Source organism: Nostoc spongiaeforme FACHB-130 (assembly GCF_014698475.1).
Taxonomy (GTDB): Bacteria; Cyanobacteriota; Cyanobacteriia; order Cyanobacteriales; family Nostocaceae; genus Nostoc_B; species Nostoc_B spongiaeforme.
In genome coordinates this window covers 1-57,671 of the sequence record NZ_JACJTB010000028.1, presented here as the reverse complement: position 1 = coordinate 57,671, position 57,671 = coordinate 1, and the positions used below count along the sequence as shown (strand labels likewise).

The following is a 57,671-nucleotide window of genomic DNA, read 5'->3' as shown; positions in this document are numbered from 1 at the left end:
CGTAAATAAACAATAATGAGCGAACTAGCCGTTTCCAACTGAGTTCGCCAATCAGCAGGTTTCTAAGTTGCGATCGCGGCATAAATTTATGAGAACTTTATAGAGTAATAATCAATTTTTCCCAAAACCCCTAGTCTAATTAACTATAAAGAGTGTTATTTAATTTACGTTCGTTTCTTGCCGAAAGTGGGTAACTTGAGTAAGTAACATACGGAAATTAATTCATGCTCATGTTACTGTTTAAGGTTGGTAATGAACGATATGCGATCGCTTCTTCAGAGGTTGTGGAAGTTATACCGCTGATTGCCCTCAATAATTTGCCACATACACCAGAATATCTAGCTGGTGTCTTTAACTATCGTGGTTTTATTGTACCAGTCGTTGATTTATGTCAATTGATGCTGGGTAAAAGCTGTGGCGATAATTTGAGTACGCGAATTATATTAGTTAACTATTGTCGAAATAATCATACTCAACATATTTTGGGTTTGATGGCAGAACAAGTGGTCGAAACATTGCACAAATCTCAAACTGAATTTATTGATGCTCATATTCAGATAGATGCAGTGCCATATTTGGGCAAAATGATTGTAGATGAACGCGGGATGATTTATTGTCTTGATATTAAATACTTGTTATCGGAAACAGAGCAAATAAATTTCTTATCGGAAAATTTTTTAAATAGAGTTTAGGGATTCGATGCTAGGGATTAAAATGTGTATGAAGATTTTGTTTAATTAGTTAGTATTAACTGATTTTTGAATAAAAAATACTAATCTCTAGCCTATAGTCTGAGTTGATGTAGTTTAAAAAAATTAATAATGGTGCAATCTGTCATTGAAGCTTTATTAAGAAGCAAAATTGGTTTAGATGTTAACTCAATTGGTTCTGGTGCGATCGCAAGTGCGATTTATCAAAGAATGGTAGATTGTGGCATATCAGAAATGTCTAACTATTTAGGATATTTACAAGATTCTCCCCAAGAATGGGAAGCACTAATTGAGAATGTGATTATTCCAGAAACTTGGTTTTTTCGTGAGCCGGAATCATTTGCGCTGCTCAAAAGCTATGTATTATCAGAATGGTTGCCCAAAAAACCGCAAGGTGTGTTGCGGGTTTTGAGTGTACCTTGCGCCACGGGTGAAGAACCATATTCGATTGCGATCGCATTATTAGAAGCTGGGTTAACATCAACTCAATTTCAAATTGATGCTGTTGATATTAGCAAACAATGTTTGTTAAAAGCCCAGACAGCAATTTATGATAAACACTCATTTCGTGGGCATAATTTTACTGCTCAAGAAACCTATTTTCAATTAATCAATTCTAAATATTATTTGCAACCATCAATCAAAAAATTAGTCAAGTTTATCAATAGCAATTTGGCTGATGCCAATTTTAGTGTTAATAAACAAAATTATGATATAGTTTTTTGTCGCAACTTATTAATTTATTTTGACAGTAAAACTAGAGAACAAACTATTCATCTTATCGGAAATTTACTTGCTAAAGAAGGTTTATTATTTGTTGCATCTGCCGAAGCTGCATTACTCATGAAGACTCAATTAGTCGCTGTCCGCCAATCTTCAGCTATTGCTTATCAGAAGTTGAGTAACAGCCAAAATTTTATAATCGATACATCAACTAATTTTCCTCAACTAACAACACAAAAATCATCTGAACTGACTATCAACAAAAAGGGAGAAATTTCGCTATCCCAAAAGATAGCTGTAAACAATTCCAACAGTAATTTATTAGATTTAGCTAAAACTGCGGCTAATCAAGGTCACTTAGAAGATGCAATTCAACTATGCAACGACTACCTTAATCAAAATCAAATTAATGCAGAAGCTTATGTTCTGCTGGGTGAGGTACAGCAAGCAATGGGACAAAATGAACAAGCTGGAGAATCTTTTCGTAAAGCCATTTATCTGCAACCTAATCACGAAGCAGCATTGACTCATTTAGCCTTACTCAAAGAACAGCAGGGAGATAAAACCAGTGCTGATTTACTTTGGCAACGCATCTACAGATTACAGCTTTGATATGTGAATAATCGAGACAAGGGTGACGAGGTGGACAAGGTAGACAAGGTAGACAAGGTAGAGATGTTTGTAATTAATTTAGGATTTTTTCACTTATTTACAACCCATAGCACAGTATGGCGTAAATAAATAGACCATAAGAAATTGCTAAAAGGCTTGTGATGTAGTTATTATTTCTTTTTACTTTTGCCTTCTTACAAAGTTAGGCGGGACGGAAACCGACACCGCCTACTTTGCACTTTTTACCTTTGCCTTGTTGTACTAGCCCCTAAACTCTAGCCTCTCTTATCCAGCGTCAATTATAAAATCTTCACACTTGTTTAAGTAAATTAATAACATTAGAGAAAATTTAAATAGCTGAATTGTTAGTTTGCTTTTTTGTTGGGGAATTTTAGTATTTGTGAGCTTTGATCAGATAAATCAAAAATAACAATGCTAGATAATTGGAAGCTTAAAGATAGAACTTTGTTGGGATTTGCTATCCCGACAATTTTAATATTTGTTTTTAGTGTGATAGTTTACGCAACTAGTAATCAGACCAGGATTATTTATAAACAAGTGGGAATGTCAAACGAAGCCATTATAGGGACAAATAATATGGCTTTGAGTATGGCAAACATGAATTTAGCAATTCGGCGATATTTATTTAATCCCAAAAAGTATCAAGATGCGCTAGAAAGATATGCTTTTTTTAATCAACGGTTTCAAGACGGATTGAATATTACTTCTAAGGTTACTGAAGATAAAATTCAGGAAGAAAGATTAAAAACAATGCAGAATATGTTCAATGAATTTGATATGTTGGTTAAAAATACGATCGCAACACCAAATTTTGAGAGCAATAAATTTCTAATTGAACAATATCTAGAGAAATCCGGTGATCTGAGCTATGAATTTCGTCAAATTCATGAACAGTTTGCTAGTCACCAAAAAGAAATTATGAACAAACGGATTGAAGGAACAAAAGTGATGCTCAATTTGATGAGTTTATTAGCGGTGTTAGTAACGCTGTTAACTATAGCGATCGCATTTTTTGTCACTTCCGTCATTTCTAGGTCTTTGGGTAGCCGAGTCTCTACGGTTGTAGATGTCGCCGATCAGATTTCTGCTGGTAATTTAACTTTATCTTTGCCTGAGAGCGAATTGAAGAGTAAAGACGAAATTGGTCAAATCATGGCATCTTTTCAGATGATGTTGCAAAAGTTGAGTACCTTGATTCATCAAGTCCAAAGTTCAGGTATTCAAGTCACAACTTCTGCTACCCTGGTAGGCGCTGCGGGTACACAATTAGAAACAACACTCACAGAACAAGTAGCATCAACAAACCAAGTCACAGCCACAGCCAAAGAAATCGCCGCTACCTCCAAAGAACTAGCACACACAATGGAACAAGTGGTCACAATGTCGCAAGCAACAACTACAGCAGCTAACATCAGTCAAACAGACTTGCAGCGCATGGAAACAAGTATGCGTCAGTTAGCGACAGCCACAAATACCATTGCCACAAGACTAGGAATTATTAGCGAAAAAGCTAACAACATTAATAATATTGTCTTAACAATTACCAAAGTAGCAGACCAAACCAACTTGCTCTCGTTAAACGCTGCCATTGAAGCGGAAAAAGCCGGAGAATATGGCTTAGGTTTTGCGGTAGTCGCCAGAGAAATTCGCCGATTAGCAGACCAAACAGCAGTTGCCACATTAGACATTGAACAGATGGTCAAACAAATGCAATCTTCGGTGTCAACAGGGGTGATGGAAATGGATAAATTTGCGGCGGAAGTCGGGCGGAGTGTGGCAGATGTTAGTCATATTAGTAGCCAGATTGGGCAAATTATTCAGCAGGTGCAAGACTTAAACCCACGTTTTGCGGCGGTGAATCAAGGAATGGAAACCCAATCATTAGGAGCGCAACAAATTAGTGATGCAATGGTGCAGTTAAGCAGTACCTCAATTCAAACTGCTGATTCGTTGCGGGAAATTAATCAGGCGCTTGCCCAACTTAATCAAGTCGCCCGTGGTTTACGTCAAGAAGTTTCTGTGTTTAAAGTTAACAACAATGCTGTAGCACCAACTTTATCGTAATTTCAAAATAATTATCCTCGAATTACGGATGCCAATTTCTCATAACAAAGGCTATTAATGGCTAATTAACCGAGGTTTAGCCGTTGTAGTGGAATTAAGTCCTTAAATTATGAATTTTTTGATTGATTAGTTATTAGTTTCTATTTCTAGAATAGCAAATAATCACAAAGGAAAATAATATGCCGCGAGGTATAAAAATAAATCATTTTATCATGGGTGGATGTACGATTATTGTTGTTTTAACAGGAATTGCCAGCTATATTTCTAACTCAAATACTAGTTCGCTGATAGAATCAAATAATTGGGTGAATCAGACTTATGCCATCAAAGCTCAGTTAAAAGAACTGGAAAAATTCTTACTTGATGCCGAAACAGGTCAAAGGGGATTTATTATTACTAGAGAAGAAAGATATCTAGAACCCTATAAATTAGCTCAAATCAAATTAAAAGATACTTTTAGTCAAATCAAAAGTAAGATTCTAGATAATTCCAGACAAATTAAAACACTTGGTGAAATTGAACAATTAAGCCAAGTCAAAATGGCTGAATTAGAAACAACTATTAATCTGAAACGAGTTGGACAGGAAAAAGAATTATTGGCTCTGATTTTATCCAATAAAGGTAAAAGTTTGATGGATGAAATCAGATTCAAAATGAATGAGATGTTAGCAGTGGAAGACCAAAGTTTAGTAGAAAGACAAAAGCAAGCTAATCAAATTCAAAGTGTTGCTGTCTTGGTGAATTGGGGAACTTTTTGCGGGATTGTGATTGTGACTATTGCTGTTTGTTTGGCAATTATTTTAATTCCTAGTCGAGAGTTGGCGCGGGCTTTGCAAACGGCTTTTCATTTAGCCGACAGAGTAGCGGCGGGAGATTTTACCAGTAATGTAGAAATCACTGCCAATGATGAGATTAATAAGTTAATGGCAGCACTCCAAAAAATGAAACAGAAATTGAGTACCTTGATTCGTCAAGTCCAAGGTTCAGGTATTCAAGTCACAACTTCCGCCACACAGATAGCCGCAGCCGGCAAACAATTGGAAACAACACTCACAGAACAAGTAGCATCAACAAACCAAGTCACAGCCACAGCCAAAGAAATCGCCGCCACCTCCAAAGAACTAGCACACACAATGGAACAAGTGGTCACAATGTCGCAAGCAACAACTACAGCAGCTAACATCAGTCAAACAGACTTGCAGCGCATGGAAACAAGTATGCGTCAGTTAGCGACAGCCACAAATACCATTGCCACAAGACTAGGAATTATTAGCGAAAAAGCTAACAACATTAATAATATTGTCTTAACAATTACCAAAGTAGCAGACCAAACCAACTTGCTCTCGTTAAACGCTGCCATTGAAGCGGAAAAAGCCGGAGAATATGGCTTAGGTTTTGCGGTAGTCGCCAGAGAAATTCGCCGATTAGCAGACCAAACAGCAGTTGCCACATTAGACATTGAACAGATGGTCAAACAAATGCAATCTTCGGTGTCAACAGGGGTGATGGAAATGGATAAATTTGCGGCGGAAGTTGGGCGGAGTGTGGCAGATGTTAGTCATATCAGTAGCCAGATTGGGCAAATTATTCAGCAGGTGCAAGACTTAAATCCCCATTTTGCGGCGGTGAATCAAGGAATGGAAACCCAATCATTAGGAGCGCAACAAATTAGTGATGCAATGGTGCAGTTAAGCAGTACCTCAATTCAAACTGCTGATTCGCTGCGGGAAATTAATCAGGCGATCGCCCAACTTAATCAAGTCGCCCGTGGTTTACGTCAAGAAGTTTCTGTGTTTAAAGTCAAAAGTGATGATTTTTCATCCTTCACTCCAGTTGATGTAGCAGCTTAATCAAGAGATATGACCATTGACTTATGACCACTCAAGTAGAAAGTTGTTGGAATTTAATTGGCATTGAGGGCGATCGCACTTGTGCGGAATTATCTACACATATTCATTGTCGCAATTGTCCGGTTTATTCGGCGGCTGGTCGCTGTTTACTAGAACGCCCAACACCAGAAAAATATCGTCATGAGTGGACAAAATTCATTGCGGAATCTCCCGCCCAGAAAAAACCGCATCTACCTACCTACGCTGTGCGAACCAGCGAAACTCTAACAGTCGTAATTTTTCGGTTGCATCAAGAATGGTTGGCACTGTCGGCACAGGTGTTTAAAGAAACCACGCCTCCGAGTGTGATTCATACCCTACCTCATCGCCAAAACCAAGTCTTACGAGGATTAATTAACATCCGGGGTGAATTGCTTTTATGTGTTTCTTTAAGCCATTTGTTAAATATTGAACCTAGTGAACCACCGCCATCAAGTCTGAGTCCTGTATCTCATTCCCGAATGGCAGTCATCGAAAAAGCTGGTAATGCTTGGGTGTTTCCAGTAGATGAAATATATGGTGTTCACAGATTTCATCGGCGGGAATTGCGTGATGTTTTACGCAATGTCACTCAAACGACCCAAACTTATACTAAAGGTTTATTTTCCTGGCAACCTCTGAATCTGCCAACAGTGCGTACTGTCAGTTATTTGGATGATGAATTGTTATTTACCAATTTGGCGAAGAAGGCACAGTAATGAGCGAAAATGCTGACCTCAGCCAGTTATCGTTATTTGATTTGTTCAAAATGGAAGTCACAACTCAGGTTGTGGTGCTGAACAATTGTTTACTGGCGCTGGAAACCAATCCTGACCCCAAATCAGAATTAGCGGCTTTAATGCGGGCTGCCCATTGTATTAAAGGTGCTGCAAGAATTGTTCAACTTGAACCAGCCGTTACCTTAGCTCATGTGATGGAAGATTGTTTTAGTGCGGCACAAGTTGGCAAGGTGAATTTAACGGCAGATGATATTGATGTATTGTTGCAAGGGGTGGATATGTTGCAAAACATCGCCACCAATACCGAACTACAACAAGGAAATCAGCCCCAGATTCAAGCTTTAGTCAAGGCGATCGCCAATATTTCCACAACTGTGAATATCCCAGCCCAAGATATTATACAGCCCCCGCCCCCACTCGAAGTCCGTCAACCAGAAGCCTTAGTCAGTTCCCAAAACCAAACCGTGCGGGTGAGTACAGATAATCTCAGTCGCTTGATGGGATTAGCCGGGGAAACCATTGTTAGCAGCAAATGGTTAGAATCATTTACCGAATCATTTGTCCAAGTCAGAAGCAATCAAATCGAGTTATCGAAATTAATAGTTAAATTACAAGAATTATTTAGCGATCGCACCCTAGATAAACACATTCAAGAACATTTAAGTACAGTACATCAAAAAACCAGCGAATGTACCCGTTTAATTAGCGATCGACACACAGAGTTAGAATCCTTTGCCCAGCGTTCCGAAAACCTCGCCCATCGTTGGTATCGAGAACTAATTACTACCCGGATGTGTCCCTTTGCCGAGGGCTGGCATGGGTTTCCGCGTATGGTACGTGACCTAGCCAGACAGTTGGGTAAGCGCGTGAACCTCGAAATCAAGGGACAGCATACCTTGGTAGATCGGGATATTTTGGAACGATTAGAAGCTTGCTTAACACAAATTCTCCGCAATGCTGTTGATCACGGCATAGAATCTCCCCCAGAACGGGTAGTCCAAGGTAAACCAGAAGCAGGCACAATTACCATCGAAGTTGTCCATCGGGCGGGGATGTTATTTATCACCATCGCCGATGATGGCCGGGGAATTGATCTGGAGTTTTTGCGTCAAGAAGTTGTCAAAAAACAACTGGTAAACGCAGATATGGCTATGCAATTAACTGAAGCAGAGTTAATGGAGTTTTTGCTATTACCAGGATTTTCCACCACACAAACTATTACCGAAATTTCTGGACGGGGTGTGGGTTTAGATATTGTTCATAATACCGTGCGGGAAGTTGGCGGCACAGTCAGGGCAGTTTCTCAACCAGGAACAGGGATGAGTTTCTATTTGCAGTTACCCCTGACTTTATCTATTGTGCGTACCTTATTAGTGGAGATTGCAGAGGAACCTTACGCCTTTGGGTTAACCCGAATTGACCAAGTTTTGATGTTATCACCATCAGAAATTGCGCTGTCAGAAAATCGCCCGTTTTTTTGGCTGAATCATCAACCAGTAGAATTGATTTCCGCGCGGCAAGTTTTTGAGTTACCATTAACTGCGGCAAATCCAGAGTCATTAGCTGTGGTGGTGATTAGCGATCGCCTCCATCATTATGGATTAGTTGTTGACCGCTTTATTGGTGAATACACTTTAGTTGTCCGACCTTTAGATTCCAGACTGGGGAAAATTCCCAACATTAGCGCCGCCGCCCTCATGGATAATGGGAATCCAGTATTGATTATCGATGTTGAAGATTTAGTTCGTTCTATGACCAAGGTGGTTGCTAGTGGTCAACTGAGTCAGGTGAATCAATCAACACAGCAGACATTGAGCAAAACTCACAAGCGTATATTAGTTGTAGATGATTCAATTACTGTCCGGGAAATGGAACGCAAGCTTTTAGAAAATCACAATTACCAAGTTGATGTCGCTGTCAATGGGATGGATGGTTGGAACGCCCTGCGCGATGGTAATTATGATTTAGTGATTACAGATATTGATATGCCCAGGATGAATGGTTTTGAACTCACCAGTCAAATCAAAACTCATCCCCAACTAAAAAACATCCCCGTGATTATTGTTTCTTACAAAGACCGCCAAGAAGACCGTATTCAAGGCTTAGAAGCAGGTGCAGACTATTATCTCACCAAAAGTAGCTTTCATGATGACACTTTATTACAAGCCGTAATTGACCTGATTGGTCAGGGTTAAGACTATATAAACGGCATTCACCAACAAGATATGAAAATTTCTTACCCTACTCCCCATTCCCCACTCCCCACTCCCCACCCCTCATTCCCCACTCCTCATTCCCCACGTTCCACTCCCCACTCCCCACTCCCCACTTTATGAGAATTGCCATTGTCAACGATATGCGGATGATGGTGGAAGCACTGCGGCGAATCTTAGCTACAATCCCAGATTATGATTTGGCTTGGGTGGCTTACGATGGTGCAGAAGCGGTGAGAAAATGTGCAGTTGATACACCTGACTTAATTTTGATGGATATTTTGATGCCTTGTATGGATGGAGTGGAAGCCACAAGGCGAATTATGAGTCAGTCGCCCTGTGCAATTATTATTGTCACCGCTAGTATTAATCGCTATGCGGCTAAAGTCTTGGAAGCAATGCACTATGGTGCTTTAGATGCTATCAATACACCTGCTGAGGGTAGCACAGGGCTGTTAAACAAAATTCGTACCATCGCTAAATTACTTGGTAAATCTCCCCAGGTGCGAACAGTCAAAAAACTGCCATCTTTGCCGAAATTATTACCACCATTAATTGTCATTGGTGCTTCCACTGGCGGCCCCCAAGCATTGGTGAAGATTCTGTCCCAATTTCCCCAGAATTTTGCAGCTGCTATTGTGATTGTGCAGCATTTAGATGCTCAATTTGCTTCAGGTTTTGCAGCTTGGTTAAATGAACAAGTTCTCTTACCTGTGGAAATAGCAACTACAGGTTCTAGACCACAACCAGGAAAAATTTTTTTGGCTGGGACAAATAATCATTTGGTGATGACGAGTAACTTGAGTTTTGATTATGCGGAACAACCAGCCAATTGCCTTTATCGTCCATCCATTGATGTTTTATTTCAAAGTGTGGCAAAACATTGGCTAAGTTCAGGAATTGGGGTATTACTGACTGGAATGGGACGAGATGGCGCTCAAGGTTTGAAGGTTTTACGCGATGCAGGTTGGCATACCATCGCCCAAAATCAAGAAACTTGTATTGTTTATGGAATGCCAAAAGCGGCTGTGGAATTAAAAGCGGCTGTGGAAGTTTTACCAGTTGATGCGATCGCTTCTGCTTGTGCCAAGATATTACGGATATCGGCTATCTAAATCTCAATTAAATCAATTTAACCATAGTAAATCTACTAGATTTTTTCTGAAAAAATACTGAATATTTCTGATTTTTAATTTGTTGTTAAATGGATTAATTTGAAACTACTTATATCTAAAGTCATATTTACTTTCATTTATATTAAGTTATAATAAATTCACAAATATTATAGATTTAAATACTTTTTTTAAACTAATATAGCCTTTTTTCACCTAGTGAGCTACAGCCAGAATAATTAACCGCAGATAAACGCAGATGAATTTGTTAGTTATTAGATTCACAAACACTATAATTCCTCACCCCTAACTCAATATCCACATCCTTAAAGCCAGGAAAATCCAATGCTATTACCTAATTTAAATATGCAGTTAGCATCACCAAATTTGCTTGATGAATTAAAATTGCAAACCGAAGATGTCAAGATTTTGTTAATTGATGATCAGGCAATCTTTGGTGAAGCAATTAATCGCATGATTGCGAAGGAGCCTGATATCACTTGTAATTATGTTAGTGAGCCATCACAGGCTTTGCAAAGTGCGATCGCTATTGAGCCAACAGTCATTTTGTTAGATTTAATTATGCCAGATATGGATGGCTTAATGCTGTTGCGTTGGTTTCGTTCTCATCCATCAACGCGGGAAGTTCCCATCATTATGTTATCCAGTAAAGAAGAACCAATACTCAAAGCTGAAGCCTTTGCTGCGGGAGCTAACGACTACCTAATTAAGTTACCAGATGCTATAGAATTAATTGCCCGCGTTCGTTATCATTCCAAAGCTTACAATAATTTTAAGGCGCTCTCTACTGCCACAGCAACAGCGAAACTGCAAGCACAAGAACTCGAAAATACACTCCATAAATTGCAAACAACTCAAGTGCAACTCATTCAAACAGAAAAAATGTCTAGCTTAGGCAGAATGGTTGCGGGTTTAGCTCATGAAATTAATAATCCCGTGAGTTTTATTCATGGTAATTTTAATTATCTCAACGAACATATTCATACTATTTTAAGAATAGTTGACATCTATCAAAAAGAATATCCCGAAGCTGAACAGTTGATTCAAGCTAAAATTGGTGATATGGACTTAGATTTTATCGTAGATGACTTTCAAAAAATTATCTCTTCTATGAGAGTTGGAACTGACAGAATTAAAGATATTATACTTTCTTTAAGAAACTTTGCTCGCCTTGATCAAGCTGATAGAAAAGCTGTCAATATTCATGAAGGTATTGAAAGTACATTATCTTTATTAAATCATCGTCTTAAACAAGAAATAAATATAGTTAAAGAATACTCAAAATTACCACTAGTTGAATGTTACGCAGCCCAATTAAATCAAGCTTTTAGTAATATTATTAATAATGCGATTGATGCTTTGTTAGAAAGTAAAAAATCTGAAAATCAAAAGCAAATCATTATTAAAACAGAAGCGACAGAAACAGAAACTATCAAAGTTAGAATTATCGATAATGGTTCTGGAATTGATCCAGAAATTCAAAGTAAAATATTCGACCCTTTCTTTACCACTAAACCTGTAAACAAAGGTACTGGTTTAGGTTTAGCGATTAGCTATCAAATTATCGAAAGTCATCATGGCACTATTTCTGTCAAATCTGAACCAGATAAGGGAGCAGAATTTATCATTGAAATTCCAGTCAGAGTTAACAATAATAGGTGACAGAAAAGTAGGTTGGGTGTAGCGATAGCGAAACCCAACAAAGTCTTGATAATGTTAAATCCCATTTCTCCACCAAACCTACATCAGACTTAATTTTTAACTAAAACAATATTTATGAAAAACAAGGGCGAACAACCGCTCGCCCCTGCTTATATTATTTATGTAGTGTATAAGACTAACCAAAAATACCAGCAAAGAAATCAATAGTTTCCTTCAATGCTTTGATGAATACGTCAATTTCTGCGCGGGTATTGTAGAAAGAAAAACTTACCCGTGCGGTTGCTGGTAAACCTAAATAGCGGTGTAATGGTTGGGTGCAGTGATGTCCAGAACGGATAGCAACGCCTTCTTGATCTAATAATGTAGATAAGTCGTTGGCGTGGATATCTGCAACTGTGAATGCAGCTAAAGCGGCTCTAACCTCACCATTAGCATCAGGTTTGGGGCCGTAAATGCGAATTTGGGGAATTTTCGCTAATTGTTGGAATAAATAAGCAGTTAACTCCGCTTCATAGGCATGAATTTTATCCATACCAATACTTGATAGATAGTCTATCGCAGCACCAAGTGCGATCGCTTCTCCAATTGCAGGTGTTCCGGCTTCAAATTTATGGGGTAATTCGGCATAAGTAGAATGATCTAAATATACCTCGGCAATCATTTCACCACCGCCAAAAAATGGTGGCATTGCTTCTAACAATTGCAGCTTGCCATATAAAAAGCCTATGCCGGTTGGCGCACACATTTTATGTCCCGAAGCCACCAACCAATCACAGCCTATTTCCTGCACATCCACAGGCATGTGAGGTACACTTTGACAAGCATCAATTAAGAATTTCGCACCGTATCTGTGAGTAATATCAGCAATTTCTTTCACTGGGTTAATACAACCCAAAGTGTTAGAAACATGAACAATTGAAACCAGTTTTGTTTTCTCAGAAATCAGTTGTTTAAACTGTTCTAAATCAAAAGTTTGTTCTGGTGTTAGTTCCACAAATTTCAGAACTGCACCCGTTTTTTGTGCCACAAATTGCCAAGGTACAATATTGCTGTGGTGTTCCATCACCGACAGAATAATTTCATCGCCTGGCTGCAAATTGTTCATTCCCCAGCTATAAGCAACTAAATTAATCGCTTCGCTAGCGTTGCGGGTGTAGACGATTTCTTGACGCGATGCAGCATTAATAAATTTGGCAATTTTATCGCGTGCTGCTTCATACGCATCAGTGGCTTTAGCACTCAAGGTATGAGCGCCACGATGCACATTAGCATTGTACTGCTCGTAATAATTCCGTAGGGCATTTAATACCAGCAAGGGTTTTTGCGATGTCGCCGCATTATCGAGATAAACCAAGGGTTTACCATTGACTTCCTGATGTAATATCGGGAAGTCAGCACGGACTTTATCGGCGAGGGTTTTGGTAGCTGTAAAAGTCATTGGTAATTAGTCAATAGTCATTAGTTATTAGTCATTAGTCATTAGTCAAAGACTTAAAACTAGTGACGGTGTTTAGCAATATGTCTCTGAGAGAAGCCAGGGGAACTTTGTTGATGATTTCGGCGGCGAAGGCGTTAATTAATAAATTACGCGCTGCACTTTCATCAATTCCTCGGCTTTGTAAGTAGAAGATTTCATCATCTTCTAACTGACTCACAGTTGCACCGTGAGCGCATTTGACGTTATCGGCGGTAATTTCTAATTGGGGTTTGGTATCTACTCGCGCTTTGGAGGATAGCAGTAAATTGCGATTTAATTGGGCTGCGTCAGTTAACTGGGCGGGTTTAGGTACAAATACTTTACCATTGAATATCGCATGAGCGCGATCGCCAACAATACATTTGTGCAATTGTTCACTTTTACCATAAGGATAATTGAGAGCGATCGCACTATGGGTATCCGCCACCTGTTTCCCAGATATCATCGCCAAACCGTTGAGCGTAGTTTCAGTTTGCTCACCAGTTTGCAAAATCTCTAAATTGTGCCGCGATAACTTTGCACCCAAACTAAAAGCATTACAGGTATAGCGACTATAACGAGCTTGGTTCACAGCAGTCTTCCCGATGTGAAACGCCTCAGCACCTTCTAGCTCAACCCTTGTATGGCTCACCTCAGCATTCTCACCAATCCAAACCTCCGTCACCGCATTAGTAAAATAACTCTTATCCTCCGCGCCCTCTGCGCCTCGGCGGTTCGTAAACTCTTCCACCAAAGTCACCTGCGAACCAGTTTCCGCCACCACCAAACAACGCGGCTGAGAAATAGTCGCCGTCTCCCCAGCAACCGAAATAAACAGCAGATGAATAGGTGTGTCAACCACGACATTTTTACCCACCCATACAACTGCTGCATCCGTTAAACCAGCAGTATTGAGAGCCGTGAATACTTCCAAAGCGCCCTCAGCTTGAGCGAGATATTTGCGGATGCGATCGCCTGCAACTGTTAAACCAGTTAAATTACCAACTAAAATACCATCAGGTAAATTAACAGCAGATAACTCCGGCGCATAAACACCATTAACAAACACCAACCGATTATCAGTCAGCGATGTTACATTTAACTTCTCTACATTATTAACTGGCTGCGCCTTCTGGAATTCCACACCCCGCAAATCAGACAAATCAGTAAACCGCCATTCTTCCTCGCGGGTAGTGGGGATAGTAGAGTGACGTACCCAATTTGCAGCTTGTTGGCGTAATTCCTCTAACCCATCAGCTTGAGATACAGTGACTTGATTTAACAACTGAGTCAAATAAGCATCTCTATCCAACAGAGAAGACACCAAACTGACTGCATCTGAGTTAGGAATAGCACTAGGAGAAACTTGAATAGACATTACACACCCACCTCAACCGCACTTTCCTCCAAAATCCAGTCATAACCGCGCGACTCTAACTCTAACGCCAGTTCCTTACCGCCACTGGTGAGAATTTTGCCGCGTGCCATTACATGAACGAAATCCGGCACAATATAGTTCAGCAGACGTTGGTAGTGGGTAATCATAATCGTCGCATTCTCTGAATTAGTCAGCTGATTCACCCCATGAGCGACAATTTTCAGCGCATCAATATCTAAACCAGAGTCTGTCTCATCCAGAATTGCCAACTTTGGCTCTAACAAAGCCATTTGCAGAATTTCATTCCGCTTTTTCTCACCACCAGAAAAACCTTCATTCACACTGCGGTTGAGGAAAGCCGCATTCATTTTCACAACTTCCAGCTTTTCCTCAATCAAATCATCAAAATCAAATGCGTCTACCTCTTCCAACCCTTGCGCCTTCCGCCGAGAATTGTAAGCCACCCGCAAGAAATCCAAATTACTCACACCAGGAATTTCTAGCGGATATTGAAACGCCAAAAACACCCCAGCCCTAGCGCGTTCTTCCGGTTCCATTTCCAATAGGTTCTGCCCTTGGAAAATCACCTCACCGCCAGTCACCGTATACGCCGGATGTCCCGACAACACCTTAGAAAAGGTACTCTTACCAGAACCATTCGGCCCCATGATGGCATGAATTTCACCAGCCCGAACTTCCAAATTTACACCCTTCAGAATCGGCGTACCACCAACCTCAGCCGTCAAATCTCTCACCGACAGCACAACTGCACTATTTTCAATAATCATCTTTTCTCTCTCTTCTCTTTCTTTCTTCGCGCTCTTCGCGCCCTTTGCGGTTCGTTTAAAGAAAATCTCTACCCAACACTACCTTCCAACTTCAAACTCAACAACTTATCAGCCTCCACCGCAAACTCCATAGGTAGCTGATTAAACACATCCTTACAGAAGCCGCTAATCATCATCGAAATCGCATCTTCCGCAGAAATGCCACGTTGAGCAAAGAAAAATAGCTGATCTTCGCCGATTTTAGAAGTTGAAGCTTCATGCTCAACTTTTGCTGTATTATTTTGTACTTGAATATAAGGGAAAGTATTGGCGTGGGCATTATCTCCAATTAGCATCGAGTCGCACTGAGAATAATTTCTTGCGCCTTCAGCCTTGGGATTTACCTTCACCAAACCGCGATAACTGTTACTAGATTTACCTGCGGAGATTCCTTTAGAAATAATCGTACTGCGAGTATTCTTACCGACATGAATCATCTTCGTCCCGGTGTCGGCTTGCTGCATATTGTTGGTTAACGCCACCGAGTAAAATTCACCCACAGAATTATCGCCAACTAACACACAGCTTGGATACTTCCAAGTAATTGCAGAACCAGTTTCTACCTGAGTCCAGGAAATCTTAGAATTTACACCTTGACACAAGCCGCGCTTGGTAACAAAGTTATAAATCCCGCCTTTACCGTTAACATCACCGGCGTACCAGTTCTGCACGGTAGAATATTTAATTTCCGCGTTATCCAAAGCCACAAGTTCGACAACTGCGGCGTGGAGTTGGTTGCTATCGTACATTGGCGCGGTGCAACCTTCCAGGTAAGAAACATAGCTACCTTCTTCAGCCACAATCAAAGTCCGTTCAAATTGTCCCGTATCGCCAGAGTTGATGCGGAAGTAGGTAGACAATTCCATTGGACATTTCACGCCTTTGGGAATGTAGACAAAGGAACCATCACTGAAAACAGCAGCGTTTAAAGCTGCAAAATAATTGTCAGCAATGGGGACAACACTACCCAAATATTTTTTGATTAACTCTGGATGTTCCCGCAGTGCTTCAGAAATGGAACAGAAGATAACGCCATCTTTAGCTAATTTTTCTTTGAAGGTTGTAGCTACAGAAACGCTATCAAAAATCGCATCTACGGCGACATTGGCCAGTCGCTTTTGTTCAGAAAGGGGAATACCCAGTTTCTCGAAGGTTTCCAGGAGTGTCGGATCTACTTCGTCCAAGCTGTTGAGTTTTTCTTTCTTTTGCTTGGGCGCAGAATAGTAAATGATATCCTGATAATTAATTGGCGGATATTTAACGCTAGGCCAGGTTGGTTCTGTCATTTTTAGCCACTGGCGATAGGCTCTCAGACGGAACTCCAGCATGAATTCCGGCTCGTTCTTCTTCGCGGAAATCAAGCGGATAACGTCTTCATTGAGTCCACGCGGGATGGTATCGGCTTCAATTTCGGTGACAAAGCCGTACTTGTAGGGTTGGTTAACTAGGGATTTGACAGTGGCACTCATCTGTAATAATCTCTCGTGTTCCGAAATGGGATCTCTTGAAGGATGGAAGACGGGCTGGTTTCTCGCCGATGCCGGTCTCGCTTTACCGAGTTGGTTACACGGCTGTTACAATAAGGATGAAGATTAAAACAACATCCATGTTGTTTAACGTATCTTCATTTTACGCTAGATTAACAACAATGATGTTGTTAAAGTCAAATTTTCTTAAAAAAATTTAGGACGACGATGGCGACTACCCAGCAGTCCTCAACCAAGCAAGAGATTCTCGAATATCTGCTCAAACACTCACAAGCAACCGCTTTTGAGCTTTCCGAAGTTTTGAATGTCAGCCCCCAAGCAATTCGTCGCCATCTCAAGGATTTAGAGGCGGAAGAATTGATTGTCTACGCTTCAACGACGCAGGCGGGAATGGGACGGCCACAGCATATTTATCAGTTAAGTCGTCAGGGACGCGATCGCCTGCATCGCACAACCAGCGATCGCTTTGGTGATGGTTACGGTGAATTTGCAGTTTCGCTGCTAGATACCCTAGCCGAAACCGTCGGCCACGACAAAATGAAAACGATTTTACAAAAACAATGGGAACGCAAAGCCCAAGAATACCGCGATCGCGTGGGTAAAGGTTCCTTAAAAGAGCGGGTGGAAACTTTAGTTCAGTTACGCAAAGCCGAAGGATTCATGGCAGAGTATCACTCGGTGGAAGCAGATGATGATCGCCCGACTGATAGGGTAGGCGATCGCTTTGTCTTAATAGAGCATAACTGTGCAATTTCCAATGTTGCTGAGTCTTTTCCTACTGTCTGCGGTCATGAACTAGAAATGTTTGCGGCTGTACTGCCAGACTGTATTGTAGAACGTACCCATTGGATTATTAACGGAGAACATCGTTGTGGCTATTTAGTCCAGGCTCGCAAGCAAGAGCAAAATTAATAAATTTTTGCTCAGGTTATGAACTATAAAATATGAAGTATAAAATTTCATCTTTTAGTCTGCTGTCTTTTAACTAATGACAAATGACTAATGACTAATGACTAATGACTAATTTTATGGATTTACCATCTCAACAACCATCAACACAATTTTTAACCTTGGAAGAGTCAGCACAAGTTGATGCTGCTTTACTATCTTCCCCAGAAAAGTTTTTAACAAGACTGACTATTTCATCACAAAAACTCTTGAAGCAAATTGCTCAAGAATACAATGTGACTATTGAAGACTTAACAACAAAGCAAATTATTAGTTGGTTTGAAAAAGATAGCAAAATTAGACGAGAGCAAGGAATTGAAGCTTCATTTTTGAAGTGGTAATGGAAAAAAGAGCCTAGGGGCTAGAAATAAAGATTTTTACTCAGCAATTATGACCTCAGAAAAAATATTGCACTAAAAATATAATTGCTAACTTTAGCTCACACAAATCACCTGTCTTAATTATGATTCAAGGCAGATTTTTGAGAGGTTACAGCATCGCTATAGTTGGATTATTAGGATTAACTATGATTAGTTGTAGTCATCCTAGTAATAGCAAAATTATTGCAAGCGATTGCAACCAGTCTCATCAGGAAATCAAAAGCATGAAACTAGCAAGCACAGCCTTTACTGCTAATGCTTTCATACCTACTAAATATACTTGTGATGGTAACGATATCTCTCCGCCTTTAACCTGGAATGACGTACCAAAAGATGCACAAAGCATAGCATTAATTGTAGATGACCCTGACGCACCAGGAGAAACATTTGTGCATTGGGTGGTTTATGATCTCCCTGCTACAGTTAGTCAAGTACCCGAAAAAATTGCATCCCAAGATTTGCCAGGGATACAGGGGAAAAATGATTTTGGTAAGCTTGGCTATGGCGGCCCTTGTCCACCAAACGGGACTCATCGCTACTTTTTCAAGCTTTATGCTTTAGATAAAAAGTTAGGTTTGATAACAGGTGCAACAAAAGAGCAAGTTTTAAATGCAATGAAAGGTCATGTTTTAGCAGAAGCAGAATTGATAGGAAAATATAGTAGGAAATAAGTGAGAGGACAAAGTTTTAAAGTGTGCATCCACTTTCGGCAAATAGCCCTGCGCTAAGGCGCACGCTACGCGAACAGACTGAAGTCTGGGGCTATACAAACTAAACCCGCCTGCGCGGGTTTTGAGATAGCCCGCGTAGGCGGACTTGGTTTGTGTAGCCGCGATTTCCAATCGCCCGGTGTTTCTTCCAAAAGTGGATGCTCCCGTTTTAAATCACCGAACTCTTTGATAATTCGGGGATATTTTTGTTCATGAATGATTTAGGACTGCTATATGAAATAAAATCTTTTCTAAGGACGATAAGTATTAGTCCGAGGACTACGAACGCCAGCAATAGCACCTATTAATGAAGCAGCCAAACTTAATAGCGAACCAAGCACAAACCACCATAAAGCTCTAGAAGTAGACGCAGCAGCTTCACGAGTTTGTTGAGCAGTTATATTAGGTACATTTTGAGGTACTGCTAAACCACCAGGCTGTTGTACTTGGTTGATAACTGCACCAGCATTAGAAGCAGCAATTCCAAAAGCGCCAGATACTCCACTAGCTAATAACCAAGAACTCAGTGCTAAAGTAGTAGCCCAAAGAATTGCACCATTTAGCAAAGCTGTATTGCGGTTCATGGGGCCACAAGCACGACTGGTTATCCATCCCCCAACAAACAGTGACAGTAATAAAGCAATAGTTGACCAAATTCCTACATTACCAGCTACATTAGGCGCTATTGTTCTGGGTGCGCCAGAATCTGCTACTCTACCTGCACCGATCGCCGCAAAAAATGCACTTAAAATTAATTGTGTGGCTAAAGCAATTAACACCCCGGAAATTATCGGCCCCCAGCGCACACGGTCATGATACTCACCGACTCTACTAACTACCGCCGGATCAGTAACAATCTCGTCACCGGTGCGATTTACGTATGACATAATTTATTGGCTCCTTGACTATTTTTTAGTAAAGTTTTCTTGCTATATTCATGCTTACGTTTAAAATTAAATTGCTCTTTTCACTTTTTAATATCTATCAACAGAAACACTTGTTTTATCTATCTAGGGTAAGAATAAATAAAAAAATAAATCTATATCAAATTTATGGATGAATATACAGCACTTTTGAAGAAAGTGAGGTATACCATGAGTAATAAGTAATGAGTCTTAAGTAATGAGTAATAAGTAAATTTCCGACTCATTACTCATTATTCATTACTCATACCAAATCGATATGAAGAAGCATATAATTAGCCTGCGTGGTGCGCTTGCGCTGCGCTTGGCGCACCACGCAGGCTTTGTTTTTATAGCCCCAGACTTCAGTCTGAGGGGTTTATATGCAGACTCTCATAGAATTGGTATCATTACTTTTTTCAATCATTTGCTGGCATCAGCGATTCTCAATGGATGGTGAAAAACCTTGTCAGTGTAAGATAAAATAACTAACGCATTCTAACGGCTGTACCTGTGGCGGTAATCAGCATCAGAACTCCAGACTGGTCAACATTGATTGTTCCTGTATCGATTTCAATCCCAACAACGGCGTTTGCGCCTAATCGCTGTGCGCGTTGTTCTAATTCTAAGAGTGCTTTTCTTTGGCCTTCTTCAAATAAACGTTCGTAGCTACCGGTGCGACCACCAATCACATCTCGAATGCTGGCAAAAAAATCTCGTAAAAAATTGCTACCGTAAACAACTTCCGCAGTTACAATACCTAAATATGAATCAATCACAGCACCTTGAATTACATCGGTTGTAGTTAAAATCATAAAATCATCTCACAGGTAACAGGTCAAGGAATATTGTACGTCTGAGATTGTTATTATTGGGGTAACTGCTAACGCAAAACCAAACTTAGTGTTACAAAGCAAGATAAAAATTGCTACAGAAATTAAATATTTTGGGTTTTAAAATAAGAGTCGTTGTAGTAGTATTAGCCAGCGATAATAAAATCGTTAGCAAAATAAAGACAGAAGTATGTTATTGCTGATTCCCATCTTGAGATAGGGATTATACTGAATCTTTAATATTTGTATAGTAGTCTTGTTGGATATGTAAACAATAGAGACAAGGAAGACAAGGAGGACAAAGTAGAAAAGGGAGAGATGTTTGTAAATTGGCTATATATTTAGCTTGTTCAGTAGAAACTCTAATAAATTGGTGTCGTTTGCAGCTTAGGAGTTTATAAAATATTAATATTTCGTAAAACAGAATAAATACAGTTTTCAAAAATCCATATTTTTGTTTTAATGTACAAGAAAAAAGTTGCTAGAAGTTCAGGAAATTTACTGTGTACAAACGCATATCACTTATAGTTAGTGCTTTGTTGTTAGGATGTAGTGTGGTTACGATTCCTTCGATGGCTCAAGCCCAGGTCTTAGTCGCCCAAGCGAAAAACCCAGAATTAAAGGAATTGTTTGAAGAAGGTCGCAGACAAGTTGATGCGGGTGATTATAACGGAGCGATCGCCACATATCAAAGAGCCGCAGCCCTAGACCCCAAGAATGCTAAAGTATACTCTGGCATGGGTTATTTGTATGCCCAACAAGGAAATTATCAAGCTGCTTTAGTTGCTTATCGTCGGGCATTGGGTCTTGACCCTGATAATAGTGATTTCTTTTATGCTGTCGGTTACATCAAAGGTAACTTGGGTGATACCAAAGGCTCTAGAGATGCTTACCGTCGCGCCATTCAGCTAAACCGTAACAATCTGAATGCTTATCTGGGATTGGGCGTTACCCAAGCTCGTTTAGGAGATTATGAAGCAGCTAATTGGGCTTATGAACAAGCTATTGGTATAGATCGCAATAATCCTCAGATATATGAGTTTATGGCGGCGATGTTTAAACAACGTCGCCAGACAAAACAAGCAAATAGTTTACTACAAAAAGCTCGGAGTTTATACCAACGCCAAAATAATCCTGATGGCGTTGAGCGAATAGAAGCAATGTTGCGGGAGTTGGGAGGTTGAAGTTAATCTAACTGTCTCCCGGTTAATTCCACAAAAATATCTTCTAAATTAGAGGGACGCACCATCATTCCCGTTTTATCTGGTTGTTGATTCAGATAATTGTTTGCTGCTTCTAAAGAAGGGAAAAATAAATATTCCCAGCTTCGGGCGCTGTCATTACCCGCCTCGGTGATTCCCACTTGTTTCATGACCAAACCTTCACCGTGAGCAGAACGCAACTGTTGGAGCGTTCCTAAAGATATAAGTTTGCCACTATCCATAATACCGATGCGTCCCGGCCCGGTTGCTTCAAAAGCTCCACACAAGTACTCGACTTCATCCATGTAATGAGTCGTGAGTAACATTGTCATTCCTTGCTTGTTTAAATCTCGAATAATTTCCCAAAGTCGCCGACGAGTTTGGGGGTCTAGTCCGACTGTTGGTTCATCCAAAAATAAAATTTGTGGTTGGTGAAGTAACGCCCTGGCTATTTGTAATCGTCGTTTCATTCCGCCAGACAAAGTTTTGACTAAATCATCTCTTCTGTCTGCTAGTTCCACATACTCTAGCCACTGATTAATTAGTCGTTGTCGTTGTGGGTTGGCTATACGATGTAGCCGCCCATGCAATTCCATATTTTCCCAAACAGTTAAATCACCATCTATACTAGTTTGCTGCAAAACAACACCAATGCTCTGTTTTGCTTGTATTGGTTGTTTGACAACATCGTATCCAGCTACTTGAATGTTACCTTGGGACGGCTTAGTGAGTGTAGTCAACATCCGAATTGTGGTTGATTTACCCGCACCGTTAGGGCCAAGTAGGGCAAAAATTTCTCCAGGTGCGATCGCAAATGATAAATCATTAACTACAGGGACATTTTTGTAAAACTTGAAGACATTCTCTAACAGAACAGCAGCAGTCATGGATAACTTTCTTAATATTCAGTTCATCACATAGACTATCATTCGTTGAGTGCTGAGTGCTGAGTGCTGAGTGCTGAGTGCTGAGTGCTGAGTGTTGATGGGTGTGCCTTGTGCAAATCAGACACACCCATATTGAAGGAAGTATCTAGAGTTTAGATTTTACCCAGGAAACTTCTTCAATAAATCATCACCAGAAATTACTGTTGTATAAAACACATAATCACGATTAGCTACATAGCGGCGGTCTTGTTTAACCAGCGCCATAAATTCTTGGTGTCCCTTAAGCAAGTTACCAACTAAACAACCTGCACTAGCACCGCGAATGTCATTTTTAGGGAAATCATAGCCCCAATGTTGGTTAATCGCAAAATCATCACCTGTATCAAGTTGGTCTCCAACACGTTGAAAATCTTTGTTGAAATCTCGACAGACAGTTATTGTACCAACTTGTACTAATGCTTCATGAGGTCGGCTACCACCGATACCGTGAGTTCCCACACGCCAAGCTTTGTATTGCCCAAACTGAATTCTTGCTGCACCTTTAGGATTGAGGGGTTTTACAACTGTGTAGTAGCTACCTGGTTCAGTAGTAGCTCGCCAGTGATTAACGATTTTGGGAACACCATCAACTACTTCAAGGATAATTCGCCGATCATTAAATTCGTTGGGTGCATCATTATTACGAGTCCAGTCTTCATTAATTCCCTCTAGATAAACAATGTTGTATTCTTTAGGTGCAGTAAATACCTGATATTTTTTATCCAGCATATATTTAACAATTCTGCTGGCAATGTCGTTACCTAGTTTTAACTGGGGTTTAGGAAGATCATCTGGTTTGGTTTCAATCAGTTTTTCGGCTGTGATTACTCCTAAATAACCCGTTTCCCCAGTTTTGGTTAATTCTTGGAACTTTTCGAGAGCTTCACCAGAAACTGGGCCAAATTTGCCATCTGCTGGGGGTTCCAGTAAATTTAAGCCAATCAAGAGTATTTGGATCTGAGTAGCTAGTTCCTTGTCTTGAGCGATCGCTTCAAATCCTAATTTACCTATTTCATTTGCATTTGCTAAGAAATCTTGTAATTTCATGTTGCACCTATCTTCGTTTAGTTCTAACTAGGTATAAACAACATTTCCATAATTGGTAATGTTGTTTGAAACTATACTCACAGCTCAAAATTTCAGCCGTGAATTTTAGTATTAATTTACGATTCAAGGCGACTTCAGTAATTTACGCAAAAGTAATTCTGTATTTTTTATAAAATCTAATTTGTAGGGTGGGCATTGCCTCTGTAAAATCTGGGAATATGTTGCAAAAATCATAGCAATGCCCAGCTTCTGTTAACTGGGTGTAGAAACAGGTATGGCTTGATACGCATTTTTGATTGCTACCCAGCTACTAGCGATGGGCATTCGCCAGCCTGTACCAAAGGCGCGGTCGGTAATTTTCAAGCCGGGGGGTGCTTGACGACGCTTAAATTCGGCACGGGCAACCATTTGAATTACTCTGTCTACAATTATGGGGTCGTGACCTGCTTCAACAATTTGGGCGGCTGATTCATGGTCATGAATGAAGCGTTGTAAGATGTCGTCTAAAACTTCATAAGCTGGGAGGGAATCTTGGTCAACTTGGCCGGGTTTGAGTTCCGCACTGGGGGCTTTGGTGAGGATATTTTGGGGAATAATTTCGTCGTTGCGGTTTAACCAGTGGCAAATTTTATAAACGCGGGTTTTTGGCACATCGGCGATGACTGCTAAACCACCGTTCATGTCGCCGTAGAGGGTACAGTAACCGACAGCCATTTCCGACTTGTTGCCAGTGGATAATAATAGATAGCCAAATTTATTAGCGATCGCCATTAATAAGTTACCGCGTATCCGGGACTGAATATTTTCCTCGGCGATGCCAAATTCTGTGCCAGCAAACAAGTCAGCAAGGCTATGATCAAAACCTTGCATTAATTCGCCTATCGGTAAAATTTTTGTTTCAATGCCTAAATTTTTACCTAGTGCCAAAGCATCACTTACAGAATGTTCAGAACTGTAAGGTGATGGCATGAGGACACCGAAGACATTTTCTTTACCTAGTGCTGCTGTTGCGATCGCAGCGACTAATGCTGAATCTACACCACCACTTAAACCTAATACTACTTTAGAAAAGCGACATTTCAAGGCATAGTCTTGCACACCTAAAACCAAAGCTTGCCAGACTTCCTCTTCTTCTGATTCGCACTCAGGTGTTAAAGAACTTAACTCTAAATCTCGTGTTTTTTTGTTAAAATCCACAGTTACTAAATCAGTGGCAAAACCACGGGCGCGACACATAATTTCGCCTTGACCATTTAACGCAAAACTATAACCATCGAATATTAAATCATCATTACTGCCGACTTGGTTAACATAAATCATCGGCTGTTGAAAGCGCACCGCACTATGCTTTAACATCGATTCTCGAAACTGCGGTTTGCCGACACTGTAGGGTGAAGCCGACAAGTTAACAATTAAATCTACACCTAAAATTGCTAAGTCTGCAATGGGATTGACAGCATAACTCCGTTTGCCCCAAAATTCTTCATCATTCCATAAATCTTCGCAAATAGTTACGCCAATATGAATATCATCTAAAGTAAAATGATTCGGTTGTAACCCTGGTTCAAAATAGCGGTCTTCATCAAATACATCATAAGTAGGCAACAGCCGCTTATAAAAGATTTGCTTGACTTTCCCCGATTCTAATAAAGCAATACTATTAAATAAACTTTTACCGCCAGTGATATGAGATTTGGTATTTGGTTCAACAGTGCCGACTAAAACAGCTAATTCCGGTGGTAAATCTCTGGCTAATTGTTGTAATGCCGTACTCATCGCTGAGACAAAACTAGGATTTAATAATAAATCTCTGGGTGGATAACCACACAAAGAAAGTTCTGGAGTTAATAATAAACGTGCGCCTGATTTTACTGCCTGTTGGGCGGCTTCTAGAATCTTTTGGACGTTTCCTGGTATATCACCAATGGTTGGATTAAGTTGAGCGATCGCAATTTTCATATTTGTCCTTTGTTCTTTGTCATTAGTCATTTGTACATAGTTTTTTACAAATGACTAATGACTATTTAAATAAACACCAAAGGTTTATCTTTAAAAGGTGCAAAAGCCTCAGCATCAAATTTATATAAACTAGCTGGGCGACCTGCACCCCGTGATACCTTTACTCCGGTATCGCACAAAAAACCTAACTTGAGTAGTCGCGCCCGAAAATTAGAGTAATCAGAAAAGTTTTCCCCTAAAACTGTTGTGTATAGCTGATACAAATCGTTTAAAGTAAACATTTCTGGTAACACTTCAAAAGCAACTGGGCTGTACTCTAATTTATTTCGCAGTCGTCTATGACCATAAGTTAGCAGTTGATTATGGTCAAAGGCTAACTGTGGCACTTGTTTGACGGGATACCAAGCAATTCCCGCGACTTTATCAGCAATTAATTCGGCTTCTTCAAACCTGACAAGGGCAAAATAACTCACTGATAAATAACGCACGCCATAACTATCGGTTGCTTCTCTGGGGTCGCGGTTTGGCCCGCCAAAGGTATACAACTGTTCTAAATAAAGATTGTTGACTCGGATTTTTTCTGCCATGATGCGATAGGCCGCATCTTCTAAAGATTCGCCTTGACGCACTAACGTCCCAGGAAGACTCCAAGAATTTAAAAATGGTTCTTGCTGTCGCATGACTAAGAGAACCAAAAGTCGATTTTGAACAGTGTCTACAGAAAAAATTACATTATCCACACCTACCTTAAAATCAGCCAAAGGTTGTTGATTTAGCGGAGTTGGAATCTTTTTGTGGTTGCGTCCTGGCATTTGTACAAATGCTGTTGATGAATATAGGCAACAATGGGAGCTATCAGGGCTTGAGTATCTCCATGCTCACGATAAGCTGTTGAGGATACATTTAAACCTGTGAGGGTAGCGATCGCAATTTTTCCTCCCAGCTTTTGAATTGCCTCTAAGCTAGATTCTTCTATTGCATATCCTGGTCGTGGCACAACCATTAGTTGCACTTGCTGTAATAAATCTTCAATTTTATACCAGCGTGGTAGTTGATTGATCAAATCTGAACCAATAACTAAGGTGTATTCTGCTTCTTCACCCCAATGCTGTTTGGCTTTTTCCACGGTTTCTAGGGTGCGCCAGCTACTTAAATCCTGCGTCACTGCGACGTTATCTCTTGGCGCATCCATGTCAGCAATTAATAACCGCAGCATTGCCGCCCGATGTTCTAATTGTGTTTGATGGGACTTAAAGGGATTATCCGCCGCCCAAACTGCCACCCAATCATAACGCTCAGACAACCACCTTAAAATCTCTTGATGCCCAGCCGTTGGCGGATCGGCACTTGTACCAAATAAAGCAATTCTCATCATCTTACTTTGCGTTCTTTGCGGTTAATTTCTTCGTCTCTTCAGTTAACTTTTGCAACCCAGCCGAAATCTCCACCGGCAAAGCCACAGGGTTTGATATCTGCCTTGTTTGTTCTGGCAAACTAGCAACTGTTATCGCAGTTCGTTGGCGAATGTCTGCTAAAGTTTCTGGCAGTTGCACTCGTTCGCCTTGCTTCATGACTAATTGCAATAAAGGTGTTTCTGATTGCGGTGTTTCTGTGATTAACCCCAACCTATCAGCTTTTACCTTGCCGCCGACAAATGACCGAAAAATCTGCTTGCGTCCGGGATAAGTACCCTTACCACTGGACTGCTTCATGACGGGAACGCCATCAATTTCCACGAGTTTATAAACCCCGTTGACAGGCGTACCTGTTACCAGTCGCGTTCCCAAACCATAACCATCAATTACTGCCCCAGCCGCTTTGAGTCTGGCAATTTCCCATTCATCTAAATCACCACTGGCAACAATCGGCACATTTGGTAAAAGCGATCGCACTTGTTTGGATAAATTCACCAAATCACCAGAATCCAGTCTGATTCCCGATAATTCCATTTCCCCAGCATTCACTTTTTCTGCCAAATTTTCCGCCGCCGCGATGGTATCGTAAGTATCAATTAACAAGGGCGCACCGGGAAAATAGCGATGAAATGCCGTAAAAGCTTCTGCTTCACTGCCTTCCATCGCTGACAACGCCATGACCAAGGCGTGAGCCATCGTACCACTTGGCTGTTGACCTAGTTGTAATGCTGCTAACACATTCGAGGTAGCATCTAATCCCCCGGCTAAGGCTGCCCGTGCCGCCCACAATGCCCCTTGGGGACTGAATGCCCGCCTTGTGCCAAACTCTAAAAGTTTAGCTTCCTGTCCAGCCACATCACGCAGACGGGCGGCTCTGGTAGCAATTAAAGTTTGATAATTGATGGTATTTAAGAGGTAAGTTTCTATTAGTTGGGCTTGCCAAAGTGGCGCTTCAATTCGCAAAAATGGCTCGTTAGGAAATACGGCTGTGCCTTCAGGAACTGCCCAAACATCACCTGTGAATTTCGCTTCAGCCAATAACGACCAAAAGCGATCGCTGGCTTGGGCGAAAATTCCCGTCGTCTGGAGTGCGGCAATTTGAGAATGAGTAAAACTTAACTTTTCTAAATATGCCAGAACTTGCTCTAAACCCATTGCAATGAGATAGCCAAAATTTTCTGGCGATCGCCTCACAAATAACTCAAAACTAGCTTGTTTTTGTTCTAATCCTTCGCCAACATAACAAGCCGCCATTGTTAGCTGATAAAGGTCGGTGAACAAGCTGTAATCAGCCGCAGAGATTGTCAAGTCTTGGTGCTGGTAGCTGCCCAAGTCTGGGATAGTTGCCATGTAAGAGCGTCCTTACAAGAATGCTGCTTTTTATTATGGTAGATTTTACCATAAATAATGTCAACTCCTCCGCGACAGAGAAGCTATTGACTTCATTAAATCAACATATTCACCGCAAAATAATTATACTTTATACAAATATTTAATCTTTTTTAATAGTTTATTCTTCATAAACTAACTTTTATAAAACACTCATATTTCTCATACAAAAGAGCTTTATTGGGAGTTTTGTTATAATTGGAATTGCAGAGAAACTTTAAACTTTTTTGGCAACCTAAAGTATTGCAAAGCAATCTGAAAAACTATTGCATAAATTCTCAATATATTGAGAGTCTGAGCGATAAGAAAATATCGAATTAAAGTAGAAAGATAACTATCTAACTGACTCAAAAATAAGGAGTCTAAGAGTATGGCTATTTCCCAAATCATTGCTAGGATTACCGAGTATATCTCTGAAGCTGCAATGCGAATTTTTGGCCCTACAGATGATCAATATCCTAATACTGGGGTACAACCTTTTACAGGTGAACCTTATAAAAAAGGTATGAGTGATGTTTGGTAGAAGATGAAATATTTAGATATGAGTGAGGTCAAGGCTTAAGCCAAAAGCTTGAGCCTTTTTATTTGGTAAATTTTAGGAATTACGCACAAAGATTGTTTGTGGAGATTGGGTGTAGGGGTATAAGGGTATGGGGTGTAAGGGTTTTGAATAAATACACCCCTACACCCTCACACCCTTAAACCCATTCTGAACAGACAATCTTTGTTTTTTTAATCAATTACTAAAACTGCTGAACCTTCAATTTCGCCATTGCGAAGGGCGTTTAAAGCTTCATTGGCTTGGGTGAAAGGAAAAGCATTCACTTCTGTTTTAATTGGAACTTTGGGTGCTAAAGCGAGAAATTCCTCGCCATCTTTGCGAGTTAAATTAGCCACAGAACGCAACATTCTTTCTTCCCAAAGAATTTCATAAGGAAAAGAGGGAATATCGCTCATGTGAATACCCGCACAAACCACAATTCCACCTTTGGCGACTGCGCGTAAAGCGGCTGGGACTAATTTACCTACAGGTGCAAAAATTATCGCTGCATCTAAAGGTTCTGGTGGTAATGTGTCGGAGTCACCCGCCCAATTTGCACCGAGTTGAAGAGCAAATTCTTGTCCGGTGATATCTCCAGAACGAGTAAAAGCAAAAATTTGCCGACCTTGATAGCGGGCTAATTGAATTAATATATGGGCAGATGAACCAAACCCATAAAAACCAATTTTTTCAGCATCGCCTGTCATACTGTAAGCGCGATAACCAATTAAGCCACCACATAATAAAGGCGCAGCTTGTAAATCAGGAAAGCTAGGATCTAAGGCAAAGCAAAAGCTGTGATCAGCTACAGTATATTCTGCATAGCCGCCATCTAAGTTATAGCCAGTAAATTCAGCAAAATCGCAAAGATTTTCTCGTCCTGAGCGACAATAACGACAGCGATCGCAAGTATGACCCAACCAAGGCACTCCCACCCGTTGACCGACATAAAATTTATCAACCTTTGCCCCCATTGCCTCGATAGTACCGACAATTTGATGTCCAGGTATTAAAGGTAATTTAGGATGAGTTAATTCTCCATCAACTATATGTAAATCTGTGCGACAAACAGCGCAAGCATGAACCCGAATCAGAACTTGTTCCGCATTGGGTTGAGGTATTGGTAACTCAGCTAAACGTAGGGGTTGATGTGGTGCATCTAAAAGCATTGCACGCATAATTAGGGGAGTGGGGAGTAGGAAGTGGGGAGTGGGGATGAGTACTGACTATTGGTATAGCTTAGGATGAAAGGTTTTTCTTCTATCTTGGGAATAGATATATACACCGCTCACAGCGAAGCCTCTACGCCCCAGACACCTCCACAGCTTTGATTGCTTATTTTCATAAATACCCTACTCCCCACTCCCTATTCCCTATTCCCTAATTTTTATTTGCGAAAGATTTCGGCAAAAAATTGTCGCATATCTTCCCAAGAACGTCGGTCAGCAACTGGGTTATACAATGCTCCTTTTATCTGACCTTTATTTTCTGGGTTAGTAAAGCTATGTACTGTACCACCATAAGAAATTAATTGCCAGTCTACATTTGCTTGGCGCATTTCGTTTTCAAAACCTTGGACTTGTTCTGCTGGGACGAATGGATCATCTGCACCATGCAATACTAATACTTTAGCTTTGATATTTTTGGCATCGTTGGGGTTTGGTGTATCGAGGTTGCCGTGAAAACTGACGACTCCGGCAATGTTGGCACCGCTACGGGCAAGTTCTAATACTGTACCACCGCCAAAACAATAACCGATCGCCGCAATCCGGTTAGCATCAGTGAGCGGATTTGATTGTAATACTTTTAACCCAGCTAAGGCGCGATCGCGCAACAATTTTCTATCGTTCCGATAAATGGTAGCTTGCTTACCTGACTCTTCAGGAGTCTTTGGTCTTATACCTTTACCATAAATGTCAGCCGCAAAAGCAACATAACCAAGTTTCGCTAACTGTTCTGTGCGCTGTTTGGCATAAGATTGTAGTCCATTCCATTCATGTACTACCAAAACCCCAGGACGCTTGCCTTTAATTGCGTCATCATAAGCGAGATAGCCTTGTAAAACTGTATTTCCTTGTTTATATTCAACATTTTTCGTTTGAATTGCTGCCAATGTTTGTGTCGCAATCAATACCACAACCACAGGTGTAATTAGTGCAGAAAGCAGTAATTTCATCTCAAGACACCCAGTAAAATAATCATCTGGGATGATTATGCCTGGAAAGTAGACAATAAAGTTGTCATTTGTCAAAAAATCCACTCCCCACTCCCTATTCCCTACTCCCTAATTCGGTTATTTCGGCATTCTGGCAACGCTAAAAATCGCAGCGATCGCTACATTAGAAGTATATTGAGATATTTATCAGCATTGATACAACGCTATGAGTGCAGCCACTATTCCCCAAAATCCCTTGTTAAGAGGTACTGGCTTACCGCCATTTACTGAGATTCAAGCAGAACAAGTAATTCCGGCCTTCCAGCAGTTATTAAAAGAACTGGATGAGGAATTTGCTACCTTAGAAGCTAACGCCCAGCCGACTTGGAGTGGTTTAGTCGAACCCTTAGAAAAACTCACCGAACGGCTGACTTGGAGTTGGGGTATAGTCAGTCATTTAATGGGAGTCAAGAATAGTTCCCAGCTGCGCGAAGCTTATGAAACTGTCCAACCCCAAGTGGTACAGTTCAGCAATAAACTTGGTCAAAGTCAAGTTATATACAACGCCTTTAAACAACTCCGGGGGAGTAATACTTGGGCAACCCTAGAACCAGCCCAGCAACGCATTATCGAAACTGCCATCAGAGATGCGGAATTATCGGGTGTGGGCTTGTCAGGGGAAGCCAGAGATCGCTTTAATGACATTCAAATGGAGTTAGCAGAATTATCCACAAAATTCTCTAACCATGTATTAGATGCCACCAAAGCATTTAGCTTAAACCTGACAACCAAAGCAGAAGTTGAGGGTTTACCCCAAAGTTCCCTCAGTTTAGCTGCCCAAGCTGCCCGTGCGGCTGGGGAAGAAAACGCCACCCCCGAAAATGGCCCTTGGCGCATCACTTTAGATTTCCCTAGCTACAGCCCGTTCATGCAGCACAGCACCCGCCGAGACTTGCGGGAAAAATTGTATAAAGCATATATCACCCGCGCTGCTGCTGGTGAGTTAGATAATAATCCTTTAATTGTGAGGATTTTAGAGTTACGCCAAGAACTAGCCAATTTATTAGGCTACAAAAACTTTGCTGAGTTAAGCCTTGCTAGTAAAATGGCTCCCAATGTGGCAGCAGTCGAAGCACTGTTAGAAGAACTGCGGAGCGTCAGTTATGATGCTGCTGTTAAAGAGTTAGCCGAACTCAAAGCTTTTGCCACTACCAAAGGCGCATCAGAAGCCCAAGATTTACAACACTGGGATATTAGCTTTTGGGCAGAACGCCAACGGGAAGCAAAATTCTCCTTTACCACGGAAGAATTACGTCCTTATTTTCCCTTACCGCAAGTTTTAGACGGTTTATTTGGACTAGTGAAGCGGCTGTTTGGCGTTACCGTCACCCCTGCTGATGGACAAGCACCCGTTTGGCATGAAGATGTTAGATATTTCCAAATTGCTGACGAAACAGGTAAACCCGTCGCCTACTTTTACTTAGATCCTTACAGCCGTCCTGCCGAAAAGCGTGGTGGTGCTTGGATGGATGTCTGCATTAACCGAGGCAAGATTAACGATAATGGTGCTACATCTGTGCGCTTGCCTGTGGCTTATTTGGTGTGTAACCAAACTCCGCCAGTTGATGGTAAGCCGAGTTTAATGACTTTTTATGAAGTAGAGACATTATTCCACGAATTTGGTCATGGTTTACATCACATGCTAACCAAAGTTGATTACAGCAGCGCCGCCGGGGTGAATAATGTCGAGTGGGATGCTGTGGAATTACCAAGCCAATTTATGGAAAATTGGTGTTATGAACGCCCGACTTTGTTTGGTATGGCGAAGCATTATGAAACAGGCGAATCATTACCAGAGCATTATTACCAAAAACTGTTAGCAGCACGTAACTATATGAGTGGGAGTGCGACACTGCGGCAAATTCACTTCAGCACTGTGGATATAGAATTACACGATCGCTATCTTCCTGGTGGTGATGAAACTCCCGCCCAAGTGCGCCAGCGTATAGCTAAAACTACCACAGTTTTACCGCCGCTACCCGAAGATTCTTTCTTGTGTGCCTTTGGGCATATCTTTGAAGGTGGCTATGCCGCAGGTTACTACAGCTATAAATGGGCTGAGGTACTGAGTGCAGATGCTTTCGCCGCTTTTGAAGAAGCTGGTTTAGATGATGAAACCGCCGTTCAAGCCACTGGTAGACGCTACCGTGATACTGTGTTGGCGCTTGGTGGTAGTCAGCATCCAATGGAAATCTTCAAAGCCTTCCGGGGACGGGAACCAAGTACAGTTTCGCTGTTACGGCACAATGGTTTGCTAAATACAGCAGCTTAACAAGTTCCATAATGTGTAAGCAGGGGATACACCTCGACTCCGCTTGGCGAGTGGAAGCAGAGGTGCGTTCCCTGTTCCCTTTCATTACTATAAGTACTTGGACTTACGCAGAAGTATGAAGAAACGTAGACGCGCAAGCGGCTTCCCACAGGGTAGGACACGAAGTTATAAAAGTCAGGACTTACGCAAAAATTCCCAAAAAGCTTAATTTATCGTAGACGCGAAGCGGCTTCCCGCAGGGTACCGCCAAGTCGCATTAGACGCGCAAGCGGCTTCCCGCAGGGTAGAACGCCAAGAAATTTTAGAGTCTGCGTAAGTCCTAAGAGTTTTTAGAGAGTTTTTGCGTCAGTCTTATTTACAACTGAAATTCATCAAATTTGATCACTTCTGAATCTGGTTTGCGCGTATCAAAAAGATAGCTACTTACTTTACCTATGCTGGTATCAAAGATACTAAAAACAGTAATGTTATTGCTAGCTAGATAAGGCATTGGTTTACCATCTTCACCTAATATTGGTGCGATGCTTGGCAACACGGGTTCTAAACCGTTGGGGTCGCCGAGGTCAACATATTTTTCTTGATAGTTGGAGGGAACTTCTCGCTTTCTTTCGCCCCAAGCAGCACCATAAGTATTACCTACATTTGAGGTTTCTAAAAAGTGCATTCCCCCAGGACTAACAAAGCGATTCCATAAATGGGAATGTCCATAAAAGACTAATTGTACATTAGCAGCTTCGAGTAAGGGGACAACATCACGGATAATATAGTCAGCGTTTTTGGGATATTCGTAACGCACAGATGTAATTTTGTTCTCCTGATTGCGATCGCTGATTTGTATTGGGTCGGTGTAAGCTGGCACTATATTATCGCCCAGGGTGTGGGGCGGGTGATGGAACATGACAACTTTGTATTTTGCTTGCTGAAATTCTGGGCTGTTGAGTTCTGCCGCTAACCAATTGTATTGTGTACTACCTTTGGCAATTGGCTCATAAATGATCTGCCCATAACCCCAATTTTCTTGGTTATTTAAATCTTTGTCGGCTTCTCGATATCTACCTGTAGATTTTCCGTCTAATTTGGGTGTGCGCCACATATTTGTGATGTATAAAACTATTAAACGCACATCACCAAAGCTAACTGCATAATATTTTTTACCGCCTGATTTACTTTCAGGTAAGCTCAAAATTTCTTCGTAGGTAATTGTATTAAAAGAATGATCAATCAGTGATTTGCCACTATATAGTTTTTGAGCAACAGCGCGGGGAAATGTATCATCAAATTCATCATTTAAACTGTTTTTTCGGCCAAAGCGCCCCATGACTTCATGATTACCAATGCAGCTATACATGGGTGCGTGTTGAATAATTTGCCCACCTGTATAAGTTACTTTCACGCCATCATGCTGCATTTCGTATTTGGCATGACCTTGTAAGCCAGGAAATAAAGCATTACCCCGATTATCATCAAACCATTCCGAGGCGCGATCGCTCACATTAATCAAATCACCAGCAAACAACACTGCATCAACTCTACCCACTGTTTCTACAACTTTTTGTAGGTTGGCGGCGGTCATTGGCTTGAGTTGATGGTCGGAAGTTAACAGGATTTTGATTGGTGTTCCGGGTTCCGGTTTAGCTGTCAGGGTAAAAATATCACTGCTAACAGTCGCGCCATCTTCTCTTGTACTGCTAACTCGATAATTCACTCGCACCCCTGGCGTTAACTCTGTCACCTCCGCTTCATGTCGCCAAATATCCCGCATTGTTGGTTGTTGATAAACTTGTCCATCTTGGTTTTGCTTCCCAACTCTGGATTTTTGGTCTTCTCTGGTGCGACTGAGTTTAATCGTTGTGGCTTTGGCAGTTTGCTGCAAATTTTCCCCATAAGCCACTGTATGTTGATTCCCGGCAAACTCAGTAAACCACACTACTCTGACTGAGTTTGCCGTTGGTAGTTGCAAAAATGGATCTGTCAACAGTTGAGGCGCTTCGGTCATAATGGTTTGCCCAAAGGAATGCACGCTTACCAAGGTAAAGCATAGGACAAACAAAAGTAAAAGCTGGAAAATTTTCATGATTTGTCCTGGTGGGAATGTTCTGCGACAAATGCGGGTGCGCGGTGATGCGCTTTGTGATTATAGATTTGGATGAGTTGGTGAATTCGCGCAATTTGATGTGATGTCAGCGAGTACAAACCAGCCTGATTCATTATCTGTTTTAATTCTGCTGCCCACTGACCATAATGAGAACCCCCGATAGTGCCTTGGGATAATTGAATTATCATTCTTATGCGGAGATATTTATTTACAAAGATGTATTGACAAAATTTACTTATCTTGAACTTGTTACAGATGATGTTAAATAACCTTATGATAAAAAACAAGTTTTTTGCTCGAAATTTGCAAATAACTCAACAGAATGGCAGAAAAAATACATTAATTTTCTGGCGTAGGTGCAGTGTTATGAAAAGTTTAATTATATTCATCAATCTACTGTTAGTATCAGAGTTGCTTGGGGTGTTTCCTTTAATTGCTTTAGCACAGTCATCATCTCAACCATCTCCCAGTACGCAACCACAGCCACCAACAGAAGCAGAAACACAGGTACTTGTCTCAGAAGTAGTAGTAGAAGGCGCACCAGAAAAGTTAGAAGATTTAGTTTACAAAACAATTCAGATTAAACCAGGTAAAAAAACTACGCGATCACAATTACAAGAAGACATCAACGCCATTTTCGCTACAGGGTGGTTTTCTAACGTCAGAGCCGAACCAGCCGATACTCCATTAGGGGTACGTGTAACTTTTATTGTCAAAACTAACCCAGTTTTAAAAAAGGTAGAAGTAACTGCTGTATCTAAAGCTTCTACGATACTATCGCCACAAGTCGTTAATAGCATTTTTAGTAAAGATTATGGTAGCACTTTAAATTTAAATAAATTGCAAAATAATATCGCGCAGTTAAATAAATGGTATCAAGATAAAGGCTATATCTTGTCGAGTATAGTTGGCCCTCCACAAGTCGATGATAATGGTGTTGTCAAACTAGAAGTTGCTGAAGGGGTAATTGAAGATATTCAAGTTAAATTTGTTACAGACGACGATAAAGAAATAGATGAAGATGGTAAACCCATTGAAGGGAAGATTCCTGCAAAATTGATTATAGAGGAGTTTAATATTAAACCAGGACAAATATTTCTAAAATCGGTAACACAGCAACAAATAAAGCATTTATTTGATTTTGGCTTATTTAAGAATGTAGAAGTTGCCTTTGATACAGGTAAAGATAAAAACAAAGTCATTGCAATTATTAAAGTTAAAGAAAATGAACTAGCCGAGAAACTAGGTGAGAAATTTTTTGTTAATCAACAAGCATTAAATAAAGCCCAGGCTAACAAGGATGAATTAGGAATTGCAAATGCTACCAACAATATTGCTAATATCTATGCTGACTTAAAAGAAAAAGATGACCAAAAAAAAGCTATTCCTAAATATCAAGAAGCCCTGAAGGTTTTTCAGAAAAAGCAAGATTTAATTGGACAAGCTAAAGTTTTTAATAACTTAGGTAATACATATAATAAAATTCAAGAATATAAACAGGCGATTGAAAATTACAATCAATCACTTATTCTGTTTCAAAAACTACAAATGCCATTTTGGGAAGCTTTAACTTTAAATAATTTAGCACTAAATTATCGAGAGCTAGATGAAAAAGAAATGGCACTGGAAATATATACCAAAGCACTGAAAATGTGGCAGAAGTTTAGTAAAAATCCTAGCCTAGCTAAACTTGGAGTTAACAAGCCAGACGAAGATTCTAAATCAATCAAAACAAGTTCCGTATATTTTGCAATTGCTACATCCAATACTAAAGGTACTAGTGGAAGTTCAGGTGTACAAATAGGTAACAGTGAAACTTTGCAATACTTGCCTCTTCCCGATGTGCGTCTTTGGGAAGCTGAAACACTTTTCAATATTAGTGGCATTTATCAAGCTCTTGCTGATTATCAGCAGGCTATGTATATTTTCAGTGATGCCGAAAAAATTTGGCAATCTATCGATTTTAATAAACTCGGATCTACTCCTTCGCCATCCTTATCTTTAATTAAATTGTTCCCAAAGGTAGCAAAAGCTAAATTATATGTTGATGTCCAACAGTTTGGTCAAGCAGTTAATCAAATTAATAGTATAATAATTGAGGCTAGTTCATTAGCATCTAAAATTAAATTTAAATCAGACGAGCAAGCACTCATAAAACAATTAGCACCATTCGCGATCGCTTTGATTAATGATTTCGTCAATGATAATGAAATCGGCGATAATAATAATTTTTTAGAAAAACAATGGCCTATATATAAACCATTATTTCAAGTGATTTTGAAACAAATTGATCAAACTTACTATCAATATATTAATAATTTATTATCTGCGGCTGACTCTTATTTTTCCCAAGATAATCAACTAAAATTAGAAGCAATCAACATACTAGAAACAGAATATCAATCTTTAGAGAAAGCTTACCCACAATTTACTCAGTTTTCTGGCTTTGTTATCTCTTACTTAGGTAAAGAAAAAGGAAAAATTTTAACTGATTTAGGAAGAAATTCTGAAGCTGTAGCAGCATACCAAAAAGCTTTGTCTGCCCAACCATTTCTTGGAGTTATCTTGAAAAACGATAGACCAGAAATACTATATTTAATTGGCAAATCTTATTTAAACAATCGTCAATATCAAAAAGCAGAAGAATCTTTTAACAAATCATTAACTGAATCCCAAACCAATAAACAAATTATCCAAGAGGCTGATGCTTACTTAGGTTTAGCCATGTTAGAACGCCAACGCGGCAATTTTCAGAAAGCACAAGCACAAATAGAAAAAGCAATTGCCACGATTGAATCAGAAGGCGCTCAAATCGAGAATGCTGAACGAGAAGAAAAAGATAAATATGTACTGAGACTAACACCATATCGGTCTTATACTAGTTTAGCTAAATATTTAGAATCAAAACAAAATTATTATGCGTTTTATGTAGATTTTTTGATGCAATTACATCAAAAAAATCCGAAAGCAGGTTATGATACTCAAGGTTTGCAAGCTAGTGAACGCTCTCATGCTCGCAGTTTGTTAGCGATAATTAATAGAACAAATCAAAGTTCCAGATTGGGCAAACAAAATCAAAAACAATCAGATGCGCGGGCAGTTGAATTAGCAAAACCAGTAGAAATTCAGCAAATTCAAAAAGAAATTTTAGATGATAACACATTACTTTTAGAATATCTATTAGGAGAAGAAAATAGTTATTTATGGTTAGTTAGTAAAACTGGTGTTAGCAGTTATCAACTACCAAAGCTTTCTGAAATAGAACCTTTAGCCAGAAAATTTTATACAGCAGTTTCTTCACCAAATCCATCATTGCGCGATCGCCAATCATCCCAGCAGTTGAGTCAAATTCTTTTGGGACAGGTTGCGAGTCAACTAGGACAAAAACGCTTATTAATTGTGGCTGATGGCATCCTCCAATATATTCCTTTCAACGCTCTACCTCATCCCAATTCTCCAGCAGACAAACCTGAACCTTTACTGGTCAAACATGAAATCGTCGGTTTACCCTCAGTTTCTACTCTGGCTGTGATTAGAAATAAGCAAAATTCTCGCAAACCCAGTAAAAATTTAGCCATATTTGCTGACCCAATATTTAGCCGCAGCGACGAACGATTAAAATCGCGCTTAACCAAGTCTAACGATGAAGAACTCTATGAGCGATTACCTGGTACACGCCAAGAAGCTAACAAAATTCTGTCGTTATTTCCAAATTCGCAAAAATTGGTCAAATTCGACTTTGCAGCGAACCGTCAAGCAGCTATCAACCCAGAGATTAGTCAGTATCGCTTTGTGCATTTCGCTTCTCATGGGATTCTCGATAGCCAAAGACCGGAAAGATCGGGTATGGTCATGTCTGTAGTGAACGAAGTAGGGGATGTCCAAAGAAGCTTGTTATCTATCCCTGATACTTTTAACCTCAAATTATCTGCTGACTTGGTAGTATTAAGCGGTTGTCGTACTGGACTAGGAAAAACTGTTAAAGGCGAAGGTTTAGTCGGACTCACAGGCGGTTTGATGTATGCCGGTGGTAAAAGTGTTGTGTCTAGTTTGTGGGACGTAGCTGATGATAGTACAGCATTGTTGATGTCCAAGTTTTACTCGGCAATACTACAAAAAGGCTTAAAACCCTCATCTGCACTGCGACAAGCCCAATTAGAGATGTGGCGAGATTCTCAATGGAATGCGCCTTATTATTGGTCTGCGTTTGTCTTTCAAGGGGAATGGAATTGAGGAACTAGTACAAAAAGGCAAAAGTAAAAAGTAAAAAGAAAAAATAGCAATACCACAAGCCTTGTAGTAATTTCTTATTGTCTGTTTATTTACGCCGACCTGTACTAGGGAAATCAGAGTAGATAGGGTGCTTGTACACTTGCACGAAGTTTGACCCATATTTCTACTGACTTTTGACTGCTGCGGTTTATTTAGATCACAAGAAAAAGTTAAATTTCTATTAAGATATGTCAATTATGAGCAGATGTAGCAAACTCTACTAAATTTTGGGAGGAAAACCGTTAACTTGATGAGAGCCGTAAATGTAATTCAGGCTACATTCACATGCGACTAGAACAGTTGCAAGCTTTTTTGGCGATCGCAGACAGTGGCAGCTTCCAACAAGCCGCCCGACAATGTGGTGTTACTCAATCAACTATCAGCCGCCAAATTCAAGCTTTAGAGGCGGATTTGGGTGTGGAACTGTTTCACCGCAACACTCATGCTAAATTAACTTTGGGTGGGGAACGTTTATTACCGCGAGTCCGCAAGATTTGTCAGGAGTGGCAAGTTGCGACCCAAGAATTAGCAGATTTAATGGCGGGTAAGCAACCAGAGTTGTGCATTGCTTCGATTCATTCTCTTTGTGCTTCTTACTTACCGCCAATATTACAAAAGTTCTGCCGAGATTATCCCGAAGTCCAGCTGCGGGTAACATCTTTAGGGAGCGATCGCGCTCTGAAGGTTCTCAAAGATGGTTTAGTAGATTTAGCGATCGTCATGAATAATCGCTTTTTAACCACCGGCAGGGAAATGGTAGTGGAAGTTTTATACGACGAACCAATCGAAGTCCTCATCGCCGCCAATCATCCTCTCGCCCAATATGAACGCATCCCTTGGTCAGAATTGGTGCGTTATCCCCAAGTGGTATTTAAAGATGGCTATGGAATGCAACGGTTAGTCCAAGATAAATTTGAGCGTTTAGAAGCCACACTCCATGCAGCTTTAGAAGTCAATACTCTAGATGCGTTTCGGGGTGTGGTGCGTCAAGGTGAATTAATTGCCTTACTCCCGACTTCCGCATTAGTCGAATCGCGTCACGACACAACTTTAGCCGTGCGTCCTTTAGCTAATAACCCATTAGATAATTCTGGGTTGACTCGCCGTGTAGTTATGGTCACAACCCAAGACCGCCTGCAAATTCCCCCGATTAAACATTTTTGGGAATTGGTGTTAGAAAATATTCCGCCGCAATCAAAAGAACAGCGATCAGCTTCCTGAAGTATGATTAGTCAACAGTCCATAGTCAATGGTCAATAGTTTGTACCATTGACAAATGACCCGTGACCAAATATGAGCAATATCTTCAGGGAACTACTCAAAAAGGTAGGCAGTGGCAATCACACAGGCGAAAATTTAACTCGTGCGGAAGCTGCGATCGCTACTAAAATGATTTTGTTGGGAGAAGCCACACCAGCCCAAATCGGTGCATTCTTAATTGCCCATCGCATCAAACGACCAACGGGCGAAGAGTTGGCAGGAATGTTAGATACATACAATGAACTAGGTCCAAAACTCCAGCCCATTGACGCTACATCTCCGGTAATGGTGCTGGGCATACCTTATGATGGCAGAACGCGGACTGCACCCATTAGCAACGTCACAGCTTTAATTCTCGCGGCGGCTGGACAACCTGTGGTGATGCACGGTGGCGATCGCTTGCCCACCAAATATGGTTTACCTTTAATCGAAGTTTGGCAAGGTTTAGGTGTTGATTGGACTTCTTTATCGTTACCCCAAACCCAGCAAGTCTTTGAACAAACCAAAATTGGCTTTATCTACACACCTCGTCATTTCTCCTTAACTAACAGTATTTGGGAATACCGCGACCAACTCGGTAAACGTCCACCTTTTGCCACAATGGAATTAATTTGGTGTCCTTACGCGGGTGATTCTCACTTAATTGCCGGGTTTGTTCATCCCCCCACCGAAGGCATGTTTCAATCTGCATTAGAATTCAGGGAAGTAAGAAAATATACCTTAATCAAAGGCTTAGAAGGAAGTGGTGATTTACCGCGCGATCGCACCGCAATTATCGCTTTATCAGCATCCCCAGATTTAGCCAGGTTATTTCTCTCGCCTCATGATTACGGGTTTACCACCAAAAATGTCCCTTTAGGCACCACTGAAGAATTAATCACCCAAATTCAAGATGTTCTAGTAGGCAAACCAGGGGAATTATTACAAACAGCCTTATGGAATGGGGGATTTTATCTCTGGCGCAGTGGTATTTGTTCAGATATGACATCAGGTATCGCCACAGCTAAAGAACTATTAACTAATGGTGTAGTCGCGGCTAAATTGCAAGAATTGAGGCAAATAGTTAATTCAACTTCCCAGAATGCCTTGCAGCATATTTAATTACTTTTACAATCCAAATATTATGATGTCTTGTTTACAGCAAGCGATCGCTTGTCCTGTTTGTCAAAAAACTCTCACTACCGCACCCCCAGACTGCAAGCAATGTCAAAATTACTTCCGTCAGGAAGTCACAAAAATACCATTATCTCTAGTGGATTTAACACCTGCACAAGTCAAGGGTAAGGTTGATGTAGTTGATTCCCAGCCACTACGCACGGAGTTATTTCGCTTACCAATCATTTCTTTTTTATACGAGCGTATCTTACCGCCAATTTGGGCAATGGGGTTACGTAATCGGGGCGGGATTGATACGGAATTTCAGCAGTGTATCGAATTTTTTGGTCAAAACTTAGGCACTGTAGCGGATATTAGTTGTGGGACAGGGATTTTTGCCCGCCGTTTGGCTTTATTACAGCAATGTCAGCAAATTATTGCTCTGGATTATTCAGAGACAATGTTAGGGCAATTACAACAACAAATGCAACGAGATGGGGTATTACCATCTCAAATCGCCATTATCCGAGGCGATATCACAGCATTACCCTTTGCGCCAAATTCTCTCGATGCTGTTTACAGTGGCGCGGCTATGCACTGCTGGCCTGATGCGACAGCAGGAATTCGCAATATTTATCAAGCATTAGGTAGTGGAGGTAAGTTATTTGCCACTACATTTCTCCAACCCTTACCCAGCATAGTGTTTCGCTTCTTCACTGCCGATGAATTGCAGCAAATTGCGATCGCCGCAGGTTTTCATCCAGACTGTGTACAGCTGGAAACTCGCGGAGTATACGGCACGCTCAAATGTATCAAGTAAATTATTCACCAATAGATAACACCAGACCTTCACAGGCTAGTAAACCTTGGGCAAAAGTTGCTTTTACATCAGTTTGCACTTGATCGAGAAAGTCATCCTCATCATCGGGATGGTGATGGGAAATCACTAATTTCTTCACTGCTGCATTTTGGGCTACTTCTACAGCCGCTTGCCAGTGTACATCCGTCGATTCGTGGCTATTGGCTGTTGGTGGAACGTAAGTAGCATTTGCAATTAGCAAATCTACACCTTTTACCAGTTGTAAAATCTGCTCTTGATCAACAGGATCAGCATTTTTGGTTAAATCGGTAACGTAGGCAACACTTTTGTTCTGCCAGGAAACTCGGTAGCCAACAGAACGCTGAGTTTGATTAATCGAGGCTGTGGTAACTGTGACATCATCTAGCTGCACATCACTACCAGGAATCACATTATGGAAATGCAATTCCGATTGCATTACCTGGAGTGGATAGGGGAAGTGCGGCTGTAACATCTGATCACAAAGGCACTGTTTAATCGAAGCACTGTTAGAAGCAGCCGAACCATAAATATGAAAGCGGTTTTCTGGGACAAACGCGGGTGCAAAAAACGGAAACCCTTGAATGCGATTTGATTGAGAATTGGTAAAAAATAAATGTGCTTCTATCGGTTGTTGCAGTTGTCGCAAAGATTTACCGAGAATACGTAGACCAGTTCCACCATCAAAAATCAAGCGTTTACCTGCTACTTGTATTTCTACACAAGCAGTATTTCCGCCATAGCGATCGGCGTTACTAGCTGGGGTGGCGATTAAACCTCTGACACCCCAAAATTGCACAACAAATTCACCCACGGAACTACTAGCGGTTGTAGTTGCGGTTTCAGTTACGGAACTTTGGAAATCCGACGGCGCAAGATTTGACATTTTTCTGACAATTTAGACCTTACTGAGCAGGTCATCGTAGTGCCGCACTTCTAATAGTCGGTTTTTTTCGTCCACAATGACTACCGTAGGAGAGTAATTTTTTAACTCTTCCAAAGAGAACTGCCCGTAAGCCATTATAATCAAGCGATCGCCCACAATGCCTAGACGTGCCGCCGCCCCATTTAGCTCAATAATTCCCGAACTGGCTGGAGCCTTGATTGCATAAGTAATAAAGCGTTCACCATTGGCAACATTGACGACTTGCACTTGCTCGTATGGTAAAATACCAGCCTTGTCTAACAACATTTCATCGATGCTGATACTACCTACGTAGTTAATATTCGCCCCAGTCAGGGTGCAATTGTGTATTTTTGCCAAAAGAACTGTACGCTGCATTATTTTTGAGGTTTTTTGATTGCCTGACTCTAGTATCACAAAAGCATCAAGCCGTTGTAAAATGACGGGGTTTTAAACTCAATTTTTCTTTAAAGCTCTAAACTCTCTTGTGCCGAATGCCAAAACCTAGCAATACTGATTCGTTGTTTATCTTCTTCTACACGATAAATAATTCGGTAAGGCTTAAGAATCAGTTGACGGATATGAGAATCATTAAATTCCGGTACTTTTTGACCTTGGAGGGGAAACTGTCTTAACTCTTTGGTTTTTTCCAAGAGTTGCTGACCCAATTTTCTTGCAGCTTCAGGATTACTTAAGGCAATGTACCTAACAATAGCTTCCAAATCTCCTATAGCTTTTGGAGAGAGAATTACTTGGTAGTCCATGCTGCAATCATTTGCTCAACAGCCTCAATCGACACTCCTTGACCTTTGTCAATTTCTGCTAAACCCTCTCTGACGGCGGCAATAAACTCAATTTCCCGCACTATATCACGAAGAGAGACGTGAGGAGGCAATCTTTTCACAAGTTCCAGAACTGTTTCTCTATCACTCATAGCAGTTTATTTTTTGATTCCGAGATCAAAATGATTTTAGCTCAAATGTGAAGATTGCTGAATTGCCAGTACTGAGTGCTGAGTGCTAAGTATTGTTGCCCATTATGTAGCACTAACATATAGATGCTGTAGGCGTTTGCTCAACTCTCAGCACTCAAAAATTATTTAGCAGCTTGGATGCACTTTTCTACCAAGGCCGATACTGTACCAACATCTTGCCAACCGAGAATTTCAGTTACTTTCTTTTCCAAGTTTTTATAACTGCGGAAAAATTCAGCAATCTCATCTAAACGGTGTGGTGCTACGTCGTTGAGAGATTTAACATGGGTATAGCGTGGGTCTTTGTCTGGTACACAAAGAATTTTTTCATCGCGATCGCCACCATCAATCATCTCTAACATACCTATTGGGCGTGCAGCAATGATACAACCAGGAAAAGTTGGCTCATCGATAATCACCATCCCATCCAGAGGATCGCCATCATCAGCCAAAGTATTCGGCACAAAACCGTAGTCGTAGGGATATCTTACCGAAGAATAAAGCACTCGGTCTAGGGCAAAAGCTTCCAGTTCTTTGTCATACTCGTATTTATTCTTGCTCCCGCCTGGGATTTCAATCAGAACGTTCAGAATACCCGGTTTTGGTTGAGCAGGAATACGGGATAAGTCCACAACAACACTCCTTAGCTAACAGTAAAGTGGGGATGCACTCTGTTTAGTTCCCCGTGTAGAATTTTATGGCCAAGATGTACTTCTGCCCAAAGTATTTTCTCACACACCTAAAATCTGACAAAGTTCAACTCCCAAATTATCCTGAATTTTGAGTGAAGTTGCTGCTACTGCCTAAAAGTTCTTGTGTTGAGAATACAGCGAAAGTTCTCACTCTTGAGTACTTAATTCGGATGTTTTAGTAATGATTCTGCCATCCGAGGGATGTGTCAATACTTAAAGAATGGCTAATCTAAAACTAACATTTAATCAATAAATAATAGAATTATGCCATCTGCAAAACCATTGTATGGCACAGAACTAGTAGACTGTGCCAGAGCAAATGCCAAGCAAGGAATTGAAACTGCTGCTTATCAATGTGGCTATGGCGATGATCTCAATACTTTTGCCCAAGAACTCCGACAAGCTTGTGAAAAAATGAATTTACAAGTAAAGGAATTAAGTGAATTAATTACTGATCAAGATATGATTCTCGAAATAGGCACTGGTGAAATTATTGCCCCAGATACAGCTTCTGAATTATAAACACAGCAACCTTGGAGATGTATCTGACATATAGTGCGATCGCTCCTCATCACCGTTAAATCTTATACCATTTCCCAAAATTGCTGATACAAATCACTTCCACCGCCCCTCTGCTTCCGGTCGCCGAGCGTTCGCGCAGCGTCTCCGACAGGAGAAGTCGAGGTGATACTCCCTTGGGATTTTGATATGATTTATGGTGCGATCGCCCTCTACCACAATTAAATCTTACGCTGCTTAATAGGTTGGGCGGGATTACCGGCATAAATTGTCATCGCTTCTAAAGAACGTCCTGTAACTCCACCCAAACTCAACACCGCACCCTTCCCAACAGTTACTCCAGGGCCAATTACTGATTTTGCAGCAATCCAACTACTTTCTTGAATGTGAATTGGCGCAGTCATTAATTTAAAATCAGGATGATTCCAGTCATGGTTGCCTGTGCAGAGATACACCCCTTGAGATATACACACATGGCTTTCAATCGTCACATTTGCTAGATTATCAATCCAAGCATCTTCCCCAATCCACACATGATCACCCACAACTAGCCGCCAGGGAAACTTCACACGCACACCTGGTTTAATCCGGACATTCTGACCTATCTGCGCTCCAAAACAGCGAAGTAACCACACTTTTAACCCTGAAGCAGTTAACCACCGATTCTGCACTAACAGAGAACCTAGGAAATACCACAACACTTGTTTCCATAAAGGTGCGCCAGGAGTATAAGTACCAAGAGTGTAACTATCTAACTGCATATATCAAGCTAATAAATATTCGATTAAATAATAAAACATAGGTATTACCAAGGAAATTAGACTGTAAGTTTTTCTCGTTCTGTTGTGTTATCAAGCATAGAAATAGCTTGAGTTTTAAATGTTTTGTCTAATTCAGACAGGTTATTAGACGCTTAATATACTTTTCTCTAAATTCTCATAGTTGGGACTGATCATCTTCTCAAGCCAGTCTACCATCCGCTTGCAGACAAATAGAATATGACAATTAATTTTCAATGAGTTACCAGCAAGTCTATTTCCCGCTCCTTTATTAGAAAATCAAATCGGATTGCAATAATTCCCATTGAACTGTGTGTTACCAAAGCTAAAATTTTTGAGGTTGATGTAGTTAATCGAAATTTTATAATTTTACTTGAAAAGCCTACCAGAACAACATATAAGACTTTTGAATGCAATCAAATTAACGTATATTCACCAAGATTCGCTTGACGATATGTGAATTTATGGTAAATTTACTCAGGCAGAATATGAAGTATTCTGATTTAGTGAGGAGGTACCCTTAATGACTGTTCTCAACATTTGCTTAATTCGTGCAATCTTGTGTGCAACGCAGATCTCATAACTAAGAGCTAAGTTTCTTCGTTAACTTAACTGCGTCTTAGCCGCAACTTAAGATTGTGTGTTCAATTGATTCTCAAGATAAGCTTTAGAGCTTACTGAGGTAAGCGATCGCTCAATAGCTATTCAGTGTTCATTTCTCAATACTTCTGAATTGTTTAGATAGAAGTTATGTTCCCGATATAAAGACAATCAGGCTAAGAGGTTCTATGAAACTTTTCAATGACCTTGTAACAGTAGCAGAATCAACTGCTCCTGTTATTTATGTTGCTTTTTTTAGCTCTATTTTCAGTTGTAGAGCTAATCTCGTTCCAACCAATCAAAGCAACAACAAGCATGTTCAGAAATGGAATTTTAATCTCCTGAAATTTCTGACAAATAAGCAATTGACTCAGAACACAACTTCACCGAAGCATACCCAAACTAGTGTAGCCATGAAATTGAGTGTGGGTAGATTAGGGTCAAGTAGCCTTGCTTACAGTGGAGAAATGCTTGTACGTGGTGCTGATGCAAAGACAAGCACTACCGAAACCAGCTTTAGTGTTACAGCAGTAAACAAAAATTGCTAGATAATTATGAAAAAATTTAAATACATCAAATTTTTCCTACTTGCTGCACTTACGCTTGTGTTGAGTTGCTCTAGCACCATAATTCATGCCCAGACTTCACCCCAAACGGTTTTAACAACTCAAGTTCCTAGTACCTCTAGTGTCATTAATGGAGATCCCTACGAAGTGGGGATGAAATTCCGCACTGCTACAGCGGGACAAATTAAATCCATTCGCTTTTGGAAAGCCCTTAACGAGCCAGCACCTCATGTTGGTAGAATCTGGTCAGCAGCAGGAACTCAGCTGACTAGCGTCACTTTTACCAACGAAAGTGCTTCTGGTTGGCAGGAACAGAGTTTACCTACACCATTGAGTATTCAAGCGGATACAACTTATGTAGTCTCTGTTAACGTTAATAAAAATTATGTCGCTACTAACAATGGACTATCTAGTTCTATAGTCAATGGAAATCTTAGCTCAGTTGCTGATGGTCAAAATGGAGTGTTTAACACAAAAAGTGGTAGTTTCCCAAATACTTCCGACCGGAATAGCAACTATTTTCGTGACATCAGTTTTGTTCCTACTGACTCAACAACATCAAACCCACCAACAACATCAAACCCACCAACAACATCGTCATCGACTATTCCAGCGAGTGCCACCGCACCTTGGCCAGTATTTCAGCGTGTAGATGCTCTCAAATTTTCTTCCCGTGTTGGGTTAACAACTGTTTGGGGAGATTATTTTGAAAATAGTGAAGATCCATTTTTACTTTCACCTGGTGAACAGACCCAAGAACTGTCGAATACTTCCGGTGGCAACTATGCAGTCTATAACAACATTGATTTAGGCAGTGGTGTGGAAGCACTGATGCTCCGCGTTGCTTTTGCTTCAGGCACTAACGTTGTTGAAGTCCGCTCAGGCTCGGCTAGTGGTGATGTATTGGGAACATGTACCATCAACAGTACCGGCTCTGTGTCAAACTACCGTACGGTACCTTGTCCTTTGAATACAAGCCTTGCCAAAGGAACACAAAACCTAGTTATTAGGTTTCCCGGAACGAATAGCACAATGCGCTTTAATTGGTTTGCTTTCTGGGCTAAGGATACAACGCAGACAATTGACCAGATACAGAAATGGCAATCTACCGTTATGGTCAACAAAGCTGCACCTGTGATACCAATTGCTGGTAGCCCAGTGCGGACAAAAGATTTGCTTCCTGCAAGTTCTGCAACACTAGCGAAATCATACGGTCTATGGTCTCCTGGAAAAACCTGGGAATGTCCGAAGTGGATGCACGATACTTATTGGATCAAAGCTGACGATAATAAAATTTACCCAACTTGGCACCCACCAGTAGACTTCAACCCAGAAACCAATACTTATTGTACCTATGGTCATGAGCATGGCGATGACCCACGCGGTTCAGAAGTGTTTACTACTGCGGGTATGCCAGCTTTCGGCTATATCAACGAACAGCACGCAATTAATGACCCAGCTAATCCCAGACATGAAGACCATTTTGGCCATAAAGTTTTTGTTGCCAATAACTGGACTATGTACAATGCTAACAACAGCAGTAGCACAACAAAATGTGATGTACTTGTGAAACTACATATGGGTTCACATTCACCCGATGCGCTCACAAATACAGCACATGAGATGTTTGTAGCGGGTAAATGCGATGGACAACAACCTTTTAACATCAAACAGTTTGGTTTGTTTGGTGCACCTGGATACTTCAAAGAACCTGAAGCAACTTATTGTGACGCATTCTTGCCTTCTGGTATTACACCGAACCCGGTTAATCAGCCAACAGATGGCGTTCATCGTGCCATTCCTACTAAGGATTGCTATACACGTGGCTCTCAAGACGAAAAATCTTCCTTAGTTCAAAAAAGAACATTTGAATACTGGCTAACAGAGTTTGCACGTGGTAATTTTTACTTTAGGGTCACCAATCCAGCCCGTTTTTATGATGCGTCTTCTACAACGAAGATTGGCAGAACGGTAGATTTGTGTTATGTTCCAGGTCATCCCCTTGCTGAGACCTTGTTATGCCAAGAAACCCTAGCGGCTGGTAGCAAAGTAGCGTGGGATGATCCTCGTTCACCTTTCCGAGGAACAGTTAATATACAGAGTCACTTTTCCGGATTGGCTTTTGGGAACTCTACATCTTCTGTAATCTATACAGATGCCTATGGTAAAAATTCCAGAACATCACCCGATCCTTCTAAGGCGATTACCTATAAGCAAATCGTTCCAATTCAGGGATTCGACTATAAAGTAGATGGTGACAAAAGCCTCTTCCCTTCCGTAGACTATTCTGCATTTGGGAAAAATGGTGTCAGAGCGCCTAACTAAAATAATTTAGTCATCTTGAAAACAGCCTGGAGTTTTGCTTACAGGCTGTTTTTTTCTCAAGATTGCTTTGCCCGGAATTTTAGGAAAGGAGGTATGCAAAATTTTTAGTTCATTGTATGACGTTTGTGTAAGCTGAACTTCTCCGTTTCAATCAAACGAGTAGCTAAAAGAATTTCTGCTAAAACACGTTGGAAAGCATAGTACCAACCTTCCCAACCATCAAAAATGCCCCCTTTGAGAATTAAGCAATAAAAAAGTATAATAAAGGGAGCAAAAATTTTTTGCTTACGAATACGATCGCCTAAGCTCAGTTGATTATCGGGAGTCTCTAAGAGCTTTTTACTCTCGATGATCATATAGCGATCCTGGGCCCATAGCCAACGAGATAAGGATTTACGATCATCATGATGAATATAGCTAGTCAGCATCGCACACAGACCATTGAGTTGTAATAGTTGCGTGTGTCCGTCATCTATATAAGTGGCTTGATTTTTGCGAAATAAAACTTGGCGAGGGGGTAGTATTGTACCTCTTAAGGGCTTACCACCAACACAATATTTAAATCTAGCTGCATAGCCATTTACCTGTTTATCTGCTGGTAAAGAAGCTATCTCAGTCAAGAGTTCATCAGTGATTACATAGTCTGCATCTAAAGACAGCACCCATTCTGATTCAACTTGCTCTAAGCCAAAATTCCACTGTTGAGTATGAGTATCAAATTTTCTTTGTATTACTTTCACCTGAGGATAAGTCGATAAAATTTCTAAGGTTTCGTCGGTGCTATAACTATCAATCACGATAATTGTCTTAGCCCAAGTAAGATATTGGAGGGTGCGACCAATGTTAGGGGCTTCGTTATATGTGAGGATGAGGGGCGTAATTTTCGTTAGTATCAACGACCTAATTCCTATTCATTAATTGGCTAATAATTGGGCGAAGTCAGCAAGATATGACGCAGCAATCTTGTCATAGCTAAATTCTGCTGATTTTTTTACACCATGAATACTCATGATATGGGTATTTTCCCAATCCATGATTGCTGCTGCTAATTTAGCTGCCAGATTTTTCGCAGCATCAGTATGGCGATGATCAAAATAGTATCCTGTTGTTCTCTCTTCAATAAAGTCTTTAAAACAAGCTAAATCCGATATGATCGGTACAAGTCCTGATGCCATTGCTTCTAAAGGCGACACACCAAAGGCTTCTCCCTTCTCAGCTAAGGAAGGATAGCAAAATAAATCAGCTTCTCGATACGCTGCTGCTAATTTCTGCACATTAAAAATCGGCTCTAAAAATTCTACATTTAACCCTTGGGCTTGGGATTGCAATGTAGCTAAATATTTTTGGCCACCACCCCCTTGATTTTCTTTGTAGGGGCCGATAATCCTCAATTTAATGCTAGAAAACTGTTGGGATAAAATGGCAAAAGCTTCCACCAAAATATGAATACCCTTTTCGGGATGGACTCGGCCTACATATAAAATTATTAGTTCTATTGGTTTAATAGGGGAGCGTGGGGCTGGGTAAAAAATATTTGTATCAATCGGATTGGGTATGACCTTGATCCGAGTAATGGCGGCGGGATATTCTTGCAGAATCTGGTCTTGTATAGCCTGGGATGCTGCCGCAAATAAGGCTGTTTTCTGATAAAGTCCTAGGCGATATTGTCCCTTGGGAAAACGATTAGCATTAATGACAATTTTCCCTACTCGCGGACGGAGAGCAGCAAACACAGGTAGCCAAAAATCATTAACGATCAAAATATCAGCAGGTGGTAAAAAAGGAAAGGTGACACAGGCGTAGCAGAAGTCTTTGATTAAGTCCCAGCCAATGTTAGTGCTTTGGGATAGTCCTCCCCATCGGATATACTCAACGCCATTGATGATTTCTCGATTTGGTTGTCCTGGATACGAACGGCAGCAAATTTTGACTTGATGACCTTGTTTCGCAAATTCTTCGGCTAATCCTTGCCACATTCGAGGAATTGCTCCGCCTTGAACTGCGGGAACAGGCAACCAGGGGCCCATAGCAATAGAAATAATCATGGTGATGTCTCCCTAAAAATTATCCATCTGCACACAGATAGGTCTTTCACCATTACCAAGAATCCAGTTATAAAAATCAGCCATTTGTTGAGCAATGGAATTCCAGGAGTATTTGGCTTGAACTAAATTTCTGCCTCGGTTACCCATTTGTTTTCTTTCTAGGGATGAGATGTTCATGGCTTCAGTTAAAGCGATCTCCAGTGCTGTCTGGTTATCTTCTATCCACCAACCGCAATTATAGGTGGTTAATTCTTGCCAAGGAGCGCCTTTTGTGGTAATGACAGGCACACCGTAAGCTAATGATTCGGCGATCGCAATACCGAAATTTTCTGAATGAGTGGGCAAGACAAACAAATCCGCGTTAGTGAGTGCAGAATATTTCCTCTGGCCTGATAGCATACCAGTAAAAGTTACCTGTTGCTGCAATTGGAACTTTTCTACTAATATTTCTAACTCGGACTGGTAGCCAATTAAATCTGCACCAGCAATAATTAAATGCCATTGAGGAAATTGGTTGCCTAGGGATTGCCACACATATAATAAGTTATCTAAGCCTTTTTTCGGATGCAGTCGAGATAAAAACAACAACCATTTTTTATTAGCTAGGTGAGGAAATATTTCACATAATACTTCCCTGCTAGCTTGTTCGTTAATTGTAGGCATATTCACGCCATTAGGAACCAAAGCAATTGGCTGTTTGTATCCTAATTGGCGAATTGAATTGACTTCTTCTGCTGAGGTGGCTTGAAAGGCTGTAGCACTTTTTAAATTTTGCCTTTCATATAATAACCAAGCCAACCATTTCTTATACCTACTGTTATTTAAAGACCATGATTCTAGCATTCCTTCGGGAGAAATCACTAGAGGTAGGCGGTGGCGGACTGCTGCTTGACGAGCGTAGACATTGGGAAACATCCATAATCCGTGATTATGAATTAAGTTTAGTTCTGTTGCTGCTAATTTTGATAATTCGTAACTAGCAGTTGGTTGGAAACCTCGAAAATATTTCGCTACTTTAGTGGCGGTGAGACTGTGCAGTTTGACATTTTTTGTAGGGATTTGTTTACCTTCCCAATAATAGTCTAGTGTGAATATATGGGAGGATATATTTTGTTTTGCCAAGTATTGGGCGAGATTAGTGACAGCGAAAGAAGTCCCACCGACATTTTCATTAATACTAGCTACAACTTGGCAAATATTGATTTGATTAACCACGGTTTTTATAGAGAATGTTTAATCTACAAATTAAGATTTGTTAGGGAAGTGTTCTATGAGTTCAGCCAGGGTTTGTTGAAATCGCTCAAACCCAAAGGTGTCAATCACTTTTTGTCTTAAAGCTTGGGGTTGATATAATAAGGGGTTGGGATAAGTACCTTGTAAAATCTCGATGAGAGTTTGAGCGATCGCTTCTACATCAACAGGGTCAACTAAGGCTCCTAATTCACCATGATATAGCGCATCTATTGCGCCATCTTGATTACCTCCTAAAGTTGGTTTACCGCAGGCTAAAGCTTCTAGGTAAACTATACCAAATCCTTCTCCTCTACTTGGCATCGCAAAAACATCGCAGAGATTGTAATGATCACAAAGTTCATGATCAGGAACAAAACCAGCCAGAGTAACGCTGTCTTGCAGGTTGAGTTCAGCAATCAATTTTTCGATTCTGGCTTGGTCATCGCCTTTGCCAGCTAAAATATAATGAACGTTGGGGATATATTGTTTAATTTTCGCTAAAGCTTGCAGAATTTGGTCATAACCTTTGTAACCATCAGAACTAGCCAATCGAGTAACAGTGAGAATAATTGGCTGTTCTGGTGTTAATTGGTAACGTTGTAATAAATAGGCTGGTTTGTTGCTGATTGTAAAGCGTTCAGCATTAAAAGTATTGGGTAAAAGTACAACTTTTGCTGGATCTAAATTTTGTTCTTGCAATAGGCGATCGCGAGTGTAATTACTCACAGATATAATCCGATCTGCGTCTTTTAGTGCAGTTATCAGCAGAGGGTTTTGAATGTTCCAAGCATCGACACCATGAGCGATAGCCCAGTAAGGTATTTTTAATATGCGTTTGAGTAAATAGCCGACAATAGCGAAATTGATGTGAGAGGCGATAATTAGCTGGGGCTTTTGACTCACTGCATACAAGAAAATTTTAATCGCAAATGCTATTGTTCGTAGTTTTATGCCCCAGTGACCTGAATAATGAAACCTAGTATTTGCCGTCTGGTGATCATTTTTTAATGAATAAACATCATGTTTGAGAAATACATCGTAGTTAGTATTTGGGTATAAATTTTGTAATGCTTTTAATAAAAATTCAGAATAAACTTGGATTCCACCTTTAAATTGAAAAATATTAGGAAACCATAAGTGTAAAAGCTTTATATCTATATCTTTTTGGGAATTTGTTCTTGGTTTTACTGGTGTTTCTGTTTGCAAGTCTAAATTATTGTTTTTCATTTTCATGTGCAGTTTGTATTGCTTGATAAGCAGTAGCGGCGTGGCAAGAATAAAATGTGGTAATAGATTTGAACGCAGATAAACGCAGATAAACGAGTCAGTGCGTTCGGTCGCCAGACTTGTAGCAACTGGCGTGCAGATGATGAAGATTAGCAATTTTTCGTTAATCTACAAGTTTGGTCTGGCTAGGCCAATTACATTTTATGTAAACTAATCATAAAACCTTAAACATAAAAGGCTTTCCAGCCTGTACCCTGTCCTCTATTACCTACATAGATAATCAATTGCCTGTTTTAATCCTTGACTTGTCTGAGTGTAACTGTACCGAGAGACAATTTTTTGACTTTCTTCGCCCCATAGCTGCAAACGCTGGCGATCGCAAAATGCTTCTTGCAAACTTTTGGTTAAAGCTGATACATCACCAGCCGGGAATACTAGGCCATTCTGTCCGTTATATACCAAATCTTTGGCACAACCCACATGACTGCTAACAAGCACTGCACGAGATAAGCACATCGCTTCGTTAATCGCTAGTCCCCAAGTTTCCCAAGCACCGTAACTAGGTAAGACAAATAAATCAGCTATTGCATAGGTGCGAGGCATTAAGGTTTGATTTTGAAAAGGTGCAAAGTAGATATTGCTGTGTGGTGCGGCTGCGGCTTTTAAATCTGCTTCTAAAGAACCTGCACCGACAAATAATAGAGAGACTTGAGATAAGTTAGCACTGACAAAGGCTTGCAGTAAATCCAAGGGACGTTTTTTAGCTTCAAATTTCCCAGCAAATACAATCACTGCATGATCTGATGGAATACCTAATTCTTGCTTCCATAAGCTTGCTTGCTGTTTAGCATCATCAGCTTGAGCAAAAAAGCGATCATTATCTATAGCATGAGGTGAGAAAAACAAATGATTACTAGGTACGCCATGATATCTAAAATATTCATAATTAGCCTTCCCTACATAGAGACAAGCGGCAAAACATCGATAAATTTGAGTAATAAATTGCTGACGCGCCCAAGCTTTGATTCCGGTAGGTTGGAGTAGACGATGAGAATCACCGCGAAATAGCAACGGTATTTTACGTGATTTCCAGTTCCAAAGGAAATTATAAATGCTAGCGTAGTTGTAGTTCATCAACAAGACTCCATCAGGATTATAAGCTTGCACTTGCGAGATTAAAGATGGGTTTTTTAATCCCCAAAAATGATGAACTCCTGGCTGAGAACTAACATTGGGTACAAACTCATGTTCATATCCATCCAGCAGAGGAATATCCCACTGTACAACTTGTTGGAAATCTTGATCTAGCTTTTTTGTGACTCCAAAATCCCACAAATAAAAAACCTTGATTTGCAAATCACCTTCATTATAGAGATGGCGGAACCAAGGAGCATAGTATTGTATGGGATGAGATGTAATAATTGCCAGTTTATGTTTTTTCATAGCTATTTAAGTGATTCTTCCTGGGGGAATACCGTAAATAGGAACTCGCTGTTTCTGCATCAAGAAGAGTGCAATACCAATCAGGACGGTAGTCGATTGAGATAAGCCAGCAACAATTTCTCCAGCCGTAGATTCAGATTGGAAGGCAAAAGACATCATCATCACAGAAAATAAGGACTGGGCTGAAAGAATTGGCGCATTGATACTCCAACGAGTTGCTTTTCCATAAACTGTACCTAAGACAATTGCCAATCCTCCACAACCAACTAGTCCAAAATTTGCGTAAGATTCAGCTAGTAAACCCCAACCAATAGTAGTAACTAAAGTCTCTTCTCTGGTTTGAATTTTGTAGTGTATGTTTAATAAACTTGTACCTTCTAGCGCCCAAATTTTATTCGGGTTTAATATGCGAGGTACTACTAATTGGGGTAATATTGAATATGTTTGTCCGTATAAATATGGTATGGAGTCAGGACTTTTCTTTTGGGCTAGTAACAAAATTTGCATCATACTAGCTCGCTCAAAGAATGATGCTTTTTTCTCCTTGTTAGTTGAATATTCTGCGGATTGATTCTCCTTATTTATATACTCTAGTGAGTAACCTATCCATTCGGCATATCTAGTAGGGTATTCCCAGGGCTGAAGAGAAACATCTGAATTCCAATATTTGGTTCTCATCGATCCTTTGCCATAGTGCAGCAAGGAGAAGCAAAGAAAGAAAATAACAATTATTATGATGGGTACTCTTTTACTGGAAATAGTGAAAGCAACTACTGCAAGGAGAAATGTACCAGCAGCACCAAAAAGTAAAAAACCCAATGAAGTTGTTACCATATAGGTAACAACTAAGAAAACAAACAAGATGGCTTGTGTTTTTGATAATTCCTTATTTCCCAGTTTATAAGAAAGTACAAAAGTAGCTAGTGCATTTAATCCTAAGATTCCCGACCTAACAGCCGTAAATAATCCCCCAGGAAGATAAGATAACCATGGCCAATGTCCATAGATGGATACATTAAAAAACACACCAGCCAGAATAATCAACAAGAAAAAGGCATCATACCAAGTCTAAATGAGCGTGCATAGAACTGTAGAATAAAGAACATGGAAGAAAAAGACTCATGAGGAAGCAATGGCACGCCCTTTCAATCTAGAAGTTCAAGAAAGTGCTG

49 protein-coding genes (1 of these 49 running past the window's edge) are annotated in these 57,671 nt (G+C 40.5%); 21 read left to right on the top strand and 28 right to left on the bottom strand.

The features are described from left to right. Positions 1 to 82, bottom strand: the beginning of a protein-coding gene (locus H6G74_RS19500) for an alpha/beta hydrolase (protein WP_190969245.1). Its footprint begins 755 nt before the window's first position; the window shows 82 of its 837 coding nt (coding positions 1-82); its start codon is at positions 80 to 82; its stop codon lies off the left edge, out of view. A 142-nt stretch (positions 83 to 224) separates the two neighbouring features. On the opposite strand from H6G74_RS19500, the gene H6G74_RS19495 reads away from it, so the two are divergent. The 8 genes from H6G74_RS19495 to H6G74_RS19460 all read left to right on the top strand — a co-directional run bounded on the left by H6G74_RS19495 (position 225) and on the right by H6G74_RS19460 (position 11,746). Beyond that, positions 225 to 692 (top strand): chemotaxis protein CheW, encoded by a 468-nt coding sequence (locus tag H6G74_RS19495; RefSeq protein ID WP_190969244.1) that lies wholly within the window; start codon positions 225 to 227, stop codon positions 690 to 692. A 129-nt stretch (positions 693 to 821) separates the two neighbouring features. Beyond that, positions 822 to 2,045 carry a CheR family methyltransferase gene (locus H6G74_RS19490; protein WP_190969243.1) on the top strand — a complete coding sequence of 408 codons (1,224 nt, stop codon included), beginning with the start codon at positions 822 to 824 and terminating at the stop codon, positions 2,043 to 2,045. A gap of 432 nt (positions 2,046 to 2,477) precedes the next feature. Then, positions 2,478 to 4,130 (top strand): methyl-accepting chemotaxis protein, encoded by a 1,653-nt coding sequence (locus H6G74_RS19485; RefSeq protein WP_190969242.1) that lies wholly within the window; start codon positions 2,478 to 2,480, stop codon positions 4,128 to 4,130. A gap of 179 nt (positions 4,131 to 4,309) precedes the next feature. Next, entirely contained in the window at positions 4,310 to 5,980 is a 1,671-nt protein-coding gene (locus H6G74_RS19480) for a methyl-accepting chemotaxis protein (RefSeq protein WP_190969241.1), read from the top strand. A 23-nt stretch (positions 5,981 to 6,003) separates the two neighbouring features. Next, a complete protein-coding gene (locus tag H6G74_RS19475; protein ID WP_190969240.1) occupies positions 6,004 to 6,717 on the top strand; it encodes a chemotaxis protein CheW in 714 nt (237 codons plus the stop codon). Continuing rightward, positions 6,717 to 8,933, top strand: a complete 2,217-nt coding sequence (locus H6G74_RS19470; protein WP_190969239.1) for a hybrid sensor histidine kinase/response regulator — start codon at positions 6,717 to 6,719, stop codon at positions 8,931 to 8,933. Before H6G74_RS19475 ends, H6G74_RS19470 begins: the two co-directional genes overlap by 1 nt. A 137-nt stretch (positions 8,934 to 9,070) precedes the next feature. Continuing rightward, the gene (cheB, locus tag H6G74_RS19465; protein WP_190969238.1) at positions 9,071 to 10,066 is read left to right on the top strand and encodes a chemotaxis response regulator protein-glutamate methylesterase; all 996 of its coding nucleotides are present in this window, start codon (positions 9,071 to 9,073) and stop codon (positions 10,064 to 10,066) included. A gap of 342 nt (positions 10,067 to 10,408) precedes the next feature. After that, on the top strand, positions 10,409 to 11,746 hold the full coding sequence (locus H6G74_RS19460) for an ATP-binding protein (protein WP_190969237.1): 1,338 nt from the start codon (positions 10,409 to 10,411) through the stop codon (positions 11,744 to 11,746). A gap of 175 nt (positions 11,747 to 11,921) precedes the next feature. On the opposite strand, the gene H6G74_RS19455 is transcribed toward H6G74_RS19460, so the two are convergent. From H6G74_RS19455 to sufB, 4 genes are all read right to left on the bottom strand, one after another. Further along, a complete protein-coding gene (locus H6G74_RS19455) occupies positions 11,922 to 13,184 on the bottom strand; it encodes a cysteine desulfurase (protein WP_190969236.1) in 1,263 nt (420 codons plus the stop codon). A 34-nt stretch (positions 13,185 to 13,218) separates the two neighbouring features. Further along, positions 13,219 to 14,580 (bottom strand): Fe-S cluster assembly protein SufD, encoded by a 1,362-nt coding sequence (gene sufD, locus H6G74_RS19450; RefSeq protein WP_190969235.1) that lies wholly within the window; start codon positions 14,578 to 14,580, stop codon positions 13,219 to 13,221. Next, positions 14,580 to 15,368, bottom strand: a complete 789-nt coding sequence (gene sufC, locus H6G74_RS19445; RefSeq protein ID WP_190969234.1) for a Fe-S cluster assembly ATPase SufC — start codon at positions 15,366 to 15,368, stop codon at positions 14,580 to 14,582. Before sufC ends, sufD begins: the two co-directional genes overlap by 1 nt. A gap of 68 nt (positions 15,369 to 15,436) precedes the next feature. Beyond that, positions 15,437 to 16,876, bottom strand: a complete 1,440-nt coding sequence (sufB, locus tag H6G74_RS19440) for a Fe-S cluster assembly protein SufB (protein WP_190594866.1) — start codon at positions 16,874 to 16,876, stop codon at positions 15,437 to 15,439. A 225-nt stretch (positions 16,877 to 17,101) separates the two neighbouring features. On the opposite strand from sufB, the gene sufR reads away from it, so the two are divergent. The 3 genes from sufR (at position 17,102) to H6G74_RS19425 (ending at position 18,893) form a co-directional block, all read left to right on the top strand. Continuing rightward, positions 17,102 to 17,806: an iron-sulfur cluster biosynthesis transcriptional regulator SufR gene (gene sufR / locus H6G74_RS19435; protein WP_190969233.1), complete on the top strand. Its 705-nt coding sequence runs from the start codon at positions 17,102 to 17,104 to the stop codon at positions 17,804 to 17,806. A gap of 116 nt (positions 17,807 to 17,922) precedes the next feature. Then, positions 17,923 to 18,183, top strand: a complete 261-nt coding sequence (locus tag H6G74_RS19430) for a hypothetical protein (RefSeq protein ID WP_190969267.1) — start codon at positions 17,923 to 17,925, stop codon at positions 18,181 to 18,183. 263 nt (positions 18,184 to 18,446) lie between these two features. Next, a complete protein-coding gene (locus tag H6G74_RS19425; protein ID WP_242051286.1) occupies positions 18,447 to 18,893 on the top strand; it encodes a YbhB/YbcL family Raf kinase inhibitor-like protein in 447 nt (148 codons plus the stop codon). Positions 18,894 to 19,183: 290 nt separating this feature from the next. On the opposite strand, the gene H6G74_RS19420 is transcribed toward H6G74_RS19425, so the two are convergent. Both H6G74_RS19420 and H6G74_RS19415 read right to left on the bottom strand, forming a co-directional pair. After that, a complete protein-coding gene (locus H6G74_RS19420; protein WP_190969231.1) occupies positions 19,184 to 19,819 on the bottom strand; it encodes a hypothetical protein in 636 nt (211 codons plus the stop codon). Between the two features lie 503 nt (positions 19,820 to 20,322). Then, on the bottom strand, positions 20,323 to 20,649 hold the full coding sequence (locus H6G74_RS19415; RefSeq protein WP_190588129.1) for a YbjQ family protein: 327 nt from the start codon (positions 20,647 to 20,649) through the stop codon (positions 20,323 to 20,325). A gap of 521 nt (positions 20,650 to 21,170) precedes the next feature. On the opposite strand from H6G74_RS19415, the gene H6G74_RS19410 reads away from it, so the two are divergent. Further along, positions 21,171 to 21,851: a tetratricopeptide repeat protein gene (locus H6G74_RS19410; protein ID WP_190969230.1), complete on the top strand. Its 681-nt coding sequence runs from the start codon at positions 21,171 to 21,173 to the stop codon at positions 21,849 to 21,851. 2 nt (positions 21,852 to 21,853) lie between these two features. On the opposite strand, the gene H6G74_RS19405 is transcribed toward H6G74_RS19410, so the two are convergent. The 6 genes from H6G74_RS19405 to H6G74_RS19380 all read right to left on the bottom strand — a co-directional run bounded on the left by H6G74_RS19405 (position 21,854) and on the right by H6G74_RS19380 (position 28,566). Continuing rightward, entirely contained in the window at positions 21,854 to 22,756 is a 903-nt protein-coding gene (locus tag H6G74_RS19405) for an ABC transporter ATP-binding protein (protein WP_190969229.1), read from the bottom strand. A 159-nt stretch (positions 22,757 to 22,915) separates the two neighbouring features. Further along, entirely contained in the window at positions 22,916 to 23,842 is a 927-nt protein-coding gene (locus H6G74_RS19400) for a peptidoglycan-binding domain-containing protein (RefSeq protein WP_190969228.1), read from the bottom strand. 252 nt (positions 23,843 to 24,094) lie between these two features. Next, a complete protein-coding gene (locus tag H6G74_RS19395) occupies positions 24,095 to 25,801 on the bottom strand; it encodes an NAD+ synthase (RefSeq protein ID WP_190969266.1) in 1,707 nt (568 codons plus the stop codon). A gap of 65 nt (positions 25,802 to 25,866) precedes the next feature. Beyond that, positions 25,867 to 26,613, bottom strand: a complete 747-nt coding sequence (locus H6G74_RS19390; protein ID WP_190588125.1) for an NUDIX hydrolase — start codon at positions 26,611 to 26,613, stop codon at positions 25,867 to 25,869. After that, positions 26,574 to 27,173: a nicotinate-nucleotide adenylyltransferase gene (locus H6G74_RS19385; protein WP_190969265.1), complete on the bottom strand. Its 600-nt coding sequence runs from the start codon at positions 27,171 to 27,173 to the stop codon at positions 26,574 to 26,576. Before H6G74_RS19385 ends, H6G74_RS19390 begins: the two co-directional genes overlap by 40 nt. A 4-nt stretch (positions 27,174 to 27,177) precedes the next feature. Further along, entirely contained in the window at positions 27,178 to 28,566 is a 1,389-nt protein-coding gene (locus H6G74_RS19380) for a nicotinate phosphoribosyltransferase (protein WP_190969227.1), read from the bottom strand. Between the two features lie 409 nt (positions 28,567 to 28,975). On the opposite strand from H6G74_RS19380, the gene H6G74_RS19375 reads away from it, so the two are divergent. Further along, positions 28,976 to 29,128: a hypothetical protein gene (locus H6G74_RS19375; RefSeq protein WP_190588123.1), complete on the top strand. Its 153-nt coding sequence runs from the start codon at positions 28,976 to 28,978 to the stop codon at positions 29,126 to 29,128. Positions 29,129 to 29,337: 209 nt separating this feature from the next. On the opposite strand, the gene H6G74_RS19370 is transcribed toward H6G74_RS19375, so the two are convergent. Beyond that, a complete protein-coding gene (locus H6G74_RS19370) occupies positions 29,338 to 30,324 on the bottom strand; it encodes a zinc-dependent alcohol dehydrogenase family protein (RefSeq protein WP_190969226.1) in 987 nt (328 codons plus the stop codon). Between the two features lie 209 nt (positions 30,325 to 30,533). Beyond that, a complete protein-coding gene (locus H6G74_RS19365; protein ID WP_190969225.1) occupies positions 30,534 to 31,322 on the bottom strand; it encodes a dienelactone hydrolase family protein in 789 nt (262 codons plus the stop codon). 205 nt (positions 31,323 to 31,527) lie between these two features. On the opposite strand from H6G74_RS19365, the gene H6G74_RS19360 reads away from it, so the two are divergent. Next, positions 31,528 to 33,633: a M3 family metallopeptidase gene (locus H6G74_RS19360; RefSeq protein WP_190969224.1), complete on the top strand. Its 2,106-nt coding sequence runs from the start codon at positions 31,528 to 31,530 to the stop codon at positions 33,631 to 33,633. Positions 33,634 to 33,988: 355 nt separating this feature from the next. Here the strand turns inward: H6G74_RS19360 and H6G74_RS19355 are convergent, their stop codons facing one another. Next, positions 33,989 to 35,629 carry a fibronectin type III domain-containing protein gene (locus tag H6G74_RS19355; protein ID WP_242051285.1) on the bottom strand — a complete coding sequence of 547 codons (1,641 nt, stop codon included), beginning with the start codon at positions 35,627 to 35,629 and terminating at the stop codon, positions 33,989 to 33,991. A gap of 465 nt (positions 35,630 to 36,094) precedes the next feature. Between H6G74_RS19355 and H6G74_RS19350 the strand changes: the two genes are divergently transcribed. The 4 genes from H6G74_RS19350 (at position 36,095) to H6G74_RS19335 (ending at position 43,175) form a co-directional block, all read left to right on the top strand. Then, positions 36,095 to 39,961: a CHAT domain-containing protein gene (locus H6G74_RS19350; protein ID WP_190969222.1), complete on the top strand. Its 3,867-nt coding sequence runs from the start codon at positions 36,095 to 36,097 to the stop codon at positions 39,959 to 39,961. Positions 39,962 to 40,285: 324 nt separating this feature from the next. Continuing rightward, positions 40,286 to 41,221 (top strand): LysR family transcriptional regulator, encoded by a 936-nt coding sequence (locus tag H6G74_RS19345; RefSeq protein ID WP_190969221.1) that lies wholly within the window; start codon positions 40,286 to 40,288, stop codon positions 41,219 to 41,221. A 72-nt stretch (positions 41,222 to 41,293) separates the two neighbouring features. Next, positions 41,294 to 42,361: an anthranilate phosphoribosyltransferase family protein gene (locus H6G74_RS19340; RefSeq protein WP_190969220.1), complete on the top strand. Its 1,068-nt coding sequence runs from the start codon at positions 41,294 to 41,296 to the stop codon at positions 42,359 to 42,361. 22 nt (positions 42,362 to 42,383) lie between these two features. Continuing rightward, on the top strand, positions 42,384 to 43,175 hold the full coding sequence (locus tag H6G74_RS19335) for a class I SAM-dependent methyltransferase (RefSeq protein WP_190969219.1): 792 nt from the start codon (positions 42,384 to 42,386) through the stop codon (positions 43,173 to 43,175). A 1-nt stretch (position 43,176) separates the two neighbouring features. Here the strand turns inward: H6G74_RS19335 and H6G74_RS19330 are convergent, their stop codons facing one another. From H6G74_RS19330 to H6G74_RS19310, 5 genes are all read right to left on the bottom strand, one after another. Further along, a complete protein-coding gene (locus H6G74_RS19330) occupies positions 43,177 to 44,079 on the bottom strand; it encodes an MBL fold metallo-hydrolase (RefSeq protein WP_190969218.1) in 903 nt (300 codons plus the stop codon). A gap of 12 nt (positions 44,080 to 44,091) precedes the next feature. After that, the gene (panD, locus tag H6G74_RS19325) at positions 44,092 to 44,475 is read right to left on the bottom strand and encodes an aspartate 1-decarboxylase (protein WP_190969217.1); all 384 of its coding nucleotides are present in this window, start codon (positions 44,473 to 44,475) and stop codon (positions 44,092 to 44,094) included. Between the two features lie 89 nt (positions 44,476 to 44,564). After that, positions 44,565 to 44,861, bottom strand: coding sequence for a type II toxin-antitoxin system RelE/ParE family toxin (locus tag H6G74_RS19320; RefSeq protein ID WP_190969216.1), 297 nt, complete (start codon positions 44,859 to 44,861; stop codon positions 44,565 to 44,567). Then, positions 44,846 to 45,031 carry a hypothetical protein gene (locus H6G74_RS19315; RefSeq protein ID WP_190969215.1) on the bottom strand — a complete coding sequence of 62 codons (186 nt, stop codon included), beginning with the start codon at positions 45,029 to 45,031 and terminating at the stop codon, positions 44,846 to 44,848. Before H6G74_RS19315 ends, H6G74_RS19320 begins: the two co-directional genes overlap by 16 nt. A gap of 161 nt (positions 45,032 to 45,192) precedes the next feature. After that, the gene (locus tag H6G74_RS19310) at positions 45,193 to 45,702 is read right to left on the bottom strand and encodes an inorganic diphosphatase (protein WP_190969214.1); all 510 of its coding nucleotides are present in this window, start codon (positions 45,700 to 45,702) and stop codon (positions 45,193 to 45,195) included. 324 nt (positions 45,703 to 46,026) lie between these two features. Between H6G74_RS19310 and H6G74_RS19305 the strand changes: the two genes are divergently transcribed. Continuing rightward, on the top strand, positions 46,027 to 46,284 hold the full coding sequence (locus H6G74_RS19305; protein WP_190969213.1) for a hypothetical protein: 258 nt from the start codon (positions 46,027 to 46,029) through the stop codon (positions 46,282 to 46,284). A 218-nt stretch (positions 46,285 to 46,502) separates the two neighbouring features. Here H6G74_RS19305 and H6G74_RS19300 read toward each other — a convergent pair whose 3' ends face one another. Further along, positions 46,503 to 47,042: a WcaF family extracellular polysaccharide biosynthesis acetyltransferase gene (locus tag H6G74_RS19300; protein ID WP_190969212.1), complete on the bottom strand. Its 540-nt coding sequence runs from the start codon at positions 47,040 to 47,042 to the stop codon at positions 46,503 to 46,505. A gap of 806 nt (positions 47,043 to 47,848) precedes the next feature. On the opposite strand from H6G74_RS19300, the gene H6G74_RS19295 reads away from it, so the two are divergent. Together H6G74_RS19295 and H6G74_RS19290 are read left to right on the top strand one after the other, a co-directional pair. After that, positions 47,849 to 48,208: a hypothetical protein gene (locus H6G74_RS19295; protein WP_190969211.1), complete on the top strand. Its 360-nt coding sequence runs from the start codon at positions 47,849 to 47,851 to the stop codon at positions 48,206 to 48,208. A 6-nt stretch (positions 48,209 to 48,214) separates the two neighbouring features. Beyond that, positions 48,215 to 50,551, top strand: a complete 2,337-nt coding sequence (locus tag H6G74_RS19290) for a DUF4082 domain-containing protein (protein WP_190969210.1) — start codon at positions 48,215 to 48,217, stop codon at positions 50,549 to 50,551. A gap of 104 nt (positions 50,552 to 50,655) precedes the next feature. On the opposite strand, the gene H6G74_RS19285 is transcribed toward H6G74_RS19290, so the two are convergent. The 6 genes from H6G74_RS19285 to H6G74_RS19260 all read right to left on the bottom strand — a co-directional run bounded on the left by H6G74_RS19285 (position 50,656) and on the right by H6G74_RS19260 (position 57,009). Further along, entirely contained in the window at positions 50,656 to 51,444 is a 789-nt protein-coding gene (locus H6G74_RS19285; RefSeq protein WP_190969264.1) for a glycosyltransferase family 2 protein, read from the bottom strand. 21 nt (positions 51,445 to 51,465) lie between these two features. Further along, a complete protein-coding gene (locus H6G74_RS19280) occupies positions 51,466 to 52,596 on the bottom strand; it encodes a glycosyltransferase family 4 protein (RefSeq protein ID WP_190969209.1) in 1,131 nt (376 codons plus the stop codon). Positions 52,597 to 52,608: 12 nt separating this feature from the next. Continuing rightward, positions 52,609 to 53,811 carry a glycosyltransferase gene (locus H6G74_RS31755; RefSeq protein ID WP_313888496.1) on the bottom strand — a complete coding sequence of 401 codons (1,203 nt, stop codon included), beginning with the start codon at positions 53,809 to 53,811 and terminating at the stop codon, positions 52,609 to 52,611. Between the two features lie 30 nt (positions 53,812 to 53,841). Further along, positions 53,842 to 55,056, bottom strand: a complete 1,215-nt coding sequence (locus H6G74_RS19270) for a glycosyltransferase (protein WP_190969208.1) — start codon at positions 55,054 to 55,056, stop codon at positions 53,842 to 53,844. A 264-nt stretch (positions 55,057 to 55,320) separates the two neighbouring features. After that, positions 55,321 to 56,499, bottom strand: a complete 1,179-nt coding sequence (locus tag H6G74_RS19265; protein ID WP_190969207.1) for a glycosyltransferase family 4 protein — start codon at positions 56,497 to 56,499, stop codon at positions 55,321 to 55,323. A gap of 6 nt (positions 56,500 to 56,505) precedes the next feature. Continuing rightward, positions 56,506 to 57,009 (bottom strand): hypothetical protein, encoded by a 504-nt coding sequence (locus H6G74_RS19260; RefSeq protein ID WP_190969206.1) that lies wholly within the window; start codon positions 57,007 to 57,009, stop codon positions 56,506 to 56,508. Positions 57,010 to 57,671 lie beyond the last annotated feature (662 nt).

Excerpts from the sequence above, each read along its gene's own strand:
- H6G74_RS19495 (WP_190969244.1), top strand. The coding sequence starts at position 225 with ATGCTCATGTTACTGTTTAAGGTTGGTAATGAACGATATGCGATCGCT.
- H6G74_RS19490 (WP_190969243.1), top strand. The coding sequence starts at position 822 with ATGGTGCAATCTGTCATTGAAGCTTTATTAAGAAGCAAAATTGGTTTA.
- H6G74_RS19485 (WP_190969242.1), top strand. The coding sequence starts at position 2,478 with ATGCTAGATAATTGGAAGCTTAAAGATAGAACTTTGTTGGGATTTGCT.
- H6G74_RS19480 (WP_190969241.1), top strand. The coding sequence starts at position 4,310 with ATGCCGCGAGGTATAAAAATAAATCATTTTATCATGGGTGGATGTACG.
- H6G74_RS19475 (WP_190969240.1), top strand. The coding sequence starts at position 6,004 with ATGACCACTCAAGTAGAAAGTTGTTGGAATTTAATTGGCATTGAGGGC.
- H6G74_RS19470 (WP_190969239.1), top strand. The coding sequence starts at position 6,717 with ATGAGCGAAAATGCTGACCTCAGCCAGTTATCGTTATTTGATTTGTTC.
- cheB (WP_190969238.1), top strand. The coding sequence starts at position 9,071 with ATGAGAATTGCCATTGTCAACGATATGCGGATGATGGTGGAAGCACTG.
- H6G74_RS19460 (WP_190969237.1), top strand. The coding sequence starts at position 10,409 with ATGCTATTACCTAATTTAAATATGCAGTTAGCATCACCAAATTTGCTT.
- H6G74_RS19455 (WP_190969236.1), bottom strand. The coding sequence starts at position 13,184 with ATGACTTTTACAGCTACCAAAACCCTCGCCGATAAAGTCCGTGCTGAC.
- sufD (WP_190969235.1), bottom strand. The coding sequence starts at position 14,580 with ATGTCTATTCAAGTTTCTCCTAGTGCTATTCCTAACTCAGATGCAGTC.
- sufC (WP_190969234.1), bottom strand. The coding sequence starts at position 15,368 with ATGATTATTGAAAATAGTGCAGTTGTGCTGTCGGTGAGAGATTTGACG.
- sufB (WP_190594866.1), bottom strand. The coding sequence starts at position 16,876 with ATGAGTGCCACTGTCAAATCCCTAGTTAACCAACCCTACAAGTACGGC.
- sufR (WP_190969233.1), top strand. The coding sequence starts at position 17,102 with ATGGCGACTACCCAGCAGTCCTCAACCAAGCAAGAGATTCTCGAATAT.
- H6G74_RS19430 (WP_190969267.1), top strand. The coding sequence starts at position 17,923 with ATGGATTTACCATCTCAACAACCATCAACACAATTTTTAACCTTGGAA.
- H6G74_RS19425 (WP_242051286.1), top strand. The coding sequence starts at position 18,447 with ATGAAACTAGCAAGCACAGCCTTTACTGCTAATGCTTTCATACCTACT.
- H6G74_RS19420 (WP_190969231.1), bottom strand. The coding sequence starts at position 19,819 with ATGTCATACGTAAATCGCACCGGTGACGAGATTGTTACTGATCCGGCG.
- H6G74_RS19415 (WP_190588129.1), bottom strand. The coding sequence starts at position 20,649 with ATGATTTTAACTACAACCGATGTAATTCAAGGTGCTGTGATTGATTCA.
- H6G74_RS19405 (WP_190969229.1), bottom strand. The coding sequence starts at position 22,756 with ATGACTGCTGCTGTTCTGTTAGAGAATGTCTTCAAGTTTTACAAAAAT.
- H6G74_RS19400 (WP_190969228.1), bottom strand. The coding sequence starts at position 23,842 with ATGAAATTACAAGATTTCTTAGCAAATGCAAATGAAATAGGTAAATTA.
- H6G74_RS19395 (WP_190969266.1), bottom strand. The coding sequence starts at position 25,801 with ATGAAAATTGCGATCGCTCAACTTAATCCAACCATTGGTGATATACCA.
- H6G74_RS19390 (WP_190588125.1), bottom strand. The coding sequence starts at position 26,613 with ATGCCAGGACGCAACCACAAAAAGATTCCAACTCCGCTAAATCAACAA.
- H6G74_RS19385 (WP_190969265.1), bottom strand. The coding sequence starts at position 27,173 with ATGAGAATTGCTTTATTTGGTACAAGTGCCGATCCGCCAACGGCTGGG.
- H6G74_RS19380 (WP_190969227.1), bottom strand. The coding sequence starts at position 28,566 with ATGGCAACTATCCCAGACTTGGGCAGCTACCAGCACCAAGACTTGACA.
- H6G74_RS19375 (WP_190588123.1), top strand. The coding sequence starts at position 28,976 with ATGGCTATTTCCCAAATCATTGCTAGGATTACCGAGTATATCTCTGAA.
- H6G74_RS19370 (WP_190969226.1), bottom strand. The coding sequence starts at position 30,324 with ATGCGTGCAATGCTTTTAGATGCACCACATCAACCCCTACGTTTAGCT.
- H6G74_RS19365 (WP_190969225.1), bottom strand. The coding sequence starts at position 31,322 with ATGAAATTACTGCTTTCTGCACTAATTACACCTGTGGTTGTGGTATTG.
- H6G74_RS19360 (WP_190969224.1), top strand. The coding sequence starts at position 31,528 with ATGAGTGCAGCCACTATTCCCCAAAATCCCTTGTTAAGAGGTACTGGC.
- H6G74_RS19355 (WP_242051285.1), bottom strand. The coding sequence starts at position 35,629 with ATGACCGAAGCGCCTCAACTGTTGACAGATCCATTTTTGCAACTACCA.
- H6G74_RS19350 (WP_190969222.1), top strand. The coding sequence starts at position 36,095 with ATGAAAAGTTTAATTATATTCATCAATCTACTGTTAGTATCAGAGTTG.
- H6G74_RS19345 (WP_190969221.1), top strand. The coding sequence starts at position 40,286 with ATGCGACTAGAACAGTTGCAAGCTTTTTTGGCGATCGCAGACAGTGGC.
- H6G74_RS19340 (WP_190969220.1), top strand. The coding sequence starts at position 41,294 with ATGAGCAATATCTTCAGGGAACTACTCAAAAAGGTAGGCAGTGGCAAT.
- H6G74_RS19335 (WP_190969219.1), top strand. The coding sequence starts at position 42,384 with ATGATGTCTTGTTTACAGCAAGCGATCGCTTGTCCTGTTTGTCAAAAA.
- H6G74_RS19330 (WP_190969218.1), bottom strand. The coding sequence starts at position 44,079 with ATGTCAAATCTTGCGCCGTCGGATTTCCAAAGTTCCGTAACTGAAACC.
- panD (WP_190969217.1), bottom strand. The coding sequence starts at position 44,475 with ATGCAGCGTACAGTTCTTTTGGCAAAAATACACAATTGCACCCTGACT.
- H6G74_RS19320 (WP_190969216.1), bottom strand. The coding sequence starts at position 44,861 with ATGGACTACCAAGTAATTCTCTCTCCAAAAGCTATAGGAGATTTGGAA.
- H6G74_RS19315 (WP_190969215.1), bottom strand. The coding sequence starts at position 45,031 with ATGAGTGATAGAGAAACAGTTCTGGAACTTGTGAAAAGATTGCCTCCT.
- H6G74_RS19305 (WP_190969213.1), top strand. The coding sequence starts at position 46,027 with ATGCCATCTGCAAAACCATTGTATGGCACAGAACTAGTAGACTGTGCC.
- H6G74_RS19300 (WP_190969212.1), bottom strand. The coding sequence starts at position 47,042 with ATGCAGTTAGATAGTTACACTCTTGGTACTTATACTCCTGGCGCACCT.
- H6G74_RS19295 (WP_190969211.1), top strand. The coding sequence starts at position 47,849 with ATGAAACTTTTCAATGACCTTGTAACAGTAGCAGAATCAACTGCTCCT.
- H6G74_RS19290 (WP_190969210.1), top strand. The coding sequence starts at position 48,215 with ATGAAAAAATTTAAATACATCAAATTTTTCCTACTTGCTGCACTTACG.
- H6G74_RS19280 (WP_190969209.1), bottom strand. The coding sequence starts at position 52,596 with ATGATTATTTCTATTGCTATGGGCCCCTGGTTGCCTGTTCCCGCAGTT.
- H6G74_RS19270 (WP_190969208.1), bottom strand. The coding sequence starts at position 55,056 with ATGAAAAACAATAATTTAGACTTGCAAACAGAAACACCAGTAAAACCA.
- H6G74_RS19265 (WP_190969207.1), bottom strand. The coding sequence starts at position 56,499 with ATGAAAAAACATAAACTGGCAATTATTACATCTCATCCCATACAATAC.
- H6G74_RS19260 (WP_190969206.1), bottom strand. The coding sequence starts at position 57,009 with ATGATGCAAATTTTGTTACTAGCCCAAAAGAAAAGTCCTGACTCCATA.